General features: G+C 68.2%; 49 protein-coding genes (2 of these 49 cut by a window edge). 22 read left to right on the top strand and 27 right to left on the bottom strand.

The window, feature by feature from the left end; all coding sequences use genetic code 11:
• From FFS56_RS07860 to FFS56_RS07820, 9 genes are all read right to left on the bottom strand, one after another.
• Positions 1-53: the start of an ABC transporter permease gene (locus tag FFS56_RS07860; RefSeq protein ID WP_046748077.1), read on the bottom strand. It extends 673 nt beyond the left edge of the window; the window shows 53 of its 726 coding nt (coding positions 1-53); it begins with the start codon at positions 51-53; its stop codon lies off the left edge, out of view.
• Positions 50-733, bottom strand: a complete 684-nt coding sequence (locus FFS56_RS07855; protein ID WP_046748076.1) for an ABC transporter permease subunit — start codon at positions 731-733, stop codon at positions 50-52. The genes FFS56_RS07860 and FFS56_RS07855 overlap by 4 nt, the downstream gene beginning before the upstream one ends.
• Positions 730-1602, bottom strand: a complete 873-nt coding sequence (locus tag FFS56_RS07850) for an ATP-binding cassette domain-containing protein (RefSeq protein WP_127011483.1) — start codon at positions 1600-1602, stop codon at positions 730-732. Before FFS56_RS07850 ends, FFS56_RS07855 begins: the two co-directional genes overlap by 4 nt.
• A gap of 100 nt (positions 1603-1702) precedes the next feature.
• Positions 1703-2005 (bottom strand): DUF427 domain-containing protein, encoded by a 303-nt coding sequence (locus FFS56_RS07845; protein WP_061015819.1) that lies wholly within the window; start codon positions 2003-2005, stop codon positions 1703-1705.
• Positions 2006-2166: 161 nt separating this feature from the next.
• A complete protein-coding gene (locus FFS56_RS07840; protein WP_127011482.1) occupies positions 2167-3603 on the bottom strand; it encodes an NAD(P)/FAD-dependent oxidoreductase in 1437 nt (478 codons plus the stop codon).
• Between the two features lie 115 nt (positions 3604-3718).
• On the bottom strand, positions 3719-3919 hold the full coding sequence (locus FFS56_RS07835; RefSeq protein ID WP_046748072.1) for a hypothetical protein: 201 nt from the start codon (positions 3917-3919) through the stop codon (positions 3719-3721).
• A gap of 452 nt (positions 3920-4371) precedes the next feature.
• Complete coding sequence (locus tag FFS56_RS07830; protein ID WP_052748720.1) at positions 4372-5157, bottom strand: hypothetical protein; 786 nt, start codon at positions 5155-5157, stop codon at positions 4372-4374.
• Positions 5158-5167: 10 nt separating this feature from the next.
• Positions 5168-7240 carry an RHS repeat protein gene (locus FFS56_RS07825; protein WP_127011481.1) on the bottom strand — a complete coding sequence of 691 codons (2073 nt, stop codon included), beginning with the start codon at positions 7238-7240 and terminating at the stop codon, positions 5168-5170.
• Between the two features lie 221 nt (positions 7241-7461).
• Positions 7462-8052, bottom strand: a complete 591-nt coding sequence (locus FFS56_RS07820) for a biotin transporter BioY (RefSeq protein WP_127011480.1) — start codon at positions 8050-8052, stop codon at positions 7462-7464.
• Between the two features lie 102 nt (positions 8053-8154).
• Here FFS56_RS07820 and FFS56_RS07815 point away from each other — a divergent pair, with 102 nt between their 5' ends.
• On the top strand, positions 8155-9636 hold the full coding sequence (locus FFS56_RS07815; RefSeq protein WP_127011479.1) for a class I adenylate-forming enzyme family protein: 1482 nt from the start codon (positions 8155-8157) through the stop codon (positions 9634-9636).
• Complete coding sequence (locus FFS56_RS07810) at positions 9633-10919, top strand: beta-ketoacyl-[acyl-carrier-protein] synthase family protein (RefSeq protein ID WP_127011478.1); 1287 nt, start codon at positions 9633-9635, stop codon at positions 10917-10919. Before FFS56_RS07815 ends, FFS56_RS07810 begins: the two co-directional genes overlap by 4 nt.
• A 2-nt stretch (positions 10920-10921) precedes the next feature.
• Here FFS56_RS07810 and FFS56_RS07805 read toward each other — a convergent pair whose 3' ends face one another.
• From FFS56_RS07805 to FFS56_RS07765, 9 genes are all read right to left on the bottom strand, one after another.
• Positions 10922-11968, bottom strand: a complete 1047-nt coding sequence (locus FFS56_RS07805; protein ID WP_208644287.1) for a zinc-binding dehydrogenase — start codon at positions 11966-11968, stop codon at positions 10922-10924.
• Positions 11965-13311 carry an MFS transporter gene (locus FFS56_RS07800; protein ID WP_127012907.1) on the bottom strand — a complete coding sequence of 449 codons (1347 nt, stop codon included), beginning with the start codon at positions 13309-13311 and terminating at the stop codon, positions 11965-11967. The genes FFS56_RS07805 and FFS56_RS07800 overlap by 4 nt, the downstream gene beginning before the upstream one ends.
• Positions 13312-13422: 111 nt before the next feature.
• A complete protein-coding gene (locus tag FFS56_RS07795) occupies positions 13423-14532 on the bottom strand; it encodes a beta-propeller fold lactonase family protein (protein WP_046748063.1) in 1110 nt (369 codons plus the stop codon).
• Between the two features lie 10 nt (positions 14533-14542).
• Positions 14543-15829 (bottom strand): adenylosuccinate synthase, encoded by a 1287-nt coding sequence (locus FFS56_RS07790; RefSeq protein WP_046748062.1) that lies wholly within the window; start codon positions 15827-15829, stop codon positions 14543-14545.
• 209 nt (positions 15830-16038) lie between these two features.
• Positions 16039-19047 carry an AbfB domain-containing protein gene (locus tag FFS56_RS07785; protein WP_164734057.1) on the bottom strand — a complete coding sequence of 1003 codons (3009 nt, stop codon included), beginning with the start codon at positions 19045-19047 and terminating at the stop codon, positions 16039-16041.
• 61 nt (positions 19048-19108) lie between these two features.
• Positions 19109-21511 carry an FG-GAP-like repeat-containing protein gene (locus FFS56_RS07780; protein WP_171010999.1) on the bottom strand — a complete coding sequence of 801 codons (2403 nt, stop codon included), beginning with the start codon at positions 21509-21511 and terminating at the stop codon, positions 19109-19111.
• Positions 21512-21670: 159 nt separating this feature from the next.
• Positions 21671-24124, bottom strand: coding sequence for an FG-GAP-like repeat-containing protein (locus FFS56_RS07775; protein WP_127011475.1), 2454 nt, complete (start codon positions 24122-24124; stop codon positions 21671-21673).
• A gap of 78 nt (positions 24125-24202) precedes the next feature.
• Entirely contained in the window at positions 24203-25366 is a 1164-nt protein-coding gene (locus FFS56_RS07770; protein WP_127011474.1) for a hypothetical protein, read from the bottom strand.
• Between the two features lie 11 nt (positions 25367-25377).
• A complete protein-coding gene (locus FFS56_RS07765) occupies positions 25378-29175 on the bottom strand; it encodes a putative toxin (protein ID WP_137772068.1) in 3798 nt (1265 codons plus the stop codon).
• 471 nt (positions 29176-29646) lie between these two features.
• Here FFS56_RS07765 and FFS56_RS07760 point away from each other — a divergent pair, with 471 nt between their 5' ends.
• The gene (locus FFS56_RS07760) at positions 29647-30594 is read left to right on the top strand and encodes a DMT family transporter (RefSeq protein ID WP_052748716.1); all 948 of its coding nucleotides are present in this window, start codon (positions 29647-29649) and stop codon (positions 30592-30594) included.
• Positions 30595-30654: 60 nt separating this feature from the next.
• Positions 30655-31350, top strand: coding sequence for a Pr6Pr family membrane protein (locus tag FFS56_RS07755; protein ID WP_127011472.1), 696 nt, complete (start codon positions 30655-30657; stop codon positions 31348-31350).
• Between the two features lie 50 nt (positions 31351-31400).
• Here FFS56_RS07755 and FFS56_RS07750 read toward each other — a convergent pair whose 3' ends face one another.
• Entirely contained in the window at positions 31401-32825 is a 1425-nt protein-coding gene (locus FFS56_RS07750) for an NAD(P)/FAD-dependent oxidoreductase (RefSeq protein WP_267901535.1), read from the bottom strand.
• 366 nt (positions 32826-33191) lie between these two features.
• Between FFS56_RS07750 and FFS56_RS07745 the strand changes: the two genes are divergently transcribed.
• The 8 genes from FFS56_RS07745 to FFS56_RS07710 all read left to right on the top strand — a co-directional run bounded on the left by FFS56_RS07745 (position 33192) and on the right by FFS56_RS07710 (position 40047).
• Positions 33192-33485: a hypothetical protein gene (locus FFS56_RS07745; protein ID WP_046748057.1), complete on the top strand. Its 294-nt coding sequence runs from the start codon at positions 33192-33194 to the stop codon at positions 33483-33485.
• A 335-nt stretch (positions 33486-33820) separates the two neighbouring features.
• On the top strand, positions 33821-34786 hold the full coding sequence (locus tag FFS56_RS07740) for a MoxR family ATPase (protein WP_046748192.1): 966 nt from the start codon (positions 33821-33823) through the stop codon (positions 34784-34786).
• A 26-nt stretch (positions 34787-34812) separates the two neighbouring features.
• Positions 34813-35700 carry a DUF58 domain-containing protein gene (locus tag FFS56_RS07735; RefSeq protein WP_127011471.1) on the top strand — a complete coding sequence of 296 codons (888 nt, stop codon included), beginning with the start codon at positions 34813-34815 and terminating at the stop codon, positions 35698-35700.
• Positions 35687-36178 carry a hypothetical protein gene (locus tag FFS56_RS07730; protein WP_046748055.1) on the top strand — a complete coding sequence of 164 codons (492 nt, stop codon included), beginning with the start codon at positions 35687-35689 and terminating at the stop codon, positions 36176-36178. Before FFS56_RS07735 ends, FFS56_RS07730 begins: the two co-directional genes overlap by 14 nt.
• Positions 36169-37155, top strand: coding sequence for a VWA domain-containing protein (locus tag FFS56_RS07725; protein WP_233437357.1), 987 nt, complete (start codon positions 36169-36171; stop codon positions 37153-37155). The genes FFS56_RS07730 and FFS56_RS07725 overlap by 10 nt, the downstream gene beginning before the upstream one ends.
• The gene (locus tag FFS56_RS07720) at positions 37152-38213 is read left to right on the top strand and encodes a VWA domain-containing protein (RefSeq protein WP_046748054.1); all 1062 of its coding nucleotides are present in this window, start codon (positions 37152-37154) and stop codon (positions 38211-38213) included. The genes FFS56_RS07725 and FFS56_RS07720 overlap by 4 nt, the downstream gene beginning before the upstream one ends.
• A gap of 2 nt (positions 38214-38215) precedes the next feature.
• A complete protein-coding gene (locus tag FFS56_RS07715; protein WP_233437356.1) occupies positions 38216-38947 on the top strand; it encodes a hypothetical protein in 732 nt (243 codons plus the stop codon).
• Positions 38948-39081: 134 nt separating this feature from the next.
• Complete coding sequence (locus FFS56_RS07710) at positions 39082-40047, top strand: hypothetical protein (protein ID WP_231589693.1); 966 nt, start codon at positions 39082-39084, stop codon at positions 40045-40047.
• Between the two features lie 16 nt (positions 40048-40063).
• Here the strand turns inward: FFS56_RS07710 and FFS56_RS07705 are convergent, their stop codons facing one another.
• Together FFS56_RS07705 and FFS56_RS07700 are read right to left on the bottom strand one after the other, a co-directional pair.
• Complete coding sequence (locus FFS56_RS07705; protein ID WP_231589692.1) at positions 40064-41059, bottom strand: hypothetical protein; 996 nt, start codon at positions 41057-41059, stop codon at positions 40064-40066.
• A 67-nt stretch (positions 41060-41126) separates the two neighbouring features.
• A complete protein-coding gene (locus FFS56_RS07700) occupies positions 41127-42098 on the bottom strand; it encodes an alpha/beta hydrolase (protein WP_127011469.1) in 972 nt (323 codons plus the stop codon).
• Positions 42099-42301: 203 nt separating this feature from the next.
• Between FFS56_RS07700 and FFS56_RS07695 the strand changes: the two genes are divergently transcribed.
• Complete coding sequence (locus FFS56_RS07695) at positions 42302-42712, top strand: pyridoxamine 5'-phosphate oxidase family protein (protein WP_046748050.1); 411 nt, start codon at positions 42302-42304, stop codon at positions 42710-42712.
• 36 nt (positions 42713-42748) lie between these two features.
• Here FFS56_RS07695 and FFS56_RS07690 read toward each other — a convergent pair whose 3' ends face one another.
• Positions 42749-43456 carry a membrane protein gene (locus FFS56_RS07690; RefSeq protein WP_046748049.1) on the bottom strand — a complete coding sequence of 236 codons (708 nt, stop codon included), beginning with the start codon at positions 43454-43456 and terminating at the stop codon, positions 42749-42751.
• A gap of 194 nt (positions 43457-43650) precedes the next feature.
• Here FFS56_RS07690 and FFS56_RS07685 point away from each other — a divergent pair, with 194 nt between their 5' ends.
• The 4 genes from FFS56_RS07685 to argG all read left to right on the top strand — a co-directional run bounded on the left by FFS56_RS07685 (position 43651) and on the right by argG (position 47182).
• The gene (locus FFS56_RS07685) at positions 43651-44916 is read left to right on the top strand and encodes an MFS transporter (protein ID WP_046748048.1); all 1266 of its coding nucleotides are present in this window, start codon (positions 43651-43653) and stop codon (positions 44914-44916) included.
• Between the two features lie 147 nt (positions 44917-45063).
• Positions 45064-45294 (top strand): AbrB/MazE/SpoVT family DNA-binding domain-containing protein, encoded by a 231-nt coding sequence (locus tag FFS56_RS07680; RefSeq protein WP_231589691.1) that lies wholly within the window; start codon positions 45064-45066, stop codon positions 45292-45294.
• Positions 45278-45694 carry a type II toxin-antitoxin system VapC family toxin gene (locus FFS56_RS07675; protein ID WP_046748046.1) on the top strand — a complete coding sequence of 139 codons (417 nt, stop codon included), beginning with the start codon at positions 45278-45280 and terminating at the stop codon, positions 45692-45694. The genes FFS56_RS07680 and FFS56_RS07675 overlap by 17 nt, the downstream gene beginning before the upstream one ends.
• 42 nt (positions 45695-45736) lie before the next feature.
• A complete protein-coding gene (gene argG / locus FFS56_RS07670; protein ID WP_021200085.1) occupies positions 45737-47182 on the top strand; it encodes an argininosuccinate synthase in 1446 nt (481 codons plus the stop codon).
• 76 nt (positions 47183-47258) lie between these two features.
• Here the strand turns inward: argG and FFS56_RS07665 are convergent, their stop codons facing one another.
• The gene (locus FFS56_RS07665) at positions 47259-47927 is read right to left on the bottom strand and encodes a GntR family transcriptional regulator (protein WP_058630896.1); all 669 of its coding nucleotides are present in this window, start codon (positions 47925-47927) and stop codon (positions 47259-47261) included.
• A 232-nt stretch (positions 47928-48159) separates the two neighbouring features.
• Between FFS56_RS07665 and FFS56_RS07660 the strand changes: the two genes are divergently transcribed.
• The 5 genes from FFS56_RS07660 (at position 48160) to FFS56_RS07640 (ending at position 54968) form a co-directional block, all read left to right on the top strand.
• Positions 48160-48810 (top strand): TetR/AcrR family transcriptional regulator, encoded by a 651-nt coding sequence (locus tag FFS56_RS07660; RefSeq protein ID WP_046748044.1) that lies wholly within the window; start codon positions 48160-48162, stop codon positions 48808-48810.
• On the top strand, positions 48807-49517 hold the full coding sequence (locus FFS56_RS07655; protein ID WP_127011467.1) for a hypothetical protein: 711 nt from the start codon (positions 48807-48809) through the stop codon (positions 49515-49517). The genes FFS56_RS07660 and FFS56_RS07655 overlap by 4 nt, the downstream gene beginning before the upstream one ends.
• On the top strand, positions 49514-51349 hold the full coding sequence (locus FFS56_RS07650) for a YhgE/Pip domain-containing protein (protein ID WP_127011466.1): 1836 nt from the start codon (positions 49514-49516) through the stop codon (positions 51347-51349). The genes FFS56_RS07655 and FFS56_RS07650 overlap by 4 nt, the downstream gene beginning before the upstream one ends.
• 134 nt (positions 51350-51483) lie before the next feature.
• Positions 51484-54150: a penicillin acylase family protein gene (locus tag FFS56_RS07645; RefSeq protein ID WP_171011000.1), complete on the top strand. Its 2667-nt coding sequence runs from the start codon at positions 51484-51486 to the stop codon at positions 54148-54150.
• Positions 54151-54206: 56 nt separating this feature from the next.
• A complete protein-coding gene (locus FFS56_RS07640) occupies positions 54207-54968 on the top strand; it encodes an alpha/beta hydrolase (protein ID WP_127011465.1) in 762 nt (253 codons plus the stop codon).
• 47 nt (positions 54969-55015) lie between these two features.
• Here the strand turns inward: FFS56_RS07640 and mnhG are convergent, their stop codons facing one another.
• The 4 genes in view from mnhG to FFS56_RS07620 are tightly spaced (each overlapping or abutting the next) and all read right to left on the bottom strand, a layout consistent with a single transcriptional unit that may run on beyond the window.
• Complete coding sequence (mnhG, locus tag FFS56_RS07635; protein ID WP_046748040.1) at positions 55016-55405, bottom strand: monovalent cation/H(+) antiporter subunit G; 390 nt, start codon at positions 55403-55405, stop codon at positions 55016-55018.
• Positions 55402-55671 carry a monovalent cation/H+ antiporter complex subunit F gene (locus FFS56_RS07630; protein WP_021200077.1) on the bottom strand — a complete coding sequence of 90 codons (270 nt, stop codon included), beginning with the start codon at positions 55669-55671 and terminating at the stop codon, positions 55402-55404. The genes mnhG and FFS56_RS07630 overlap by 4 nt, the downstream gene beginning before the upstream one ends.
• Positions 55668-56258 (bottom strand): Na+/H+ antiporter subunit E, encoded by a 591-nt coding sequence (locus FFS56_RS07625; RefSeq protein ID WP_046748039.1) that lies wholly within the window; start codon positions 56256-56258, stop codon positions 55668-55670. The genes FFS56_RS07630 and FFS56_RS07625 overlap by 4 nt, the downstream gene beginning before the upstream one ends.
• A protein-coding gene (locus FFS56_RS07620) for a Na+/H+ antiporter subunit D (protein WP_045262651.1) crosses the window boundary here: on the bottom strand, positions 56258-57671 show its 3' portion. The gene runs 137 nt beyond the window's last position; the window shows 1414 of its 1551 coding nt (coding positions 138-1551); the start codon falls outside the window, past its right edge — the gene reads right to left on this strand; the stop codon is at positions 56258-56260. Before FFS56_RS07620 ends, FFS56_RS07625 begins: the two co-directional genes overlap by 1 nt.

Here is a 57671-nt window from a genome sequence, read left to right as displayed (position 1 = left end):
ACCCAGCGGTCGGGGGAGAAGAGCCAGGCGAAGGCTTCCGTGAAGACGTTCATGCGGCGGCCCCCAGTGCGGCGGTCTGCTTCGCCGCGGACGGCGTCTTGGCGGCGCGGGTCCAGGGCATGAGGGCGCGGCCCAGGAGCATGAGCAGCAGATCGATGAGGAGGGCGATCACGACGACGGCGATCACTCCGGCGAAGACCTCGGCGAGGATGCGTCGCTGCAGACCGTTGGTGAAGAGGTAGCCGAGGTTGGTCACTCCGACGAGGATGCCGACCGTGGCGAGGGAGATGGTGCTCACGGCTGCCACGCGGAGACCGGCGAGCACGACGGGACCGGCGAGCGGGAAGTCGACGGTCCAGAATCGGCGGAAGCCGCCGTATCCCATCGCGGTGGCCGACTGGCGGATGGCGGGGTCGACCGAGTCGAGGCCGTCGGACACCGCCCGCACGAGGATCGCGACGGCGTAGATCGTGAGGCCGATGATGAGGTTCACGGGGCTGCGGGCGGGATAGCCGGCGACCGAGGGGAGCAGGATCAGCAGCGCGAGGGAGGGGATCGTGTAGAGCAGTCCGGTGAGGACGATCACCGGCCCCTTGACCAGCTGATAGCGCCACGCGACCCACCCGAGAGGCAGCGACAGCACGAAGCCGAGCACGATCGCGATCGCACTCTGCTGCAGGTGGATCGCGGTCAGCTCGAGGATGAGGCCGAGATTGTCGACGATCCAGTTCACGGAGCGCCCTTCGTCGCGCTCTCCTCGCTCAGGAGCGCGTTGGTCACAGCATCAGGCACATCGATGATCGACCCCTGCGTGCGGCCTTCGCCGTCGACCACCACGGTGCCGTGCGGCGTCTGCTTGAGATGCAGAGCACGGCGTCCGCGTTCGGCGCCGATGAACGCCGAGACGAAATCGTCTGCCGGGTTCTCGATGATCTCGCTGGGGCTGCCGACCTGCACGATGCGGGCGCCCTTGTCGAGGATGACGACCTGGTCGCCGAGCAGGAACGCCTCGTCGATGTCGTGCGTGACGAACACCACCGTCTTGTCGAGCTCGCGCTGCAGCCGCAGGGTCTCCTGCTGCAGGTCGGCTCGCACGATGGGGTCGACCGCGCCGAAGGGCTCGTCCATGAGCAGGATGTTCGGGTCGGCCGCGAGGCCGCGGGCCACGCCGACGCGCTGCTGCTGGCCGCCCGACAGCTGGCTCGGGTACCGCTCGGCGAGCGCCTGGTCGAGGCCGACCGTGTCGAGCAGTTCCCGTGCGCGCTTGTGCGCCGGCCCCTTCTTCACCCCGGTCAACCGCAGCACGGTGGCCACGTTGTCGATCACGGTGAAGTGCGGCATGAGGCCGGAGTTCTGCATCACGTAGCCGATGCGTCGGCGCAGTGCCACCGGATCGCCCTGGAGCACGCTCTCGCCGTCGATCTCGACCTCACCGGAAGTCGGCTCGACCATGCGGTTGATCATGCGGAGCAGAGTGGTCTTGCCACAGCCGGACGAGCCGACGAACACCGTGGTCTTGCGCGAGGGCAGCACGAGGCTGAAGTCGTCGACGGCGAGGGCGCCGCCGGGGAACCGCTTGGTGACGTTGCGGAACTCGATCATGGGCTGGTCTCCAGTCGGTCGATCGATGTGCGAGCGGACGAGTCTGTGCTCTTCTGATACTTACGGGGCTCTTCAGATGCCTACGGGGCTCTTCAGATGCCTACGGGCCGACCTCGACGCGCGGATCGAAGGCGACGAACCCGGAGAAGTCCTTGCCCACCCGATCGAAGGCGGAGGGGTAGGGGTTCGGATACGACCACGCGTAGTCGGTGTGGAGCTCGCCGTCGGTCTGCACCGAGTAGTACTGAGCAGCCCCCTTCCAGGGACAGGTGTAGGGCGTGGGGCTCTCGACGAGCACGCCGGGCGTGATGGACGCCGGTGGGAAGTACCAGTTCCCCTCGATGCGGGCGAGATCGCTCTCGTCAGCTTCGGCGATGACGGTTCCTGCGAGTACAGCCTTCATGGTCCTGCCTCCTCGGATGTGGGTATGAGCGTATAAGACGGGTGCGACATCGTGGGTGAGGGTTGCGCCGCGCTCGTCAATATGAGAAACAATCCGGATCCTGTTCGACGCGATCACGCGAACGGATTGCCCCTGATCGCGAGATCAAGCCCTGACGTCCATCAGGCGGAGTCGCGACCGTACCCCTCCAGCAGTCGTAGCCAGATCTCGCTGATCGTGGGGTACGACGGCACCGCGTGCCAGAGGCGGGCGATCGGCACCTCGCCGACGATCGCCACGGTCGCCGCGTGCACCAGTTCCGCCACCTCGGGTCCGACGAACGTCGCACCGATCACGACGTCGCGGTCGGTGTCGACCACGAGTCGCGCCTGGCCTTCGAATCCGTCTTCGTAGAGGCTCGCGCCGGCGACCCAGCCCAGGTCGTAGTCGACGGCCTTCGTCGCGATGCCGGCCTTCGTCGCCTGAGCCTCGGTGAGCCCCACCGATCCGACCTCGGGTATCGAGAATGTGACCTGCGGGACAGCGGCCTGGTCGGCGGTCGCGACGTGACGACCCCACGGGGCGTCGTCGACATCTTCGCCCTTGGCGCGGGCGACGATCACATCGCCGGCAGCGCGCGCCTGGTACTTGCCCTGGTGGGTGAGCAGCACGCGGCCGTTGACGTCGCCGACCGCGTAGAGCCAATCGGATCCGGCGACGCGGAGCGTGTCGTCGACGTCGATCCAGCGACCGGGTTCCAGGCCCACGACGTCGAGGCCGATGTCACCGCTTCGGGGCGAGCGACCCGTCGCGGCCAGCACCTCGGTCGCGGTGATCTCCTCGCCGCCGTCGAGGGTGATGGTCACGCCGTCCGCGCCGCGGCGCACGGATGTGGTGCCCGTGCCGGTGCGCACGTCGACACCGAGCTCCTTGAGGCCCGCGGCGACACGTTCGCCCGCGAAGGGCTCCATCCCGCCGAGCAGACCGCTGCGGGCGATCACCGTGACCTGCGAGCCGAGTGCGGCATAGGCGGTCGCCATCTCGACGGCCACGACCCCTCCGCCGATCACCGCCAGGCTGTCGGGCAGCTCTTCGGCGCTGGTGGCCTCCCGACTCGTCCACGGGCTGGCATCGCGGAGACCGTCGATGGGCGGGATGACCGCATCCGATCCGGTGCTGATGGCGACAGCGTGCCGCGCCGTGAGCACGCGCTCCGCGCCGTCGGCATCCGTCACCGTCACTTCGCGCTCACCCGTGATGCGGCCGTGGCCCCGAGCGAGGTCGATGCCGGCGGAGTCGAGCCACTTCACCTGGCCGTCGTCCGACCAGTTGCTGGTGAACGAGTCGCGGCGGTCGAACACGGCGCGCACGTCGAGCTTTCCGGTCACCGCCTGCGAAGACCCGCCCACGTGCTGCGCGGCCCGGAGCGCCTGCGCCGAACGCAACAATGCCTTCGACGGCATACACGCCCAGTAAGAGCATTCACCCCCGACGAGCTCGCTCTCCACGATGATCGCGGTGAGCCCGCCCTGCACGGCTCGGTCGGCGACGTTCTCGCCCACCGGACCACCGCCCAACACGATCAGGTCGTACTCGTCGGTCTTCTCCGCAGCGTTCATGCGTCGCACCTCTCCGTGAGCCGGTTACGTGGCCCAGTCTCGCTCATGAGCAACGCCGAGTCACGGGTGAGTTGTTCCCTTCGGCGTGGCGTCGGCGGACGAGATGGCGCTGATCTCAGCGCAGAGGGAGGTCGAGCGCCTCACGCATCCGCCACGCCAGACGCAACACATGGTTTCGACGACCGATGGTCGACGGCAACGGAACTCGCCTGCCATCGACGCGCTCGAGCTCGATCATCCGAACCGAACCCACGAGCGGGAGCCAGCCCACACCCGCTCCTCCGGCTCCGTAGTAGAGCTGCTCGTCGACGGCCACGATCTCTCCTGATCTGAAGTGGCGTCTGCGAAACCAGGTGCACACGACAACCACGCCTGGCTCCACCCACACCCCGAGGAATAGCGATCGTACGAACGCGGCCGCCGCAAAGAAGCACACGCATGCGCCGATCCACCACGACGAAGTGCCCCAACTCACGGCGACCGTCAACACACTCGCAGCGGTACCCCAGAGCAAACTACCCACTCGAGCACCTGCCGCCGAGCCCGCTACCTTTTCCAACTTCACCCATTGCTTCTCTGTGGCGACTTCCAACGGACCTGTTGGGAGGACCGCCCTTCGCATCCCGATCAACGTCAGGTGAACTCGGCTTGAGCGCGCACGCCTCCAGACGAGCCCGCACCGGCAACTGGCAGAAGGACCATCGCGCCATGCGGGATGCGGTACTCGACGATTGCTCGCCGACGCTCCACTGGCAGGCTGAGTGGCGTCTAATCGCGTGCGGTCTCCAGGGGGGAAGAATCCCCCATCAGCTTCGCGAGCTCGTGAAGCTCCCGCGCCCGAGCAGGTTCACCGTTCTCGAGCATCATCACCGCAAGATTGTGAGCGCTGTGGCCATCACCGCTGGCTATACCCGCCCTGTAAGCGGCCTCAGCTGCCTCGAAGTTCCCCGGCTCCTCGGCGAGGAGATTGCCAAGCAGAAGCGCTGCTCCGTACACGTCCGCGCGAACCAACCGCTCCAAGAGCTCGCGCGCTTCTGCCACCTTTTGCTGAGCAAGGAGAAGCTTCGCCAGCGGTACCCCAAACTCTTCGGACTCCGCAAGGCCACGCTTGAGCAGATGCTCAGCCTCACTGAACCCAACCGAGTCCCCCGCGCTTAATAGACTCTCACCCAGGAGCCCTGCCAGACGTGCGGCATCTCCGGCGTTCGCAGAGATCGCCTTTCGTAACCAGAGCGTGGCTTCTTCGTGGTCACCGATCCAATTGAGACCTTCGCCGAGCGCTGCGAGCGCTGCACTCGAGCCGCCGCTCGCGGCTTCGCGGAACATCGAGATCGCGAGAAGTTCGTCTACGTCCCAAACAGCGGCCGCCAGTTCGAACAGAGTGTTCGGGGTAGTCCCCGCGCTGAAATCGACTTCCTCAAGATCGACTGAGGGAATCAATGCTCGCATGACCGTCTGATCGAAGTCGCCTTTATCGCTTCTGACGGCTCGCAAGAAATCCAAGTACTGTCCCGCGGCGAAAGCATCTTCTGCCGCACGTCGATCCGGCTCCATCGTCGCCTCCTTAAGCGATTTCAATTCTCCGACCGCCAAAGACGATCATGTTGTTTCTCTTGTTCTGATTCGGCTTGAAGTTGGGTTTCGGCTTGCCTCCGTGACTTTGAGCGTTCTCATGCTTGTTGGTCGCCTTGCCCTGCTTGCGCGAGCCATGACCGACACGGTCGTTGTTGCGCGTGTTGTCGCGCTTACGGTGTGCCATCTGCATGATCCCACCGATCGCCAGGGGGACCGCCATCGTCAGCACGACGTTGACTGTGGCCATCTGCCGTGAAAAGTACCCGAACTGCTCCTGCACCCAGGGGTTCGTGGCGACAATGGTGCCAGCAACGAGCAGCGCTGCGCCTATCAGGAACGCGGGGCTCGTTACGACAGCGGCATGCCCAAGCAAAATAGGGATTGCCTCACCGCTGAGATCGTTCATGGAGATGGGATCAACGGGCCAGACGTAGTCATTATGACTTCCACCCTCGATCGGGTCGACCTGCAGGAACCGCCCGAGGGCGGGGACATACAACCGCACCCCCATCTCCACCACCAGAGCCGAACCCGCCGATTCCGCGGGCTTCAACGCCCCCTGATGCCAGAGGGTGTTCCCCGCCACCTGGCCGGTGTCATCCGACGCCACCGTCCCGATCGCGAACGTCACCGGGTCCACCGGCTGAGCGAACGGATCCCACAACAACAACCCGCTCGTCGCCGCCCCGGTGCGCGTCACCAAGCCGTGCCCACCCAACCCGGGGAACGACCACGTCACCTCCCCCGCCTGGTTCGTCCACGACACCCCACCCGGCAGGCCCACACTCCTCGTCAAACCCGCACCAGACCTCTGCCCCCACGCCGCATCACCACCCGCCGCATACAGGTAGCTCGTCGCCACCGCCGGCTCCGCACCCGCCGGATCGATCGTCCGCGATGCCATACGCCCGGTCGCATCCCGCACGATCCGCACCGTCGTGCCGTCGTCATACGTCGTCCCGATGTGTCGGTTCGCGGCATCGTACGAGAACTGCATGTCACCCAGACGAACCGTGTTCCCCCGCCCGTCGTACACGACCTCCGACGCCGACAGACCATCCGCGACAGTCGTCGCACCCGGGACCGCCCCCGTGACTGTCGAGGACAGTAGCCTGTCCGCCCAGTCGAAGCAGAACTTCGTCGTGGTGGTCACGGCCGCCTGACCCGGCGCCGTCCACACATCCGTCGAACCCGTCCGGTTGCCGGACATGCCCGCCGCCGCATTCGGACCGCACCCACCCGACGACCCGAACCCATACGTGAGCTTGTGCCCGGGAATGGCCGCCGACACCAGCCGTCCCGCCGTGTCATACCCGTACGTCGACGAATACGACGTCGACCCCGTCGACGACTGCTGCTTCACCACACGGCCCGACTGCGAACGCACAACGGCGTCCGACACGACCTGACCGCCGACCAGCCACTCCTGGCCGATCACCCGCTCCGCCGCATCACGGCTCACGCTGTTCAACGCCGAACCATCCGGATACGCGATCTGCTTCAACCGCTGCAAAGCGTCATACGTCACCGACGCGAGCTGCTGCCCATCGACCGTGACCGTCTTCACCTTGCCGTCGGCGTCATACGTGTACGCCGTCACCGACGCCGCACCACTGGCCGGAGTCGTCGAGATCTGCGTCACACGCCCCGAAGCGGGGTCGTACGTGGGCGTGGTCACCGTGCCCCACACATCCGTGTAGCTCACGACCCGACCGAGCAGGTCGGAGACGGTCGTGATGGTCGAGCCGTTCGGCGACCCTGCGACCGCTACCCCGCTCGTGACGGTGGTGTATCCACCGTTCGTCACTCGTGTCGACTCCGTTGTCGTGCTCGAGATCGTCGCCACGCCCGAAGGACCGGCGACCGTCGTGGAGATCACCTTGCCACGGCCGTCGTACCCGGTGCACGACCACGCTGTGTCGCCGCTGGTCTTCGTCCCCACCGTGCGACCCCACGCGTCATACGCGTACTCCGTGGTGATCGGCGTGCCCGTGGCCGGAGTCGGTCCCGTCGTGGACTTCAGGAGACCGAACTGTTTGGTCCCCGCCGGAAGGCCGCACACAGCCGGGGCGCTGTTGACATCGCCGTAATAGGTACTGGTGGTCTTGGCCGTCGCCGGTACGCCTGCTGCCCCACCGGCGGGGAGCGTGCGGGTCAGACGCCTGAGCGACCCCGCTGCACCGGGCTGCGCCGGTCTGCACCGGGCTGCTCGAAGGGCGTCGAGGTCGTCAGCGCGAGGCCATCAAGATCGGCGGCAGTCAGTGCTCGACGCGACGGTGACGCCTACGCCGCCACCCTCGCAGGCTCCCGCACCCGCACACCGTCGGCGAAGGCCCGCGGGTAGGCGCGCCGGAGTGCGACGACGACGAGCGTGGCCGCGGTCACCTTGATCAGATCGCCGGGCAGGAACGCGAGGCTCGACAGCGCCGTGGGTCCGAGGGGCACGCCGGTCACGAGAGCCTGCACGGGGATGCCGAACGCGTAGACGACGAACACACCGCCGACCAGTGCCGCGATCGCGGAGCGCCACCAGGTGAAGCGCCCCGTGCGCATGAGCAGGCCGATCACGACGACGCCGGCGATCCAACCGATGAGGTACCCGGCGCTCGGGCCGACGAACACTCCGAGTCCTCCACGACCGCCCGCCAACACGGGCAGCCCGACGGCGGCGAGCACGAGCACGAGGAGGATGGCGAGAGGCGCGAGGCGCGGACCCAGCACGAGCCCTGCGAGCATGACACCGAGGGTCTGCGCGGTGATGGGCACCCCGGCGGGCAGAGGCACGATCACCGCGCCGAGCACGATGATCAGGGCGGCGAACACCGCGATGCGTCCGAGCGATGCGCTGGCGTCTGTGGCGCGCGACGTTGTCATTAATCCTCCTGAACACCGTTCACCTGAACGGTGTTCATTACAATAGGGACGCCATCCTCTCCACGCAAACCCGCCCCAGGAGCCATCACGTCCTTCTCCCCGATGCTGCGCCGTGTCGCCGTCGAAGACCCCGCTCGGCCGGCCATCGTCGACCACGATGCCGGCGTGACCTATGGCGAGCTCCACACGGAGTCGCGGCGGATTTCGGCGACTCTCGAGCGCATGCTCCCAGCCCACTCGGCGCGGGCGGATGCACTCGGCCTTTCGACACCACCGCCCGTCGTCGCCATCTGTCTGAGGCGTGCTTTCGACACCGCACGCACCGTCGTCGCGATGGAGGCGGGGGATCGCATCCTCAGCGTCGTGGATGCGCACTGGCCGGTGTCACTGCAGACGCAGCTGATCACATCCACCGGCGCGGTGGCGGTGATCACTGATGTCGCTGCGCTGCGAACCGCGCTGGATGCGAGCGGCTGGCCGGGTCTGATCCTCGGGCTCGCTGACCTCGAGAACTCGGGATCACTCGCCTATGCCGACCCCGATGATCCAGCAGGCGATGCCCCGTTCCTGCTGCTCACCTCATCCGGTACGACAGGACGACCGAAGCCCTTCCTCAAGACCCGCGCGCAGTACACCGCGAACATCGACGTCTCGCGCACGTATCTGGGTGCGAGCAACCGCGTCGCGACCTTCGCACCGGGCCCGATGTCGTACAGCCTGACTCTCTACACACTGTTCGAGGTTCTCGCCTCCGGCGGCGAGCTGCACGTCACCGACCGTCTCGACGACCTGTGGCTCACCCCCCGCGCGCGGGACGAACGCATCACGCGAGTGGTCACTGTTCCGGCGGCAGCTGCCGCCCTCGCCGACGCCGCGAGGCGCAACCCGGGAAGGTACGACGGCATCGAGCTGATCGTCACGGGAGGCGCCGCGCTCTCGGCGTCGGCTCGAGCCAGAGTGTCCGACGCACTCCCCCGCACCCGGACGCTCAGTTACTTCGGCACCGGCGAACTCGGCTTCATCGGCGACGACCGCGCCGGCGACGGACGCATCCGGCTCTACCCGCAGGTGGAAGCCCGGGTGCGCGACGACGACGGCGATGATCTGGCACCCGGCGAGCTCGGCACGCTCTGGGTGCGCTCCCCCTCGTGCTCGACCGGCTACCTGCCGGGAACGACTTCCGCGTCGTTGACGGATGCCGACGGCTGGGCGAGCGTGCACGATCAGGGGCGACTGCGGGGCCGGGACTTCTCGTTCGCCGGCAGAAGCGGAGATGTCGTCACCACCGGCGGGCACACCGTCTCCCTCGACGAAGTGGAACGTGCATTCGACGGGATGCCGGGCCTCGGCGACATCTGCGTGATCGCCGAGAGTGACGACCGCCTCGGCACGCGGATCATCCTGGTCGTCGAAGGCGATGCGCCACCGGCAGCGACATTGCGCACGTGGGCGAGGGACCGGCTCCCTCCGGCATCCGTGCCACGTCGCTGGCACCGCCTACCGGAGTTCCCACGAACCTCCGGCGGCAAGATTCGTCGCACCGCGGTCGCCGATCTCGTGGCGCTCGGGCGGAGGCCATCGTGAGCGTCGAGAGGTCTGTCGTCGTCACCGGGATCGGCGCCATCACCCCGAGTGGTCTCACCGCGCCGAGCATGTGGGCGTCAGTCCGCGCCGGACGAAGCGGCATCACGCTGCTTCCGCCTGAGCTCGAAGGTTCCGGGCCGGTGCAGGTCGGCGGAGTGGTCGGCGGGTTCGCCGCGCCTGCCGACCTGCCGACGTCACTCGCCCGCCACCTCACTCCGATGCAGCAGTGGGCGATCACCGCCGCTGATGAGGCGATGGATGATGCGGGCGCAGGTGACCTGCCGTGGAACGCGGATGCCGCGCAGGTGCTCGTCGCCACGGGATCAGGACCGGTGGACGCGGTGACGGAGGCAGCCGGCACGTTGCGAGAGACCGGTCGGCGCCGGGTGCCGCCGAGCCTCGCCGTCTATGGAACCGCGGATGCCGTCGCCGGGATCCTCAGCCGTCGATACGGATTCCTCGGACAGACCCACGCCATCACAGCGGCATGCGCGAGCGGCGCCATCGCGATCGGCGAAGGCCTGCGTCGCATCCGTCACGGATACGCCGATGCGGTGCTGGTCGTCGGGATGGACGACTGCCTCGGTCCGCTGCATCTCGCGGCGCATGCGAACCTGCGCTCGGTCGTCACCGGATTCGGCGATGACCTCTCATCGGCCTCCCGCCCCTTTGACCGTGCGCGGAGCGGTTTCGTCATGGCGCAGGGCGCCGCCGCGGTTCTGCTCGAGGCTGCCGACCTCGCCAGCGAACGCGGCGCACGCCCTCTCGCGACGGTCGCCGGGTTCGGTGCGACCAGCGACGCCCACCACGCCACGGCACCGGATCCGGTCGCCGCGGGAGCGACCAGGGCGATCAACGCCTGTCTCGCCGATGCCCGCGCGACCGCATCCGCAGTCGATCATGTCAACACCCACGGCACGGGCACGGTGCTCGGCGACGCGGCCGAGCTCATCGCACTCGAGCAGGCGCTGGGAGCGAGGGCACCGTCGGTTCCGCTCACGGCGACGAAGTCCACCACCGGGCATCTGCTCGGCGCAGCCGGCGTCGTCGAGACAGTGATCGCTGCGATGACCCTGCGCGACCAGGTGCTGCCTCCGACGATCAACCTGACCGACCCCGACGCGGAGGGCTGGGACTTCGTGCGCGACCAGGAGCGACGACATCCGGTCCGCACAGTGCTGTCGACATCGTTCGGCTTCGGGGGTCACAACGCGGCGCTGCTGCTCACGCTTCCCGAGGTGAACTGCGCCCGTGCGGCTCCGTTCGCCTCTCCTCCGCGGTGAGGTCACCGCGGAGACGGCACCAGCACGACCTTCCCTCGCTGCCGGCGCCGTTCGATGGCTTCGTGGGCGGCGGCGGCATCCTCGAGGCGATACTCGTCCACAGGCGGAGCCGTGCGGCCTTCCGCCAGCGCGGCGAGCGCTCTGGACTCGAGAGCACGCAGGTCGGCGATGGACCGCCCGAGCGGGACGGCGACCGTGAGGGAGCGCTGCAGGATGTCGTCGGTGTCGAGCCGGAGCGCCTCTCCACTCGACCATCCGATGATCACGACGCGGGCACCGCTGGCGAGAGTCTCGAGTGCCGTCCGGCCCGTCGCACCTCCGACCCCATCGATCAGAACCGACGGCTGCGCGCCGTCGAGACGTTCGGCCATCTGCTCCGGCCACGTCTCGACCGTCACGTCGAGCGGCAGCAGCAGGCCGTCGGCGAACCTCTCACCGTGCGCGAGCCGCTCCACCACAGGGCGCTTCACCTCGCCGCCGTAGAGGGCGACGACAGTCGCCCCGACCGAAAGCGCCAGCTGGACGAGCTGACTTCCCAGGCCGCCCGATGCACCGGGGATGAGGACGACGTCGTCTGGGCGGATGTTCGCGGATTCCCAGACGAGCTGGGCCGTTCGACCGGTACCGATGGTCGCGACCGCTTGGGAGAAGGATGCTCCGGCGTCGACAGAGTGCAGAGACTGCGCGGACGCGAGCGCGAACTCGGCGTATCCGCCGCTGCGGAAGCCGAGGTGGGCGACCACGCGCGTTCCGAGGAGGGCCGCGTCGACCCCGGACCCTACGGCGTCGACGAACCCGGCGACCTCGCGCCCCGGCGTCATCGGAAGTGTCGGCTTCGGCATCGACGCCGGTGCGGTGCCTCGACGGATGTCGGTGTCGACGGCATGCACACCCGCCGCGGCGACCCGGATCCGCACCTCGCCCTCGGCGGGAATGGGCACGGCCACCTCCTCGGCTCTCAGCACCCCGGCCTCTCCGAAGTCGCGCTGCACGATCGCGAGCATGGTGCCCCGCTCCGTCGCCTCCGCGCTGCCCGCTTCCCCGCTCACGCTTCTCCCCCCGGCCGTGTCCCGCGCCGTTCAACGGCCGCGCTCACCCGTGGAGCGAGCACCGCCGCCGCGATCGCGATCACCGCAGCCAGGGTGAACACTCCCAGGAACGGGTCCGCGGTGGCCAACGCCGTGAACAGCGTCCCCGTGATGGCGAGCGCCATGGCACTGCCGAACGAATCGGCGACCGTCATAGCGCCGCTGTTGAAGCCTTGATTCTCCGGTGTCGACATCGCGAGCGTCAGCGCGCTGGTACGTGGGCTCATGAGCCCCATCCCCAGACCCGCCACGATCCAGGCGACGGCGAGCGGTGCAGCGTCCGCCCTGATGGCTGTGATCGCGACGGTCAGCACGATGCCGACGAAGACCAGGATCGTGCCGATGCGCACCGCCGTCACGCTCGAGAGGCGAACGCCCATCCGCCCCTGGACCGTCGCCGCGACCGACCACGAGAGCGCACCTCCGGTCAGGGCGAGCCCCGCGAGGGTCGGCGACAGGTCATAGCGATCGGTGAGCAGGTACGGCAGGTAGATCTGCGCGCCGAAGAACGCGGCAGCTGCGAGCCCGCGGACGAGGATGACCGAGGGCAGCCCCCGGTGCGCGCGGAAGGTTCCGCGGGGAACCAGCGGGCGAACCGCGATCAGGGCGACGATCACAGCGACGACCGCCAGCACCGGGCCGACACCGGGGATGTCGCCGACCAGGTTCAGCGTCAGCACCGCGGCCGCCGCCAGAATCGACCAACCGAGGCGGCCGTACGCCCACGGTGTCGTCGCATCGCCGTCGCTCGAGAGAGCGCGAAGGGCTGGAATCACCATCAGCAGCGCCACGAGCACCAGGATCACCACACCGAGGAAGACCCAGTGCCAGCTCCAGAGCTCGGTCACGGCTCCCGCGACCGTTGGTCCGATCAGCGAGGGGATGACCCACGCAGCCGCGAATCCGGCGAAGATCGCGGGGTGCAGCTCCTGCGGGTAGACCCGGGCGACGACGACGTACAGTGCCACCATCAGGCCGCCGCTGCCGAGACCCTGCGCGAACCGACCGGCGACGAGGACCTCCATGCTCGGGGCGAGACCGGCGATGAGGAGCCCCACGATGAACATCGCGACCGCGGTGTACAGCGGGGCGACCGGCCCCCGACGATCGGCCCAGTTTCCCGCGATCACCATGCCGATGACTCCGGTGGCGAGAGGACCGGCGAACGCCAGCGCGTATAGCCGTTCGCCGCCGAGGTCGGCGCTCACGGTCGGCATCACCGTCGTGACCGCCAGGGACTCGAACGCCCCCAGGAACACGAGCGCGCACGCGCCGATCGTGATCCACACGTATTGGCTGCTCATGATGCGGGCTGCGGCCGCATCCGGCGTCGACACCTGCTCGGTCTCCGAGGTCATGATGACGACGGTAGAACCTCAAGTGAGGTTGAGGTCAAGAAGGAATCTCGTGATGCCTCAGCGCACCGGAAGGAAGTGCGTCGGCGTCGGGACCTGCGCTTCGTGGCGGACGCCGAGGGGCGCGCCCGTGCGCTCGTCGAGGTCGATCAGAGTGATGGTGTCGGAGCGCTGCCCCGCGACGAGCATCTTGCCCTCGTGGACGAGGTGGTGACGCGGCCAGTCGACGCCCGAATCGGCGAGTGCCACCGACTCCAAGGCCTCGCCTCCGCCGCGCACCCGCAACGCCGCGATCGTGTTGCTTCCACGCAGGGCCGTGTAGAGGAACTGCCCGTCGCGAGTGCGGGCGAGCTCGGCGGGGAAGTCTGTGCCCACTTCGGCGATCGGGCTCGTCAGCGCCACCGACACGACGCTCCAGGTGCCGTCGGCAGCGCGCGCGAGCGTGAACACCTCGCACGAGTACTCGGTGACCACGTGGAGGTGCCCGCTGGGGTGCAGCACCATGTGCCGCGGTCCGGTGCCGACAGGCAGAACCACCTCGTGGTCGAGCACCAGCCCGCTGCCGCTCTGCCGCCAGAACCGCACGAGGTCGAACCCGAGGTCGGTCGTGGCGACGCGTCCGTCGGGGAGGAACACCGCGGCGTGCGCATGCGAGACACGGTCGCCGCCCATGCCGTACGGGTCCACCGCCGCGACGCCGTCTCCGGGAGGGGTGGGAGCAGGAGCATCGGGATCCGCGTCGTCCCCGAACAGGGCCGCGCGGAGTGCCGCCGCCGCATCCGCCTTCGCGGGGACGATGCGCCCCTCCGCGTCCAGCCCGAGTCTCACGACACGACCGTCGCCGTAGCAGCTGGCGATCAGCGCCGAGCCGTTCGGGGCGACCGCCACATGACACACGTACTGGCCGACCGGCGCGGGCGCACCCAGCGGGGCCAGCACACCCTCACCCGCACGGACGAACGCCTGCACCGCGGAGTCACCCTCCAGTGCCGCGTAGACGATGTCGAGGGTCGGATGCTGCGCCAGCCAGGACGGCGAAGGAACCTCCACCGCAGCGCCACGGTAGGCGAGGGTGGATGCCTCGCGGCCCTCGTCCCCCGCGAGCAGGCCGATGCCCTCGGCCGAACCGTCCATCGCGGGGCCGTAGCCGCCGAGCCAGAAGCGCGTCATCGGGTGCGGATCAGTCGAGCAGGTCGTGACGGACGATGACCTGGTCGCGCTCCGGGCCGACACCGATCACCGAGATGCGCGTGTTGCTCATCTTCTCGAGCGCCAGCACGTAGTCCTGCGCCGTCTGCGGCAGGTCCTCGAAGGTCCGAGCGACCGAGATGTCCTCATTCCAGCCGGGGAAGTACTCCAGGATCGGCTTCGCGTGGTGGAAGTCGGTCTGGTTGACCGGCACCTCGTCGAATCGCTCGCCATCGACGTCGTAGGCGACGCACACGGGGATCTGCTCCAGGCCCGTGAGGATGTCGAGCTTCGTGAGCACGAGGTCGGTGATGCCGTTGATGCGCGTGGCGTAGCGCGTGATGGGGGCGTCGTACCAGCCCACCCGGCGCGGGCGGCCGGTCGTGGTGCCGAACTCGAAGCCCTGCTTGCGCAGCCACTCGCCCTGCTCGTCGAACAGCTCGGTCGGGAACGGACCCGAGCCCACGCGGGTCGTGTAGGCCTTGACGATGCCGACGATGCGGTCGAGCGCACCGGGACCGACGCCGGAGCCCGTCGCCGCTCCTCCTGCTGTCGCCGAAGACGAGGTCACGAACGGGTAGGTGCCGTGGTCGATGTCGAGCATCGTGGCCTGGCCACCCTCGAACACCACGACCTCATCGCGGTCGAGCGCCTCGGCGATCAGGTAGCCCGTGTCGGCGACCATCGGCCGCAGCCGCTCGGCGTAGGAGAGCAGGTCTTCCACGATCTCGTCGCACGTGACCGCACGGCGGTTGAAGACCTTCACCAGCAGGTGGTTCTTCTGGTCGAGAGCGCCCTCGACCTTCTGGCGCAGGATGTTCTCGTCGAACAGATCCTGGACCCGGATGCCGACACGGTTGATCTTGTCGGCGTACGCCGGGCCGATGCCGCGGCCGGTCGTGCCGATGTTGCGCTTGCCGAGGAACCGCTCCGTCACCTTGTCGAGCGTGCGGTGGTACTGCGTGATGATGTGCGCGTTGGCGCTGACCTTCAGCCGCGAGACGTCGATGCCACGGGCGGCGAGCGCCTCCAGCTCGGAGAACAGCACCTCGAGGTCGATGACCACGCCGTTGCCGATCACCGGAGTGACGCCGGGCGACAGGATGCCGGAGGGCAGCAGGTGCAGCGCGTACTTCTCGTCGCCGACGACGACGGTGTGTCCGGCGTTGTTGCCGCCGTTGAACTTCACCACCCAGTCGGTGCGCTCACCGAGCAGATCGGTGGCCTTGCCCTTTCCTTCGTCGCCCCACTGCACGCCGACGATAACGATTCCTGGCATGGGTAACCCCCTGGCTTTCGCCGGGTTTGCACCGGCCGATGAGCTGGCCCTCTTCGGGCCGTCCCATCCTATCGAAGGGTTCCTCGACGACCCTCCGGCCGCTCGACCGCTCCGGTCGAAGTTCCTCGACCGCTCCGGTCGCGATATGACAGCCTCGGCGGCCGTTGAAGATGGAATATCGCGACCGGAGCGGTCGTCCTGGTAGTCGACTACGGCGCGGTCACCCAGGGGGCGCCGACCGTCCATGCGACATCGGGGATGTAGTTCTGCGTGTCGTCGGCGTTCGGGATACCCGCCCACCACGAGGCTCCGCCGTAGACGAGGCCGTTCTTGTAGCTGCGCATCACGCGCCACGAGTCACCCGAGACGGAGAAGCTGAACCCCTTCCCGAATGCGGCATCCTCGGCGCACCACGTCGCCCGGTACGGAACGGTGGGAGCGCTCAGGATGACGTTGCCCCCGATGTTCATGTAGAGGTACTGCCCCGGCGCCGAGAGCGACTCGAAGCTGTAGCACTGCGGGTTCGCGAGGCCCTGGACCACCCGGAACGTCGCGTCCTTCCGTGCGCTCGACGTTGATGCCTCGGTGATCATCGGGATCGTGGCCTGCGCACCGCCCGCGGTCGCGGATAGCGACTTCCCGGTCTCCGCGGTGCGGAGCGAGACGAGACTCCCCACAGGGGCGATGTCGTACCGCATCTTGGTCGCATTGCGGTAACGCCACTGCTGCTGCGGCGACGCGGCCACGGGCGCAGCGAGCGCCACGGTGCCTGCCGTCGGAGCCGCCAGAGCCTTGCCCGACCCGGCGTTCAGGACGGTGACCACACCGGAGGGAAGAGTGGTGAACGACCACCGCTGCTTGGCATCGGTCAGGTCGCACGGCGCCTGCACGACCGCACTGCCCGCCGTGTCCGCGCTCCCGAGGCACAACGTCCGGGTGACGGTGTTGCGCAGTGCGAATGCCCCTGCGCCCGACTCGACCAGCTCCCACTGACGCACCTGCCACACCTCGGAGCAGCCCACCGCGACGATCACCGCACCCGCGACAGCACTGCGGTCCTTCGCCGTCAGGCACTTGCCGCCCTGCGCGACGCTCTCGAGTTCGAGCACCTGCGCGGGAGCCAGTGTCGGCGGCGCCCAGGCCTCACCGATCGTCCACGCGGTGTCCGGGACGAAGTTCTGCGAGTCGTCGGCGATCGGGATCCCGGCGTACCAGGACGCACCGCCGTACACGAGGCCGTTCGCGTGGCTGCGCATCACCCGCCACGAGTCCGTCGCCGTCGAGAAGGTGATGCCCTGCCCGAACGCGGCATCCTCCGCGCACCACGTCGCACGGTACGGAACCGTAGGAGGTGTCAACGTGACGAGGCCACCCATGTTCATGTAAAGGTATTGGCCGGGAACCGTGATCGACTCGAAGCTATAGCACTGGGCATCGGCCAGCCCTGCGACCACCCGGAAGGTCGATGCCGTGCGGGTGGCCAGCGGCGAGGTCGCGACGACGTCGTTCACCGTCACCTGCGCCGAAGCGGCTCCCGCGACCACGGACTTGCCACCCACGGCGGTGCGCAGCGAGACGTAGCTGCCGATCGTCGCGGCGTCGTACCGCATCTTCGTGACGTTCCGGTACTTCCATCGGTCGGCATTCGCCCCGGTGTCTGCCCGCAACGAGACAGTGGTCGCGGTCGGCGCGGAGAGCACCTTGCCGGAGGCGGCATTGACGATGCTCACGGCACCGGCGCGCTGCTCGCGGAAGGTCCACTGCTGCTTCGGGTCGGTCGTGGCGCACACGGCCTGCACGACACCGGTCCCCGCCGCATCGGCGGCGATGCACTTGTCGCGGTTCACGTAGTTGCGCAGCGCGAACACTGTCGGGGTGACCGCGACGAGCTCCCACCGACGCTGCTGCCAGACTTCGGTGCAGCCCACCCCGACGATCACGCTGCCCACGCCGGTGTTCCGGTCCTTCGTGGTCACGCAGGACCCAGCCTGAGCGATGTTCTCGATCTCCAGCACCTGTGCTGCGCTGATTCCCGCGAGCTTGCGTCCGTTCTCGATGGTCGTGGCCACCCAGGGTGCGATGACGTCGCCGCGCGTCGCCGTGATCGACCCAGTGCCGGCGGGGATGCCGGAGCCGTAGCAGCCGGCCTGCGAAGCCTGCGATGCCAAGGCGAGGAGCGTCTTGGTGCCGTTGATGTCACGGACGCCGGGGGCGCCGCCGTCGCCGAGGCAGAGGGACGCACCGGATGCCGCACCAGTCACGGTCGCCGCGTTGACGGCCGTCACCGGGTAGGTGTTCGTGCGGGAGGCAAGCGGAACCCAGACGTTGTTCGTGCGGCCGAAGCCGGTGAAAGCGACGTCCTGTCCCGCGACCGGAGCCGATGTCGCGATCGGCATGGGTGCGATGTCGTCGACCGGGGTCTCCAGCTTCGCCAGGACCGCGTCCTGACCGTTGCCGGCCGGCTCCAGGCGGGCGATCTTCACACCGAGCTCGCCCGTGCCGCTCGCGACCTTGTCATTCGCGACGTCCGGACCGAACAGCACCCGCGCCGGATCGGCCGGAGCACCCGCGACCAACGTCGCCGGGTCGGCAGCGAAGCAGCTCGCCGCGGTCAGCACCCACGACCGGTCGACGAGCGTTCCCGTACAGGAACCGAGACCGGTGCGGACCTTCGTGATCGCGGTCCGCGGGTGCGTGGTGGTGGTCGCCGGGACATCCGTCGACACCGCGTTCACCTCGATCACCACGACCGTCGACTGACCCGTCTGATTCTGGTCGACCGTGCGACGCCCGTTCGCCGGAACCGGGATCTCCGTCTCCGGGCCGCCCGCGACCGAGTACGTGACATCCATCGACTGCGCGCCGGCCTTCACGCCGAACGACGCCGCGATCTCCAGATTCAACACCGCAGGACGGAACGCCGTCTCGAAACACACCTTCGCGCGCTTTCCCGACTTCTCGAACTCCACCTCGACCTGCCCGGTCCCCGCCGCGCACGTCACCACCCGCAGCCCGCCATTGCCGTCCTTCAACACGATCCCGGCCGCCGCGCCCACCGCGGCCCCATCCGGATACGCACCCGACTCCACGAGATACCCCGGAGCATCATCCGCCACCGCCACCGACACCGGAACCGACACCAGCAACGCCGACACCAACGCCGCCGCCACCCCCACGGCCACACCACGACCCCGACGGGGAACTTTCAAAGAGAACATGCAATGCCTTTCAAGAGACCTGAGAGTGACGTAGGAGCGATGTATCCGGAAGATGAGGCGCTCAGCTCAGCAGGCGGAGTGCGTTCCACCCGCTGTTGAGGTTGGTCGGGCCCGTGAATCCTGTCGCTGTGCCGGGGTAGATCCAGAACGCTCCCGTGGTCTGACGGGCCAGGATGTCTGCGATACCGTCGCCGGTGTAGTCGAGTCCGCCGGTGATCACGGTCATGATGTTCCAGCCGTTGCCGACCTGCGTCGGCGTCGTGAGATTTACGCCGTCACCGAGGAATCGCCACAGCAGGCCGTTGGAGTCTCGAGCGACGAGATCGCCCTTGCCGTCGCCGTTGAAGTCGCCGGCAAGCAGAGAGGTCATGTGCCCCCAGCCGGCGTTGAAGTGCACCCCGGCTGCGAAGCTTCCCGCTCCGTTCCCGGCGTACAGGTAGATGTTCCCGTTGGTGCCACGACCGATGAGGTCAGCGCGTCCGTCGCCGTTGAAGTCGACGCCTCCGGTGAGCAGCGCCGTTCCGGGCCAGCCCGAGCCGATGAGCGATCTGCCGACGAGACCGTTCGCACCGTCGCCCTCGTAGAACCAGATGCTGCCGTCATTCCACGTCGCGACGATATCGCCCTTGCCATCGGCGTTGTAGTCGCCGTGGACGATGGCGGTGACCGCTTCCCAGCCTGAGCTCCCCGTCGACTGCTGGGTCCAGCCACCTGTCCCACTGCCGAGATAGAGGTACAACTGGTGGTTCGACGCCGAGACGGACAGGACGTCGGGCTTGCCGTCGCTGTTCATATCGAACGAGGGCTTGATCACCGGTGCAACGGCTGCAACAGACCCGCGGTACTCGAAGTGGTTGTGCGTGCACGCAGCGTCGAACTGCGACCACCCCGCAGGCGTCGTGGCCTTCGGGCGGCAGTTGAGCTGGCCGATACCGCTGGGGGCGGGCAGCGCCGCGAGCATCGCGGTTCGCAGCGCCTGGTCCTGCGCTGTGTTCCCCGTCGACGCGACGCCGTTCACCACGCTGATGTCGACCGCGTATCCGCCACCGTTCCGCGAGTGGTAGTCGGCTTGTGCAGCCCCGGGAGTGACGCAGTACTCGTTCAGGGAGGAGATCGTGATCGAGAAGCCCTGATCGACGACGACCTTCTTCAATGCTTCGAGGAGAACCGGGTCGATCGCGCAGTCGCGCACCTGGTTGTCGATGATGTTCCCTCGCGCTCTGCCCGCTGCGTACGCCTGCAGCTGCGTCATGACCTTCGGTTCCGCGGTGACGCGGCCGCTGTCTACGAGCTGTTGGGCCAGGGCCTGCGTCGCCGCCGGCACGACAACCGTGTCGAGTCCGTCGCGGATCGCCGTGGCGACCCAGCCGGAGAGGGCATCGCCTCGAGTCGCTGTGACCGAGCCGGTGCCGGTGGGGATACCGGAGCCGTAGCATCCGGCCTGTGAAGCCTGCGATGCGACGGCGATGAGCGTCGTGGTGCCGTTGATGTCGCGGACGCCGGGGGCGCCGCCGTCGCCGAGGCAGAGGGACGCACCGGATGCCGCAGCGGTCACAGTAGCTGTGCCGACGGCCGTGACCGGATAGGTGTTCGTGCGGGAGGCGAGCGGAACCCAGACGTTGTTCGTGCGGCCGAAGCCGGTGAAAGCGACGTCCTGTCCCGCGACAGGAGCGGTCGTCGCGATCGGCATCGGGGTGATGTCATCCACCGCGGTTTCCAGCTTCGCGAGCACCACGTCCTGACCGTGGCCCGCCGGCTGGAGGTGTGTGACCTTCACGCCTAGATCTGCGGTCCCGCTCGCGGTCTTGTCGTTCGCGACGTCCGGGCCGAACAGCACCCGTGCCGGAGCAGCCGGAGCACCCGCGACCAGCGTCGCCGGATCGGCAGCGAAGCAGCTCGCCGCGGTCAACACCCACGACCGGTCGACGAGCGTTCCCGTGCAGGAACCCAGGCCCGTGCGGACCTTCGTGATCGCCGTCCGCGGGTGCGTGGTCGTCGTCGCCGGAACGTCGGTCGAGACCGCGTTCACCTCGATCACCACGACCGTCGACTGACCTGTCTGCAGCTCATCCACCGTGCGACGCCCGTTCGCCGGAACCGGGATCTCCGTCTCCGGGCCCCCCGCGACCGAGTACGTCACATCCATCGGCTGCGCGCCGGCCTTCACGCCGAACGACGCCGCGATCTCCAGATTCAACACCGCAGGACGGAACGCCGTCTCGAAGCACACCTTCGCGCGCTTTCCCGACTTCTCGAACTCCACTTCGACCTGCCCGGTCCCCGCCGCGCACGTCACGACCCGCAGGCCGCCATTGCCGTCCTTCAACACGATCCCGGCGGCTGCGCCCACCGCGGCCCCGTCCGGATACGACCCCGACTCGACGAGATAACCCGGAGCATCATCCGCCACCGCAGAGGTCACCGGAACCGAGACGAGCAACGCCGACACCAACGCCGCCGCCACCCCCACAGCCGTAACACGACCCCGACGGCGGAGATTCAACGAGAACATGCAGTGCCTTTCAACAAGGAGAGTGGAGAAGCCGGGTAACCCGGGTGGTGGTGGCCCCTGTCATCCGCACTTGACAGGCCCGCGGCCGGATCAATTGAGAGCAATGCGGGCTCAGCTGAACAGGCGGAGCGAGGTCCACCCATTGCCCACGCGTGAGGAGGCTCCGAACCCGGAGATGCCGAGCCCGGGGTACAGGTACAGTCCGCCGTCGCCCGTTCGCCCGAAGAGATCGGCCTTTCCGTCTACGCCGTAGTCGACGCCTCCGGTGATGGCCGTGATGTTGTTCCACCCGTTGCCCACCTGCGGACCACCCGTGAGCGTCACGTTGTTGCCCGGGTAGATACGAAGCAGTCCGGTCGTCGTCGTTGCGAGGATGTCGCCCTTGCCGTCACCGGTCCAGTCGCCGGCGAGGACCCTGGAGATCCCTCCCCAGTCGTGACCGATCTTCATCTTGGCGCCGAATGTCCCGTTCCCGTTCCCGGGGTAGGCGTAGAGGTGGCCGTCGGACTCGCGAGCGACGAGGTCGGCCTTCTTGTCGCCGTTGAAGTCGATCCCACCCGTGATCAGGCCCTTCGTGTCCCACCCGCGGGCGGCGAGCGCCTTCGTCGGGAAGCCCAGCGCACCATCACCCTGGTAGTACCAGAGCGTGCCGTCGGTGTTGACGACCATCATGTCGCCCTTGCCGTCCCCGTTGTAGTCGCCGTGGATGATGGTCTTGGCCGACGCCCACCCGGAGCTGACGGACGTCTGGGTGGTCCAGCCACCATTGCCGTTGCCGTGGTAGATGTACAGCGCGTTGGACGAGGTGATGCCGATCACATCGGCCTTGCCGTCGCTGTTCAGATCGAACGACGGCTTCACCGGCGTGAGCGGCACACCGTGGTACTCGAAGTGGTTGTGGGTGCAGTCCTCTTCGGTCTGCGCCCAGCCGTTCGGAACCGTGAGCGCCGGGCGGCACGCCACCTGACCGATTCCCGCCGGCGCTGGCAGCGCGGTGAACATGGCGGCCGCCAGAGCCTGGTCCTGAGCGGTGTTGCCGGTCGCCGCGACGCCGTTCACCACGCTGATGTCGACGGCGTGACCACCGCTGTTCTTCGCGTGGTAGCTCGTGGCCGACGGTGTCGCCGTGGTGCAGTACTCGTTGAGAGCGGAGATCGTGATCGTGAAGTTCTGATCGACGACGACCTTCTTCAAGGCTGCGAGGATGACGGGGTCGATCGTGCAGTCGCGAATCTGTCCGCCGATCAGGTGGCCGCGCTTGAAGCCGTCGGCATACGCCTGGATCTGAGCGAGCGCCTCCGTTCCGCTCACGCGTCCGGTGGCCACGATCTGCTGCGCAAGCGCCTGATCCGCAGCGGCGACGGGGGTCGTGTCGAGGCCCTTCTGGACCGTGGCAGCCACCCATCCGGCGATCACGTCGCCACGGGTCGCGATGCTCGAAGCGGTGCCCGCAGGGATGCCGGAGCCGTAGCAACCGGTCTGCGTCGACTGGGAGGCGACAGCGACGAGCATGTCGGTTCCATCGACGTTGCGGACGCCGGGGGCGCCGCCATCGCCGAGGCAGAGCGAAGCGCCGGATGCCGCAGCCGTTACGGTTGCCGCCCCGACGGCCGTCACCGGGTAGGTGTTCGTGCGGGACGCCAGCGGCACCCAAACGGAGTCCGTGCGACCGAACCCGGTGAAGGCCAGGTCCTGACCGGCGGCCGGAGCGGTCGTGGCGATCGGCATCGGGGCGATGTCATCGACCGCGGTCTCCAGCTTGGCCAGAACGGCGTCCTGACCATTGCCAGCGGGCTCCACATGCGTAACCTTCACGCCCAGATCCCCGGTCCCGCTCGCGGTCTTGTCGTTCGCGACGTCCGGACCGAACAGCACACGTGCTGGAGCTGCCGGTGCCCCCGCGGCAAGCGTCGCCGGGTCGGCCGCGAAACAGCTCGCTGCCGTGAGCACCCACGAGCGATCCACGAGCGTTCCGGTGCAGGACCCGAGCCCCGTGCGGATCTTCGTGATCGCGGTCCGCGGATGCGTGGTCGTGGTCGCCGGGACATCCACGGCCGGGTCGGCCTGCACCTCGACCGCCACGATCGTCGACTGACCCGTCAGGCCCGTATCAACGCTGCGACGCCCACCCGCCGGAACCGGGATCTCCGTCTCCGGACCACCCGCCACGGAATAGGTCACGTCCATCGGCTGCTTACCAGCCTTCACGCCGAACGACGCCGCGATCTCGAGGTTCAACACCGCCGGACGGAACACCGTCTCGAAGCACACCTTCGCGCGCTTTCCCGACTTCTCGAACTCCACCTCGATCAGCCCGGCCGCGACGGGAACCGGGACCGGACACGTCACCACCCGCAACCCACCGTTGCCGTCCTTCAGAACGATCCCGGCCGCCGCGCCCACCGCGGCCCCATCCGGATACGCACCCGACTCCACGAGATACCCCGGAGCATCATCCGCCACCGCCGCCGACACCGGAACCGACACCAGCAACGCCGACACCAATGCCGCCGCCACCCCCACGGCCACACCACGACCCCGACGGGGAACTTTCAAAGAGAACATGCAATGCCTTTCAAGGGTCGGTGGCGCCTCGGGTCTGCGGTGATGCTCGATGCCCGCGAGAATTAGTCAGCGTGACGCCTATTGAGGAGGGCGCAGGGAAGCTGGCATCACCTTCGCCGGTACACGACCGCGGACACCGTTCGGGGTGTTTTCAAGTACGCCTCTGAGTTCCGATGGAACCCATTCGTCCCGCTTCAGGCTCCGCCGAATATCTTCCGCCTGCGCTGGTTCCTCGGACCACCTGTGGAGCACACCGCCTGCGAATTCCTCGACTCTTCCCTCCGTCAAGAACCGACGAACGAGTGGCGCGTACTCTGCGTCGTACCAGGTAATCCACTGCGGATCGGTGGGCAGACCGCCCCATTCGCCGTCGAAACCACGGGGCCTTGCCGTCGCGTATTTGCTGCTGTTCACCTCAGCGAATGCGAAGAAGCTCTCCGAGGAACGCGCCATCTTCTCGATGAACGTGTGAACGTTGTCTACAGCTCCGGCCTTTTCGAGACCGTCGAGTTCGAAAACGGCAGATGCGCTCTGATAACCGGTGCGCGTGATGCTGGACCACGCTGAGATGCTCCCGGATAGTCCTTTGCCCGTCATCATCATTGCGCTCAGACGGCATTCCGCCCGATAGAGATCTCCGAACGCATCATCGCCATCCCGGGGTAGGCGGCCCTTCAAGGGCTCGCGGGGACCGAAGCGTACCGGTACGGCGGGCGGGAAGATCTCTCGTGCGGACCGAAGGTAGTTGTCGGCCAGCGCCTTGGACCCCGGCGAATCCTCCATCCTCCGAAACCACTCGAGATGGACGTACAGCTTCGGTCCCGAAGAGCCACCTTTTGCCCGAGACTGCTGCGCGGGGACGTCATCCATCTGCGGATTCACGACGACACCATCGCTCTCGCGCGCAAGATTGGAGGCGTAGATACGCGCGGCCGCCAGGTGGCGCGGATCGGGCTCCGCTCGGAAACTCTCTGCAGACTCGCTGACGTCGTACGGCACGTGGATGTTGTAGACCACAGCCACGCTCACTGTTTCGGCGACGCTGGCGGGAACGTCCTCTGAGTCGACCCCTGTCGGCCCCTCGAGCGTGAAAACAGGGCGGTCGAGTTCGTCGTGAGCGCTGATGCCCTTGGCTCCCCACCCCCGGTCACGCTGCACACGCACACCAGGGGACGATGCGATCTTTGCGAGCTCCCGCGGCGCGAGGCTCACTCTCGCGAACACATCCAGGTCGTATGACAAGTGAATGCTCCTTACTTGCACAAGGTCGGCAGTTTGTTATCGGACAGACTGCCTCCGACGGTATCCGGGAGGAATTTGACGGCGAAGGACATCTTGTCGTGTCCGTCGCACAGCATCTTGAGCAGTGGCGCTGTCAGATGCGTCTGAGAGTTCACAGTCAGCACGAACTCCGACCTGTTCGTCGCCTCGACCAATTTGATGTCATCGAGGATCTGGCTGCTCAAGTACTGGGTCTTCACGTTCTTGACCTCCATGATCGAAGTTGCCGTCACGTGGTCGGGAATCCGATTCTTCTTGAGGTCGAGATCCGGGAAGTCCGACCTGGTGAAGGTCGTCTTCTGGCTTTGGCTCGAGAACGGGATCCCCGCCGCTGTCTCGCCCTTCTGCCCCTTGATATGAGCGGGGTCCTTCGGGTCGTAGGTGGAATCGGTGGGTTTGAAGGGCCCGCAGTCTCTCGGCGCCGGCCCGGTGCATCCGCTCAGGACATCGTCGGCCTTGGTCTTGTTCTTCTTGAGAAGGCTGAAAGCGTCGCCGACCTTGTTGACGAAGCCGACGACCTTGTCGGCGAGCTTCATGATCAGCGGGATCGACTCGACGAGCTTGGCGAGCTTGCCCCAGGGCGCGAATCCGATGATCGCCATGAAGCACGCACCGACGTCTCCCTTGGTGACGCAGTCCATGATGTCTGTCACGCCGATGAGGTCGAGGAGGACCTTGCCCCCCTCCTGGATGATGAAGTTCAGCAGGGCATCAGGCTGTGTCAACGCGTGTGCGTCCTTCAGCCGCTGCACCTCCGCATCACCACCGAGCGCGTACGCGGCGTCGATCTGCGCCTGCGTGAGCTCCCCCTCCTTGCCCGCGGGAGGCGGGAAGTTGTTCGCGCCGTCTTCCGCGCGCTGCTTCGACGCCGCGATCTCGCGCGCCTCGGTCGCAGCCTTCACCGCAGCCTGCGCGTCCAGTCCGGCGTTCGTCGCCGAGGTGGCCGCACGGCTCGCCGCATCGTTGGCCCGTGATGCCGCCGCGCTGGCGGACTGCGCCGACGATGTCGCCTGCGCGGCGAACCCGTTGGCCTTCTTGGCGTCCGCTGTCGCAGCCGTCAGCGCCTGATGCGCTCGCTGCGACGACTGACGCGCCTCGTTCTCGGAAGCTGTCGCCTGGTTGGCTGAAGTAGCCGCCTGCGCAGCCCAGCCCTGCGCCTCCTGCGCATACTTCCGAGCCAGGTCGGCGCTGGCTTGTGCCTCGGCCGCCGCCTGCCGTGCCGTCGCTGCGGCCTTCTCGGCGAGCGCAGCTGCTTCCCGCGCTGCGGCCGCTTGCTGGTCGGCCAGATGCAGCATGCTCTGCATCTGCGCCACGTGAGCCGCAGTGTCGTTGTCGCGCTTGGCAGCTTCGTACTGGCCCTGCTCGAGGAACCTCTTCAGCGCCGCCTTGGAACCTTCGAGCGCGATGTTCGCGGCCGCCTGCACCTCGGGGCCACCCGACGTGCTGAGGGCGAAGGCCGCTGCACGCTGGTCGACCTCCAGTGCGTCGTACTGTCCTTCGGCGATGAACTTCGCGAGAACCGCGGGGTCGTCGGCGTCGAGCGCGCGGTTCGCCTCGCGCTGCATGGCCGGTCCACCTTCGGTGGCCAGCACGAATGCGATCTGCCGGTTCTCGAGGTCACGGATCTCGGGGAGCCGTTCGGTGAGGAATGCGGAGACATACTCCTCACCGTTCTCGAGGACGTCGTACGCCTCGCTCTGCAGCATGGTGTTGTCGCCGTCGTACAGCAGGGCCTTCGCTTCGTCCCACTGGTCCTGCTCGAGCGCGATGCGGTATCCGTTCTTGAAGAACTCGACGACGGCCTCATCGTTCCCGATGACAGCCTGCTCTGCTGCGGCGGCGATCCACGGGGTTCCCGACGTGATCAGAGCCAGCATCGCCGAACGCGCCTCCGGCAGCAGCTCCTGCAGGTTGGCATTCGGAGCCGTGATTTTCTTCAGGAACGCGCTGCTCTCCGCAACCGCTGCTGCGCCCTCCTTCTTCGCCTCGTCCTTGAGCTCCTTCTCCTCCGCTTCCTCTGCTGCGGCGATCTCCGCCTGTGCCAGTCCGAATTCCTCTTCAGCGGCAAGACGCTCCGCATCGGCCTTCCGCGCCAGGGTGAAGATGGTCTTCGCGAGTTCGACATCCTTCGTCGCGGCTTCCGCGGCAGCGGCCGCCTTCGCCGAAGATGCGGTCGCTCGTGCGGCTGCCCCCTGTGCGACGCCGGCCTGAGCTGCTGCCGTGTCCGCCTCGATCGCAGCAGCGTTCGCGTTGTCCGCTGCACGACCGGCCGCATCCCGCGCCTGCTGTGCGACAGCCGAAGTCTCGGCGGCAAGTCGATCAGTCCGCGCCGTCGCGGATGCGGCGCGGTTCTTCGCCGCGTTCGCCTTCGCCGCAGCTGCCCGTGCCTGCGCGGCAGCAGCCGACGACACTCCCGACGCCTGAGAGGCTTCCATCGCATACCCGGCCGCCTCGCCCGAGTAGCCTGCCGCGGCCCCTGCTGCCTGAGATGCACGGTTCGCCGCGTTCGTCGCGGTCTCCGCCTCGGCCGCGGCCCGCTTGGCCTTCGCTGCCTTGTCGGCGGCGTCGCGCGCCTTCTCCGCCTCGGCGCGCGCCGCGGCCGCCATGCCTGCCTGGCCCGCCGCATTCGCGGCCGCACCATCGGCGTTCGCAGCAGCACGGTTCGCCCGAGCCGCAGCCGAAGCGGCCGTTCCGGCCGCGCTCATCGACGCATTCATCGCCTGGTGCGCTGCGGCAGCTGCCTGCACAGCGAGATCGGCGGCATCGGCCGCCTGACGAGCGAGTCCCGCCGCTCTGCTCGCAGCAGCGCTCGCCTGCTCAGCGTTGCCCTGCGCGGCGGCGGCCTGCTGAGCAGCGCGCTGCGTCGCCTCCTTCGCGAGCTTGGCGGCGAGGACCGCCTGGGCGGAAGCGTTGTCGGCATTGCGACGCTCCTCCTGAGCGACCAGGTTCGCCGCGATCACCTGATTGGTCAGTTGGGCGATCGTCGCCGTCTCGGCGTCGCGCGCGCTGGCGACGAACTGCCCGTACCGCAGGAAGTCGGCGACGGCCTGCGTGTCCTCAGATCCATCCGGAAGAGTGGCGTCGAGCGCCGCCTCCGCCGCGGCGATCACACTGGGCGACCCGGTCGAGGCGAGCACGTAAGCCGCCGCCCGGTCATCGATGATCTTGGCGTCGTACTGACCGATCAGCAGGAACTGCGAGACGGCGCTCGGGTCGTCCGAATCCAGCGCCTTGTTGGCCTCTCGCTGGACTGTAGGCGTCCCGGTGTCGGCAAACACGAACGTCGCCGAGCGGTCGTCGACCTCCCAGGCGTCCTTCCACCCCTCGGTGACGAACGCGCGAAGCTGATCGGGATTGTTGGCCGTGAGCGCGGACTCCGCCTGTTGGCGCACGGCCCGGCCACCCGCGAGGCTCAGTCGCAGAGCGATGAGGCGGTAGTCCTGCGCGATCGCCTCATGTTGCCCGGTGGTGATGAAGCTCTCGATGCTCTGCCCGCCCTTGAGCAGCGCCTGCCGCGCGGCCGCCTGCACGGCAGGCCCGCCGTCGGTGAACTGCGTGACCACTCCGGCGGCATCCGTCGAAGGCGTGAAGAGCCCTTCCGATGCGGCTACCTGCGTGCGCGCGGTCGCCGCGGCAGTCGCCGCGGACGCCTCGAGCGGCTGGAAGAGGCCCACAGCGACGACGGTCGTCATCAGCATCGCGGCGAACGCCAACGGGAGTCGCCGGACAGGCGCGAAACGCAGGCGCCGACGGTGAGATCTGGTCTTCATCGCGGGACTCTTCTCCAGGGGACACGACAGGGATCGAACCGCGTGGAGATCGCGAGCGCAGCGGTGACGGTGCCCCTCGGCGAGTCAGGGCGCACGCGCGCAAGCACGGCGGAACGCACGCAGACCACGACCTCGAACGGGACCGTCACGCTTCGACCGTGGGCTTGCGGCGGTACTCGCTCGGGACTCTATCCGTCGGCTGTGAGTGTTGTCTGTCCCCCGAACGGCCTACTTGACGCTGAGGTTTCCCTGTGAATCCCCGATTTCCGTCCCCATATGAGAACTTATGGATTTCAGATGACAGACGAAGTCGGGTGAAACTTTTTCTCCACTCGGATGAGGAACGTGAACGGCGCGCAACGATCTCCTGAATCAGCTCCCTCGCACGTGCGCGGTCGTCGTCCGAAATACGACGACGGCTGGCACTCGCGCGGCTCGCTCGATGTCGGACACCCCTGTCAGGATCGGAGGATGCCAGCAGCCGCATCCGGCGACCCCGAGATCACCTCCGACGGGATCCGCGCCGATACCGGAGCACCGAAGAAGCAGGGTGCGCTCGTCCTCATCGCCGCGCTCGTCACGGTCGTGCTGTGGGCGTCGGCGTTCATCGGCATCCGCGGAGCGGGTCCGCATTACGACCCGGGCGCTCTGGCGCTGCTCCGCATGGCCGTCGGCACGGCCGTGCTGACGATCATCGCGATCCGGCACGGCATCCGCATCCCCGCCCGACGCCACTGGCTGCTCATCGCGGTCTGGGGCATCGGCTGGTTCTGCGTCTACAACCTCGCGCTCAACAGCGCGGAACTGACCCTCGATGCGGGCACCGCTGCGATGGTCGTGAACCTCGCGCCCCTCATGGTCGTCGTCTTCAGCGGACTGTTCCTGCGTGAGGGATTCCCGAAGCCGCTCGTGATCGGCGCACCCATCGCCTTCCTCGGGGTCGTGCTCATCGGCATGAACTCCACCTCCAGCGCCGGCCCCGACATCACGGGACTCCTGCTCGCCCTCCTCGCCGCTGTCATGTACGCCGGCTGCACGCTCGTGCAGAAGCGTCTGCTCACCTCGGGCGTCGACGCCACCACCCTCACGTGGCTCGGCGCGGGGGTCGGCACCGTCGCACTGCTGCCCTGGACCGGCAACCTCATCGGCTCGCTCCAGACGGCACCGCTCGATGCGACGCTCTGGGTCGTCTACCTCGGCATCTTCCCCACGGCGATCGCCTTCACGACGTGGGCGTACGTTCTGCAGCGCAGCACTGCGGGGCAGACGTCGGCCACCACCTATGTCGTGCCGGCAATCGCGATCCTGATGTCGTGGGCGATCCTGGGTGAGGTGCCGACGCCGCTGATGTTCCTCGGCGGCGCGCTCTGTCTGCTGGGCGTGCTGATCACGCGTCTGCGGTGGCGGCGACGCGCCTGAGTCATCGCCCCCCCACCGCCGCGGCCCGCGAGTGACGCTACAGTTTCGCTCGGAGGCGAAATGACGACCTGGTGGCCCTACGTACGACTGGCAGCATCGGTTCTGGCCGTGGCGGCGATCGTCGCCCAGCTGGTGCGCACTCTCGAGATCGCCCTCAGCTCGGAGACCGCGTGGGGCGCACACCTGCCCACGGTGTTCGTGAACTTCTTCAGCTTCTTCACGATCCTCTCCAACGTGCTGGCGGCCGTGGTCCTCGCCATCGGCGGCATCTGGGCTCTCGCGAACCGGAAGACCACGTCGGCCGAACCGCGGTGGCTGGCGGTGCTCCTGGTGTGCGCCAGCACCTACATGATCGTCACCGGCGTCGTCTACAACACGCTGCTGCGCGGGATCGAGCTGCCGCAGGGCTCGACCGTCCTCTGGTCGAACGAGGTGCTGCACGTGGTCATCCCGCTCATCATGCTCGTCGACCTGCTCTTCGCGCCTCGCCGTCGGGCGCTCGGCTGGAGTGCGGTCGGGATCGCCGCGATCTTCCCGATCGTGTGGGTCGCCTACACGCTGATCCGGGCGAACCTCGTGATCGCGCCCGCGACAGGAAAGCACTGGTGGTATCCGTATCCGTTCCTCGATCCGCACCTCAACGGCGGCTACGGGGGCGTGGCGCTCTGGGTGCTGCTGATCGCGGCGATCATCATCGCCACCGCCGCCTTCGTGGTCTGGGTCGGCCGGTTTCGGGGCACGCGCGACACCGCGTGACGATGCCCCTCCCCTCCACAGACGGAGGGAAGGGGCATAGACCGAGAGGCTCAGACTGCGGCGAGCGCCTCGCGGTCATCATCACGCGGCTGACCGGCGATGATCCGTGTCGTCTCGGTGGCGTCCGGATCGACGTCGAGATAGCGCTCGAGCGAATCGTCGAGCTCTTCGAGCCACGGCGTGTGGTGCACGACGGCGATCGTGCCCGTCATGACCGACTCGTAAGTGCGGTCGCGATAGCCCATGATGTCTTCCTTCTTGTCGTGCTTCCACGCGAGGAAGATCTCCACGACCCGGTCGATGTCGAACTCCGGGTAGTCGGTGAGCTGGAGGAGATCACGGATGTAGTCGGCCTGGAAGCGGATCTCCGCCGCAGCCGAGTCGATGCGGTCGAAACGGGCGCGCCACTCGGCGATGGAGGCCGCGCGCTCCTGCTCGTCGGGCAGTTCGAGACGGCCGAGGATGAGGTCGCGCACGTACCAGGCCTGCACGTCGAACATGTTGAACGTGAACCACTGGTCCTGCGCGCCCAGGTAGGTCAGGCGCGGATTGCCCTGCCACACGACGCCCCGGTACAGGCCTTCCGGGTAGACGTTGTTGGGTGATGACAGGGCCAGGTCATCGGGCAGGAACGGGTACTTGTGCAGATATCCGGTGCACAGGATGACCGCATCGACGTGCTTCGAGGAGCCGTCCGCGAAGAACGCGGTACTGCCCTCGAGGCGTTCGAGGACCGGACGCTCCTCGATGCCTTCGGGCCAGTCGTATCCCATCGGTGCCGAACGGAAGCTCGCCGTGACCGAACGGGCACCCATCTTGAACGCCTGGCTGCCGATGTCCTCCGCCGAGTAGCTCGACCCGATCACGAGCACGTCGCGATCTGCGAAGGCCTCTGCGCCTCGGAAGTCGTGGGCGTGGCTGATGTAGCCGGGGAAGGTCTCGATCCCGGGGAAGTCCGGCACGTTCGGGAAGGAGAAGTGCCCGGTGGCCACGATGACGCGATCGAACTCCTCGACGTGCGACCGGCCGCTCGGCAGATCCTCACTGGTGAGCGTGAAGACCTCGCGCTCCTCGTCGAACTCGATCCAGCGCACCACGGTCTGGAAGCGGATCAGCTCCCGCACATCGCTCTTCTCCAGGCGTCCGGCGATGTAGTCCCACAGCACGGGGCGCGGCGGGTACGAGGAGATGGGACGGCCGAAGTGCTCGTCGAAGCTGTAGTCGGCGAATTCCAAAGCCTCCTTCGGGCCGTTCGACCACAGGTTGCGGTACATGCTCGAATGCACGGGTTCCCCGAACTCATCGAGCCCTGTGCGCCAGGTGTAGTTCCACTGTCCGCCCCAGTCGGCCTGCTTCTCGAAGCAGACCAGCTCGGGGATCTCCGCCCCCGCGCGGGCTGCGGATTCGAAGGCCCGCAGCTGTGCCATGCCCGAGGGGCCGGCGCCGATGATCGCTACTCGTTCTCTGTTCGTCACGTATCGTCCTCACACTTGCGTCATGTATCGATGAGCGGCCGCATCCGAGCGAGGAACAGGTCTGTCCCGGTGGGAGCGGAAAGCTCGACCGACCCGGAAAGCGGCTGCTCTTCGACGTTAGCAGGGCCGGTGATCGGGCCCCGGCGGGGGATCCCGCGCGATGACGCAGGGCGGGGAGCCCGGATCCGCCCCCGGGGTCCGAGCTCCCCGCGCCGCTCGAACTGCTGTTCCTCGACCGCCGCTCGCAGTAGCCGTATCTGCGAGGAACGGCCGCCTCTCCTCCGCCGGGAGATCATCCGCTGGATGTACGACGTCGGCACTCAGGGCCGATGCCCTGTGTTGCGGCCCCGTCCTAGCGTGGAAGACATGTCAACCACCGTCTCCCCTTCAGCCCTGTCCGCCCCTGCGACCTCGACCGCGAAGGGGACAGTCAGTCTCGTTCTCGGGATCTGCTCTCTCTTCGCCGGCTGGACCTTCTTCGCGCCGGTCATCGGACTCATCTTCGGCATCCTCTCGCTGCGTCACGAGCCGCAGGCACGCACCAGGGCCGGCTGGGGAGTCGCCCTCAACGCGATCGCCATGAGCCTCTGGGTCATCACGCTCGTCGTCGTCCTCGCATTCGGAGGGGTCGCGGCCGTCGCGACGATGTTCGGCCAGTGATGTCCGCCGCATGCATGACGCTTCGACGGATGCAGGAGGTCTGCACGACGAAACCTCCTGCCTCCGCGATCGGTTCATGCAGGTGAGCGGAGCGTGATCGTCAGACCACACACAGCCGGCCGCTCCGTCGTTGCGATTACGCTGGTCCGCGGGGGACGGCCGCGACGCGGGTCCCCGAACGAGGGAGCCTACCGATGACCGAGTCCTCCACACCGGACCTGCGGACGATCGCCGCACCGCCGCCTCCGCCCGGCCCCGCGCAGACGCACCCGCCGACAGCTCCCGCCGCGCCCACCAACACCGCACCCACCAACACCGCGCCCACGGACGCCGAGATGGCCAGGGCCTCCGAGGTGCTGCGAGTCATCTCGACCTCGTACTCCGCGAAGATGGTCGGCCAGGACCGTCTGCGCACCAGCCTGCTCGTCGCCCTCATCGCCGGCGGCCACATTCTGCTCGAGAGCGTGCCGGGACTCGCCAAGACCACCGCGGCGAGCACCCTCGCCGACACCGTGAAGGCGCAGTTCAAGCGCATCCAGTGCACCCCCGACCTGCTGCCGAGCGACATCACGGGCAACCAGATCTACGATGCGGCGACCGGCTCGTTCCGCACGGTGCTCGGCCCCGTGCATGCGAACTTCGTGCTGCTCGACGAGATCAACCGCTCCAGCGCCAAGACGCAGAGCGCCATGCTCGAGGCGATGCAGGAGCATCAGACCACGATCGGCGGAGAGATCCACCACCTGCCCAAGCCGTTCCTGGTGATCGCGACGCAGAACCCGATCGAGCAGGAGGGCACGTATGAGCTGCCCGAGGCGCAGATGGACCGCTTCCTGCTCAAGGAGATCGTCGAGTACCCGAGCCCCACCGAGGAGCTCGAGGTGCTCAGCCGCATCGACTCCGGCGTGCTCGACCCCGACCGGCACGTGACCAGCGCCGTCAGCCTCGACGACGTGCACCTGCTGCAGGATGTCGCGAGCCGCATCTACGTCGACCCCGCGATCCGCAACTACATCGTGTCGATCGCCTACGTCACCCGCAATCCCGCGCCGTACATCGGCGAGGAGCGCGCCCGCTTCATCAAGTACGGCGCGAGTCCGCGCGCGAGCATCGCCTTCCTGCAGGCCTCCCGTGCGCTGGCCCTCCTCAAGGGACGCGCGCACGTGCTGCCCGAAGACATCCGCGAACTGCGGCACCTGATCCTCCGGCACCGCGTGCTGCTGACGTTCGAGGCCGACGCCGAGGGCATCCGCAGCGAGGAGATCATCGACCAGATCTTCGCCTCGGTCCCGACCCCCTGACCCGGCGCCTCGGGACTCATCGCCACATGCCCAGCCTGATCACGCAGGTGAAGAGCAAGCTCTTCATCCATTCGATGCGCAAGTCGCTGCACGCGCTCGACGGCGCCTACGCGTCGTTGCTGCGTGGACGGAGCCTCGACTTCGAGGACCTGCGCAAGTACGAGTACGGCGATCAGGTGCGCGACATCTACTGGCGTGCGACCGCCCGACTGGGGACGCCCCTCGTGAAGCGCTCGCGCGCCACCCGCATGCACACCGTGCTGTTCGTGGTCGACACCGGGCGCTCGATGTCGGCCCTCGCGGCGGACGAGCAGTCGAAGAAGCAGCTCGCGATCCTCGCGACGGGTGTGCTCGGCGTGCTGACGCTGCGTCACGGCGACGACTTCACCACTGTCTACGGCGACTCCGCGAAGGTGCGCCGCCTCGCACCGGGACGCAGCGAGGGCGCTCTCGAACACGCGCTGCGCACGATCGACAGGGCCGTGGACGAGAGCAGCGCCCCGAGCGACCGCGACGCCCTGCTCTCCTTCGTCACACGCACGATCGCCCGCCGCATGATCGTGGTGGTGATCACCGACGAGGCTCCCCTCACGAGCGAGACCGAGCGGATGCTGCGCCGACTTCGAGTGCAGCACGACGTGCTGTGGCTCACGCTGCGCGATGCCGAGCCCGTGCTCGATCACGCCACGGCGCGCATCCGCAGGGACGTCGACAGCCGATGGCAGGTGCCGGGTTTCGTGCAGGGCGACCGCGAGATCGTGCAGGAGCTGACCGCCCAGCGCGAGGCCGAAGCCGCGCACCTCGACGATCTGCTCACCCGCATGGAGATCAGCCACTCCACGCTGGACGGGCAGGACCATGCCGTCGCCCAGCTGCTGACGTTGCTGAACCGGAGGTCGAATGCCCGGCTCTGACGACCTCTACCCGCCGGCCCAGTACGGCTGGGGGTGGCTCCTGCTCGCGATCGGCATCCTCGCGCTGCTGGTGCTCGGCGCGTGGCTGTTGATCGCGCTCACCCGACCGCGTCGCGCCCTCGCCACCGCGGACCCGAATGCCGGGCAGGCTCCGCTCATCATCGACGTGCTGTCGCAGCTGCGCACAGAGTACCTGGCCCGGATCCAGCAGATCGAGACGGACTACCGGGAACGGCGCCTGTCGGCACGGCAGGCGAACGTCGAGTTGAGCAGGGTCGTGCGCGCCTTCGTGAACGAGTACAGCGGCCTGGAGGCGCCGGTGCTCGCACTCGACGACCTGGTGGCGCGCGGCGTCCACCCGGCTCTCATCGACGCGCTGGGCAGGCACTACTATCCGAGCATCTTCCGACCCGGCCCGGTGATCGACCCCGTGGCCGGCGCCGAAGCGGCGAGGACGGTGGTGCGCACATGGCACTAGCGAACATCTGGATGCTGGTGGGCGCGGTCGCCGTCGTGCTGGTGGCGCTCGCGATCGGGCTCGTCCTCGGACTCCGACGGGAGGGGCGTGCCGGGGCCGGAGACGCCGCCCGCGTCGCCCGCGCCGAACGCCTGCGCACACTGCCCTCGTTCCGCCGTGCCCTGACGCGACGGGCACTCGCGCTGTCCGGCGTCCTCGCGCTCGGCGCGGCAGCCGCGATCGTGTCGGGGGTGGTTGCCGCGCGGCCGATGTCGGCGCAGACCGTGCAGCCCGTCAACACGAGCCGCGACATCATGCTGTGTCTCGACGTCTCCGGCTCCATGACCGAGGTCGACGTCGAGGTGCTGAACGTCTTCGACGAGCTGTTGGACAGCTTCGAGGGGGAGCGCATCGGCCTGACGATCTTCAACAGCTCGCCCGTGCAGATCTTCCCCCTCACCGACGACTACGACTTCGTCCGCGAGCACCTGGCCAGCATGACCGAGAGCTTCGACTTCGTCGACCAGGTTCCGGAGCACTGGATCGGCACGCTCAACGGCAACGGCGCCTCCCTGATCGGCGACGGCCTCGCGGCGTGCGCGATGGGCTTCGACCACCCGGACGATGAGCGTTCGCGCTCGGTGATCTTCGCCACCGACAACGAGGTCAACGGCGCCTCGATCGTGACGCTGGAGGAAGCCGCCGCCTACGCCGCCTCGAAGGACGTGCGCGTCTTCGCACTGAACCCCGTCCAGGGCAAGGACGCCGATGTGAGCGCCGAGCTCAGCGCGGCAGCAGAGGCGACGGGGGGCGCCGCGTTCGGGCTGCGCGACACGACCACCGTCTCCGACATCGTGGACCAGGTGCAGGAGCAGGAGGCGACCGAGCTGCGCGGAGAGGCACAGGTGGTCTGGACCGACACCCCGAACCTGTGGATCGTGGTGCTCTGCCTCAGCGTGCTCGGGTTCGTCGTGGTGCTGTGGAGGGTGCGACTGTGATCTTCCAACCCGTGCTCAACCCACTGCTGATCGCGCTGCTGTGCGCACCGGTCCTCGCCGTCGCCGTCTGGGTGCTTGTCCGTGCGCCGAAATCGGGCGGCGTGCCGATCACGGACGGGCGCGCACTCGCCGGGCATCGTGCACTGTGGGCCATGCGGCTGCTGCTGGTGCTCGCCTGCGTCGCGCTCCTGCTTCGTCCCGGCATTCCCGGCGGAGCCACGCAGACCCTCGCGACCGACACCGACATCGTGCTGGTGGTCGACACCACGGCGAGCATCGTGGCCGAGGACTGGGGCGACGGGGAACCGCGGCTCGACGGCATCCGCGAGGACGTGCGCGCGCTCGTGGAGGAGTACCCGGGGGCACGCTTCGCGCTCATCACCTCGGATGCCGCCGCCCAGCTGCGGGTTCCCCTGACCACGGACACCACCGCGCTCTTGGGTTCGCTGCAGGTGCTGCGCCCCGAGGTCACCAGCCAGTCACGCGGAAGCTCGATCGGCATCGCCGCTCCGCTGCTTTCCGAGACGCTCGCGTCGGCGGCCGAGTCGTCTCCCGACCGCTCGCGTATGGTGTTCTACTTCGGCGACGGAGAGCAGACGGTCGACACGCCGCCGGAGTCGTTCAGCGCAAGCGAGAAGTACACCGATTCGGGAGCCGTGTTCGGCTACGGCACAGCCGAGGGCGGGCCGATGCGCATCACCACGGGCGGCGTCTCGGATCAGGGAGGCGACTACATCCAGTACCAGGGCGCCGATGCGCTCTCGGTGATCGACGAGTCGACCCTCGAGACGATCGCCGATGACCTCGGTGTGGAGTACTCGCATCGGACGGCGGACACCGCGCCCGTGCTTCCCGCTGCCCCGTCCACCACCACCGATTACGCCGATTCGGGCGAGGTCGGCAACGTCATCGAGCTGTACTGGATCGCCGCGCTCGTCGTCCTCGCCATCCTCGGCGTCGAGCTCGCCCGTGCCACGATGCTGATCGCGCGGCTCCGACGACTCCGCGCCCCGAGGCACGTTTCGAGCTCTCGAAGCGAAGAGGGGGGAACCTTGTGACCGTGTCCTCAGACGCCGCCGCCCTTCTCCGGTCCAACCGCCACCGTCGCCGCGTCCGCCGCTGGGTGGCGATCGGGACGATTCCGCTCACACTCGCCGCGCTTCTCTTCGTGGGCAAGCTGCTGAGCATGTACGGCTTCGCGCACCAGGCCATCACCGCCTACGTCGTCGACGACTTCGCCGGCGCTGAGGCCTCCGCGCGTGGACAGGACTTCCTCAACTGGTTCGAGCCGTACAAGGCGCCCTTCAACATCGGCACGGCACTCGGTGCGGCCGAGCAACTCCCCGAAGCCCGTGTCCAGCTCGAAGAGGCGCTCGACCTCGCGACCGGCCTCGAAGTGTGCGCGGTGCGGATCAACCTCGCGCTGATCATCGAGCGCATGGGCGATGCGGCCCGGGCGGACGGCGACGGCACGGGCGCAACGGCGCTCTACGGCGAGGCGCTCGGAATCACCGCCGACACCCCGGAGGAATGCCGCAGCGACGAGGCACAGCAGCAGTCCCCCGACCCGCAGCGCGACATGTCCGACTCCCTCGACGGCACGGCGGACCGGCTGAAGCAGAAGCAGCAGGAGGAGCAGCAGCCCCAACCGCAGCCACAGCCCGGCGAGAAGGAGCAGCCCTCCGAGGACAAGCTGAAGGGCCTCCAGGACAAGCTCGAGCAGGGCACGCAGGAGCGTGACCAGCAGCAGGGCGACGACCCCGGTGGCTCGGGGACGGAGAAGCCGTGGTGAGCGACCACGAGAGGCAGCGCGCTCGCTACCTCTCGGGCACCGAGGGCGCTCCCCCCGTTCCTCCGCCCGGGGGGTATCGCGGGGCGCGTCGTGAGGCCTGGGGATCGACGCCCGCCCCGCCCGTGGCGGTTTCCATGCCTGCGGAGGAGCCGAAACAGCCCGCGAACGCCCTCGGCTGGATCGCCCTCACCGCATCCATCCTCTTCGCGCTCATCCTGCTCGGCACCTTCGTCGCCGGCGGCACCGACCTCCTCTACGGGGTCACGATGCTCGCACTGCAGCTCGTGGTCGCCGGCGTGATCATCGCGGCGCTTTTCTCCGTGCGCGGACGGAAGCTCGGGGCGATCGGCCTGGTCATCGCGATCCTGTTCAACGTCGCGACGGTCGGCGGCATGAGCGCACTGCAGACCTCGGCCTCGGGCAACTACGAGGGCACGAAGACGGCCGCCCAGAGACACGCGGAAGCCTATCCCGGGATCAAGGGCACCGATCCGCAGAAGGCGTTGTCTCAGCAGTCGCTCGACGAGGTACGAGCGCAGACCGAGACGCTGTTCGCCGACATCCGGGCGCGACTCACCGACGAGTTCGGCTTCACCTGGACGCGGGTGGGCGATGAAGACCTGCGCCCGGAGCGCAACGGCTACGGCGGGGAGTCGATGCTGGTCGAGTTCACCTCCGCCGCCTGGGCGACCAACGAGCCCGTCCAGGGCTACGACCGAAAGCGCGCCGTGATGGCCGTGATCAGCGAGGTGGTCGTCGACCACGGGCTGTGGGACCTGTACTCGTTCAATGATCCCGCGGTGTCGGGCATCGACCCCGCGATGATCGCGAAGCTGTACGGCAGCGACGACCCGCGCACGCAGACCACGTGGGAGTACTACACCGAGAACTTCCCCGACCCTCTCCGCTTCTACGCCACGATCAATGACCTCTCGAACGATTCGGACGGCGGCTTCCGCACCGCACGGGAGGCGCAGAACGCGCGCACCGGCGAGCCGCTGGAAGGGCTGCAGCTGACGGCGATCGCGAGCGGGGTGCTCAGCGAGGCGGATCGTGCCGAGTTCCAGGAGAAGCTGAAGGACTACCCCGGCTTCGAGTGAAGCGCTCGACGGCCGTTCAGAAGCCGAGGGTCAAAAGCATCCGCGCCACCACGTACCTGGCGTGGCCGCGGGACGTGCGCGGGTCATACCCGAGCGCATCGACGAGCACGCTCAGGCGTTCCTGCACGCTGGAGTGGTGCCGCCCGAGCCGCGCGGCTGCGGCGCGCACGCTCCGTTCCTCGCTGACGGCGTCGAGAAGCTCCCGACTGCGCTCATCGAGTGCCGCGAGTGCCGCCGCATCAGGGTGGAGGGGCCCCCGCCCCGCAGCCTCGGCGACGAGCAGCAGACCACCGAGGTCGGCGGCATCGACCACCGGCTCCTCCGGGCTGGTCAGTCGCACGGCCACGAGCGCCGACGCCCACGACGCGGGAAGACCCTCCGCCGGGCCGACGATGCCGAGCCCCAACCGCAGGTCGACACGGTGCGGCCAGGCATCGACGGGCTGCATCTCGGCGTCGAGGATCGTCGCTCGCGTCAGGCCGTGCCGGGTGGCGACGACAGCCGAGGGATGCACCGGCAGCGGAGCGGGGTCGGGAGGAGAGGCGACGAGCCGCAGGGAGTCCGCAGCGATGCGGAGTCGAGGCAGTGCCGCTGCCCTCTCCTCCGCACCGGCATAGGAGCTGATGGCGAGTTCGACCGCGCTCTCGGGGCCGACCGATCGGCGCGCCCTGATGATCCCGAGGGCGAGACTGAGCCGTTCCAGGATCATCGCGTCGTTCGTGTGCGCATCGCCTTCGCGCTCGATCCAGGCGACCGCATCCGGTCCGCTCTCCCGTACCGGCCAGGAGTGAGACGGCTCGACGGGATCGATGCGCACCCCGTCGGCCCGCACACGCATGATCTGTCTGCCGTCACGCTGTCCGACGGTCGCGCCGCTCAGCACCGCCGCACCTCGCAGCATGCTCTCGACTCCCACGGAGCGGGCGACGAGGGCGTCGAAGTAGGTGACGACCTTGAGCGTCTCGCTCGCATCCGGGTCGAGGGCGGTGAGACGCCCCAGCAGATCTTGCATGTCGGGCTCCATCGCACGGGGATTCCACCCTATGGGGTGGGAGTTCCCTCTTCCGGTCGACGCGGGCTCAGGAGAGCAGCCGGTTCACCCAGTCGTCGCGAGCGGCGAGCATGGCCTGCGCGACCGCCGTGTGCGGAGCGAACATGTCGAAGCCGTGGAACCCCCCTGCCCAGACGTGCAGTTCCGCCTGCACCCCGGCCTCCCAGAGCTTCGTGGCGTAGGCGACGTCCTCGTCGCGGAACACCTCCGCGCTGCCGCAGTCGATGAAGGCGGGCGGCAACCCGCTCAGGTCGGTCGCTCGTGCGGGGGCGGCGTACACGGAGACGTCGTCCGTCCCGACGCGGTCGCCCAGGAGCGCGGTCCACCCCGTCACGTTCGAGCCGCGGTCCCAGACGCCGATCCCGTCGATCTGGTGCGTCGACACGGACTCGTCTCGGTCGTCGAGCATCGGGTAGATGAGCAGCTGGCCGATCAGTTCGGGGCCCTTCCGATCGCGGGCGAGCAGGGCGGTGCCCGCGGCCAGCCCACCCCCGGCACTGCCTCCGCCGATCAACAGCCGGGAGAGGTCGATGCCGAGCTCCTCGGCGTGCTCCGCGGTCCACAGCAGGCCCGCGTAGCAGTCCTCCACCGGGTACGGATCCGGGAACTCGGGGGCGAGCCGATACTCGACGGTGACGATCACGCCGTTGAAGCGCTCCGCCCAGTCGAGGAAGCCGGCCACGCCGAGCCAGCGGTTGCCGATGATCATGCCGCCGCCGTGCGTGTGGAAGAAGCCGGGGCCGGTGCCGGTCCTGCCCTCCTTCTCGATCACGGAGACGACGATCTCGTCGCCACCATGACCCGCGATCGAGACGTCCCGTCGGGTGAAGCCGCGGTCGGCGAGCACGGCGAAGATCTCGTCCTCCCCGCTCACCGGCGACTGGCGCAGCAGCGGGATCATCTCTGCCGTCAGGGTCGGCGGCAGCTGGTCGCCGACGAGGGCGAGAGCGGCCTCGAGCTCCGGGTCGAACGGCGGTCGCGCCAGGGTGGTGTCGGTCATCAGAACTCCTTTGTCCTCGGCCGCCATCGCAGCGGCTTCCCGCCAGCCTCGTGCACACCGTACCCGAGGGTAACCCGCCAGCCGAGGCCGATCCTGCGCCGTGCGTCCGCCGAGTGGCGGGTTCTCCTGCGCCGAGGGTGAGGACTCCCTTGAAGGGCATCGACGCCCTGGCTAGCCTGGCGCCACAGGGAAGGAGTGCACGCATGATTCGAGTACTCGACGAACAGCAGGCCTATGAGCTGCTGACCACGACCACGATCGGGAGGATCGGCTTCGTCCACGAGGAGCGGGTGCAGATCTATCCGGTGAACTTCGCGCTGTCAGGGCGCGATCTGGTGCTGCGCACATCGCCCGAGGGCGTCCTCGCCGATCTCACGCGAGAAGCCGCCACGCCGGCCGCGTTCGAGGTGGACTACCACGACCCGCTCGGCAGCACGGCATGGAGCGTGCTGGTGCACGGCACGCTGTCTCGGGTGGCGGACGACGACGTCGCCGGCGTCGCCGCGCGCGTCAATCCGTGGGCGGGAGAGGATCGCGATCTTCCCCTCGCCCTCCAGATCGAGAGCATCGCCGGACGCAGCGTGCGCCGCGAATCCACGCGGGGGAAGATCTGAGCCGACCGCTGTGACGCCCTCCTGCCGAACGCGTGATCAGGAAGCGAGCGCCAGCCCCGCGGCGAGCGCGAAGCCCAGCACGGTCGCGAGTCCCGTGGATTCCTTGGCCTTGGACTGCGCCTCGGGGACCATCGAGTCGACCAGCATCACCAGCAGCGCCCCGGCTGCGAAACCGCTCGCCGCCGAGCGGAAGTCGTCGCCCGTGATGCTCGCGAGGCCGAACCCCGCGACGGTCGCGAGCGCGCAGACCACGGCCACGCCCGCCCACAGCAGCAGCACCCGCGACTTCGCCATGCCGCCTTCGAGCAGGTCGGCAGCCGAGCCGATCGACTCCGGCAGGTTCGAGACCAGGATGGCGACCACGAGCGCGATGCTGACCGGCTCACCGGATGCGAGTCCGATGCCGAGCACGAGCTGCTCCGGGATGCCGTCGAGCAGGGCGCCCACCGCGAGCTGTCCTCCGCCAGCCTGCTCCTTGGTCTTCGCCGCTCGGGCATCGAGGATGCGGTCGGCGATGTAGTAGCTGATCGCTCCCGCCGCGACACCCACCACGAGGGGGATGGGACCGGCGAGGTCGAGCCCTTCCTCCCACAGCTCGAAGGCGATCGATGCCATGAGAGCGCCGGCGCCGAAGCCCAACACGATGCCGAGCCACTTCGGCGGCCACGTACGCAGCAGTGCGAGCACTGCACCGACGAACAGCGGTGCTGCTGCCACCGCGCCCCACAGGATTGCTGCGCCCATGTCCGACCTCCGTGCGCCTACTCTCCCACTTCATCGCGCCTCCGCCGGCCCAGCCTCGGCGAAAACGGAGACGTGTCGCGCGTGCCGCGGCGAGCCGCACCATGACACACCGTGTCGCGGGCGATGCTCCTCCGTTTTCGCATGGCGCGCGCACCGCCGATGCATAGGATGACGGGAACGGGAGCGAGGCGGAGATGCACGACAGACCGACCGAGGTGCTGCGCGTTCCGGCGTTCGCCCTCTTCTGGTCGTCGTCGACGCTCGGCGCGTTCACCGGCTCCGTGACCGCCGTCGCCTTCCAGGTCCTGATCGTCACGACACTGGGGGCCTCTGCGTTCGAGATCGGTCTGCTCAACGCCGCGAACGTCGTGCCGTACCTGCTGTTCGGGCTCATCGTCGGCGCCCTGATGGACCGCTGGCGGCGCAAGCCCGCCATGGTCATCGCGAGCATCGGCCGCGCGCTCACGCTGGGTCTCGTGCCGGTGCTGTGGTTCACGGGGACTCTGTCCGTGTGGTCGTTCGGCGCCCTGCTCCTGCTCTACGGCGCGCTCACGCTCATCGCCGATTCCGCTGCGCAGCCGATGCTGCCCCGCCTCGTCCGCCGCGATCAGCTGTTGGCGGCGAACGCGAGACTCGGTCAAGCAGGCACCGTCGCCCAGACGACGGGGCAGGCCTTCGGCGGCGCACTCGTCGGCTGGCTGGGGGCACCGTTCGCCATCCTGATCGATGCCGTCGCGTACGTCGTCAACGCCGTTCTCCTGAGCCGCATCCGTGTCGAGGAGGTGAAAGCGTCACGCCGCACCGACGGCCGGCACCTAGGGCACGACATCATGGAAGGCCTGCGCTGGACCTACTCCCACCGAACGCTTGCGCCCATGGCCGTGTCGGTGAACGTCTGGTTCCTGGGCAACAGCATCGCGCTGACGGCATTCGCGCCGTACGCGCTGCGAGAGCTCGGCGTCGGCGCACTGCTATTCGGCGTCGTGCTCGCGATGGGTGGGCTCGGCGGCCTGATCGGGGCACTCCTCGCCCCCACGGCGGGTCGCCGGTTCGGAGTCGGCGGCGCGGTCCTCGCGGGGCGCCTGCTCTCGGCACTCGCGTGGACGACGGTTCTCGTCATCCCGCACGCCGAGAACACGACGCTCCTCGTCCTCGCCTTCCCCCTGGGCGTGGGGCAATTCCTGTTCGGCCTCGGGATGGGGGTGGAGGATCCGAACGAGATGGGATACCGCCAGGCGGTCGCCCCCGACCAGATGCAGGGACGGCTGAACGCATCGATTCGCACCGTGAACCGCGTCACCTTCCTCGTCGGGGCCCTGATCGCCGGCGGTCTGGCGACGGCGTACGGCTATCGCGTGACGATCGCGGTCAGCGTGGTCGTCTTCCTCGTGGCGGCGATGATCGTCCTGTTCTCGCCGCTGCGCACCGCACGCCACGAGGATTCCGCTCAGTCGGGGTAGACGTCCGGTGTGACGAATGTCGCTGTGTAGCGATGAACCACCAGGGGCGCGACAGTGCTTTCCGTATGGCAGCACGTTAGCGGAGTCCCTGGACTCGTCGTCGACATCGACAAGCCGCATCGACCATTCAAATGGTAATCTCATGGCATGAAGGCGACCATGGATAAGGCAGGACGCATCGTCATCCCCGCCGCGCTCCGCGAGCGGGTCGGATTGATCCCCGGTCCGGTCGACCTCGTCCTCGACGGCAACGCCATCCGAATCGAGATCGAGACCCCCGACAATCTCGTGGAGAAGGACGGACGACTCGTCATCACGGGCGGACCGACGCTCACCGTCGACGACATTCGGGAGCTCCGCCTTGCCGACCAGCGCTGACCTCCTTTTCGACACCAGCGCCGCGATAGCGCTGGTCCACGAAGGGAATCCGGCACATGAACGAGTACTCGAACTCGTACGCGGCCGCGTGATCGGTCTCGCCGGGCACGCAGCCTTCGAGACCTATTCGGTGCTCACGCGTCTACCCGGCGAAGCACGGGTCAGCCCCGGTCGTGCGCGCGAGATCATCGAGCGATCGTTCCCCGTTCTCGCGTCCCTCTCTGCGGCCTCTGCGCAGGCCGCTGTCACGACGTTCGCCACGGCAGGCATCGCCGGAGGATCCGTCTACGACGGGCTCGTCGGCCTCGCCGCACGCGATGCGGGTCTCCCTCTCGTCACCTGCGACCGTCGCGCAATGGGCACATACGCGGCGCTCGGCGTCGTGGTCAACCTCGTATGAGGCGAGACGGGGCGACACGCCGCCGCGGATAGACTGGGAGCCATGTCCAAGGTCCTCCAGTCCCTGCCCGTCGGCGAGCGCGTCGGCATCGCCTTCTCCGGAGGACTCGACACCTCCGTCGCCGTCGCGTGGATGCGCGAGAAGGGCGCCGTGCCCTTCACCTACACCGGCGACCTCGGTCAGTACGACGAGGACGACATCGCCTCGATCCCGGGCCGCGCGCTGGAGTACGGCGCCGAGGCGTCGCGCCTGATCGACTGCAAGACCGCCCTGGTCGAAGAGGGCTTCGTCGCCCTCTCCTGCGGCGCGTTCCACATCCGCTCCGGCGGTAAGACCTACTTCAACACGACGCCTCTCGGACGCGCCGTCACCGGCACCATGCTGGTGCGCGCCATGAAGGAGGACGGCGTCGACATCTGGGGCGACGGCTCCACCTACAAGGGCAACGACATAGAGCGGTTCTACCGCTACGGCCTGCTCGCCAACCCGCGCCTGCGCATCTACAAGCCGTGGCTCGACGCCGACTTCGTCACCGAGCTCGGCGGCCGCAAGGAGATGAGCGACTGGCTCGTCGCCCGTGACTTCCCGTACCGCGACTCCGCCGAGAAGGCTTACTCGACCGACGCGAACATCTGGGGCGCGACGCACGAGGCGAAGACGCTCGAGCACCTCGATGTCTCGCTCGAGACCGTCGACCCGATCATGGGTGTGAAGTTCTGGGACCCCTCGGTCGCGATCGAGACCGAAGACGTCACCGTCACGTTCGAGGCGGGACGCCCGGTCGCGATCAACGGCGTGGAATACTCCGACCCGGTCGCCCTGGTCATGGAGGCGAACACGATCGGCGGACGCCACGGCCTCGGCATGAGCGACCAGATCGAGAACCGCATCATCGAGGCGAAGTCGCGCGGCATCTACGAGGCACCCGCCATGTCGCTGCTGTTCATCGCCTACGAGCGCCTGGTCAACGGCATCCTCAACGAAGACACCCTCGCCACGTACCACGAGCAGGGTCGCCGCCTCGGTCGCCTCATGTACGAGGGCCGCTGGCTCGAGCCGCAGTCGCTCATGCTGCGCGAGTCGATCCAGCGCTGGGTCGGCCTCACGATCTCGGGCACCGTCACGATCCGCCTCCGCCGCGGCGACGACTGGACCATCCTCGACACCGTCTCGCCGAACCTCTCGTACGGCCCCGAGAAGCTGTCGATGGAGCGTGTCGGCGATGCAGCCTTCGGGCCGGTCGACCGTATCGGCCAGCTGACCATGCGCAACCTCGACATCGCTGACTCGCGCGCACGCCTCGAGCAGTACGCGGGCCTCGGCCTCGTGGGTGGTGCGACCGGCGAGCTCGTCGGCCGTGTGACCGCCGGCGAGTCCAGCGAGATCACCGAGTCGGTGCACGGCTCGATCTCCGAAGCCGACGAGACGTTGGCCGACGCCGTCGACTCGGCCTCCGAGGGCGCAGCCTTCGACTCCGGCACCGACTGACACGACGACGGATCCACCGATGCGCCGGCGCCCTCGGGGTGCCGGCGCATCGTGCTTTCAGAGGTGCGGCTCGGGATCAGCGCGCTCGCGCCGCGGTGCGGTCGACGACACCCGGCAGCACATCGTCGAAGAGGATCACCAGGGCCGCCCGAGTCTGCACCGCATCACGACGGACGATCGCCTCGCGGATCTCGCGCGTGGACCTCTCGTTCGCCGCCCAGTCGAACGACCCCGCAGAGCGCTGCGTGAAGCGCCGGATCTGCGGCCCGAGCAGTTCGATCACGGACTCCCGCAGGGCATTCCCCTCGAGACGGGCGAAGCCGATGGCGATGGTGCGCAACGCGACTCCGTAGGCCAGGACATCGCGCGCTCGTCCCGCGGCGGACATATCGTCGGTCAGCTCCACGAGATAGGCGACGTCATCCTCCTGGACGTGCGGCATCGCATGGCGCACCGAGCCGATCCAGCTGTCGCCGAAGAGGGCGATGGCATCGCGGATGTGGTCGAGATCGAGCGGCGCCACGCGGGTGGCGCCGTTGCGGTGCATCTCGACGAGCCCTTGTTCCGCCAGGCGCGCCAGGGCATGTCTGACGGGCGTGGCGGAGGCCCCCAGGCTCTCCGCCAGCTCCGCGTCGCGAAGGCGCTCCCCCGGCCGCAGCTCACCGTCGACGATCGCATCCCGCAACCGGCGATAGACATCATCGCTCTTCGTTCGGCGTTCCCGCACGACATCGATGCCTGCCAAAGCACACTCCCCTCGACCACAGCGGTCCCCCACCACTTGAAAACGGTCGACACTCGCGTACCGGACGCTCACGCGTCCGAGACCGGCGCCATCCCCCGTGCGCGCTCACGCGCAACGCGTAACATAACACGCTCGGCTCCGCGACGGCTGCGCGGAAGCGGCACCTGAGGACGCTCTCCGAATGTGAAGAATAATCTTGCACAGCTATGTGCATGATCTGTAGCATGAGGTCATGACCACTCGTGCACCTCGTCGCGACGCCGTCGAGAACCGCGCCGGCATCCTCTCCGCCGCGCGCTCGACCCTGGCCGTCCATCCGCACGCCTCCATCGACGTCATCGCTCGTCGTGCCGGGCTCTCGCGTCGCACCCTCTACGGACACTTCGAGGACCGTGACGCCCTCATCCGGGAGCTCATCTCCAGCGGCACTCAGCGGTTCAACGCCATCGCCACCTCGATCGACGACATCGACGCCCGTCTCGCCCTCGCCCGCCTCGCCGCTCTGCTCTGGCACGAGGCCGCGCACGTGCAGGTGGCCGCGGCTCTCGCTCTCGATGAAGCGCACGTCGAGCACACGGCGGCCGCGCTGGCCCCGTTGCGCCGCACGGTGTCGGCACTCGTGCGACGCGGTCAGGACGACGGCAGCTTCCGCACGGACCTCGCCGCCCCCACCCTCGCGCGCCTCATCGAGGAGATGGCCCGCACCGTGATCTCGCGCACGGACGCGACCAGCACGGGTGCGGCTGACGTCGCCGTGCGGACCGTGTTGAGCATCGCCGGCCTCTCCTGGCGCGAAGCTGACGAGCTGCTCGCCTCGCACCCCGACATCGCCGCGGCCGCCGCTCCCACAGACTCCCCCATCGATCCGGAGGACCGTGCATGAAGATCTCGCTGCGCGATGTGAGCAAGGGCCGCAACGGCCAGGCGCTGCCCCCCATGTCGCTCGAGTTCCACACCGGAGCAGTGCGTTTCGCGATCGCCGAGACCGAACAGCGACCGACCGTGCTCGGCTTGATCGCGAGCGGCCGCATGCGTCCGGAATCCGGGCGCGTGAGCATCGACGACGCGGTCGACGCGAAGTCCCTGCGTCGACGCGTGGCCCTGGTCGACGCTCCGGATGTCAGCGACCCTCATCCCGACGTCGCCCTGGTCGGCGTCGTCGAGGAGGAGCTCATGTTCGCGGGCCTCGGCGCCACCCCGCTCCACGCCCGGCGCTGGCTCGCTCGTCTGGGGTACAGCGAGCTCGCCGCCGCCCCCATCGGCACCGTCGATCCGGCGGCACGCGTGCGCATCCTATGCGAGCTGGCCGTGCTCCGCTCCGGCGTCGAGGGCATCGTGCTCGTGTCGCCCGACCGTCACGGCGGCAGCCCCGATGGATGGTGGCGCATCGCCACGGAGTTCGCCGACCGCGGTTACGCGATGCTCGTGATCGTCGGCGGATCCGCTGCCGTGGCCCTGGAGCGGATGCACGAGTTCGACGCGATCAATGCCTCCGGACCGGTCGAGCCGCTCGTGTGGGACGAACCGGCGGACGATGCCGTCCCCGACATCGCGGACACCCCCGCAGACGAGAACGCAGGCACGCGATGAAGGTTCCCGCCATGATCGCCGCCGAGTTCCGACGACTGACAGCGAGCAGGATGGGCATCATCGCCCTGGTCGCGCTGATCTGCGTGCCGATCCTCTACGGCGGTCTGTACCTCTGGGCGAACGAGGACCCGTACGCCAAGTTCCCCGAGGTTCCCGTCGCCCTCGTGGTGGACGACGAGGGCGCGCCCGCACCCACGACCGGCACGGAACCCGCGACGGGCGAGACCGTCAACTACGGCGAAGACGTGGCGGAGAACCTGATCAAGGGCAACGCGTTCGACTGGCAGCTGATGTCGGCGGACGAAGCCTCGGAAGCACTGCGCCACGGCACGGTCGACTTCACGGTGACCATTCCGAGCGACTTCTCGTCGGCCCTCACCTCGGCGGCGGGGACCGACCCGCACCAGGCGCGCATCGATCTCGAGACCAATGACGCGAACAACTACCTCGCGTCGTCGATGGGTACGCAGGCGGTCGAGAAGATCCGCAGCTCGGTCGCCGAGATGGTGGGCAGCCAGGCCGCAGAGCGCCTGCTCACGGGCCTGAGCGACGTGCGTGACAAGCTCATCACGGCGACGGACGGCGCCACCAGGCTCGCCGACGGCGCCGGCACGGCGGCGACCGGGAGCATAACTCTGGCGGAGGGCACCGCGAAGCTGGCCGACGGCACGGCGCAACTCGCGACCGGGGCGCAGAGCCTCGCGAGCGGAGCCCAGCAGGTGAGCGCGGGCAACCGACAGCTCGCCGACGTCGCCGACCGCGCGGGGTCAGCGGTGCAACAGGCCGCGAACGCCTTGCCGCAGGTGCGCTCCGACATCGCGAACGCGCTGGCGCAGCAGGGCCTCACCCCCGAAGAGATCGACCAGGTGCTCGCCCGGCTCGATCCGCTGGGCGCGCGTCTGCAGGAGGGGAACACGCAGGTGCAGGCCGCGGTCGGCAAGGTCGATCAGCTCGCTGCCGGCGCCGCATCCCTCGCCGCGGGTGCGAACGAGCTCGCCTCCGGCGCCGGCACGGTCGCCACCGGCGCCTCCGCGGCGAACGACGGCGCGACGCAGCTGCGCGACGGACTGGCCGCGCTCGCCTCCGGTACGGCCGAACTGCGCGACGGGCTCGCCCAGGGGGTGGACGCGATCCCCGCCTCGACACCCGACCTGCGCTCCCGCCAGGCCGAGACGATCGCCGATCCCGTGAAGGTGTCGAGCGACAAGGTCGCCTCCGCGGAGGACTACGGCGCCGGGCTCGCCCCGTTCTTCGCCGCACTGTCGGCGTGGATCGGCATCTACGCGCTCTTCCTGATCGTCAAGCCGATCTCACGGCGGGCCATCACGGCCCTCCATTCGCCCGTCCGCATCACGCTCGCCGGCTGGCTCACCCCTGCGATGCTCGGCGCGGTGCAGATGCTCGGGCTCATGGGAATCCTCGCCGTCACGCTCGGCTTCACGTTCGACCACCCGCTCGGAACCCTCGGTGTGATGATCTTCGCGTCGGCCACCTTCACGGCGATCATCCTCGCGTTGAACGTGTGGCTCGGCTCGGTCGGACAGTTCCTCGGGCTGGTGCTCATGGTGCTGCAGCTCGTCACGGCCGGTGGGACCTTCCCCTGGCAGACGCTGCCGGCACCACTCGCCGCCCTTCATCATGTGCTGCCGCTGGGATACGTGGTCGATGCGATGCGCCAGCTGATGTACGGCGGCGACTACGCGCGGGCCGGGTGGGATCTGGCAGTGCTCGGAGTCTGGCTCGTCGGTGCGCTGCTGCTCGCGATGATCGGGGTGACCCGGATGACGCACCGCCGCACGCTGCGGGATCTGCAGCCGAGCCTGATCGGGTGATCGGTCGGGCGCTCGCGGCGGAACACCTCGCGGCGAGCGCGGAGGTGGATATGATGCGAAGGCGCGACCCTGACACGCGCACCGGGGCTCGGTGGGACTGAGTTCCACCTGTCTACCCGAAAGAGTTCTCGACGATGATGACCGATTCGCAGGAGTCCGCCGCACCCTCACGCCCTTCGCTGGGTGTCCGCATCGGACGCGTCGCGTTCCTCGTTGTGGCCGCGATCGTCGTGGTGGCCGTGGCTGCGGCGTTCTTCGTGACCTGGACGATCCAGCGCTCCTTCCCGCAGACCGACGGATCCATCGAGCTCGACGGCCTCCAGGCCGAGGTCACCGTGCAGCGCGACGACCGCGGCATCCCGACGATCACCGCCGACTCCACGGACGATCTGTTCTACGCCCAGGGCTTCGTGCACGCGCAGGACCGCTTCTTCGAGATGGACTTCCGCCGCCACGTGACGTCCGGACGGGTCGCCGAGATGTTCGGGGAGTCGCAGGCCGGAACCGACGCCTTCCTCCGCACCCTCGGCTGGCGCAAGGTCGCCGAGGCCGAGGTCGAGGCCATGGACGACACCACCCGCGGCTACTACGAGGCGTATGCGGATGGGGTGAACGCCTACCTGGCCTCGCGTTCGGGTGCCGAGCTCTCGCTCGAGTACGCCGTGATCGGACTGCAGAACCCCGACTACGCCCCAGAGCCCTGGGAACCTGCCGATTCCGTGGCCTGGCTCAAGGCCATGGCCTGGGATCTCCGCGGCAACATCGAGGACGAGACCGAGCGATCGCTCCTCGCCGCCGAGCTGAGCACCGCTACCGACGGCAATGCCCCGGATGCCGCGACCACCGCGGACATGCTGGCGAAGCTCTACCCCGAGTACCCGTTCGCTGAGAACCCCGTGATCGTCCCGAAGATCTCAACCGTTCCGGCGCTCGGCACGGGAGCGGAACCCGCAGCCTTCGCCCCCGGCGAGACCGAGGGTGAGGCGCAGCAGGCGTCGACCACCATCGACTGGGAGGAGACCTCGAACGTCATCGAGGCCGCCAGCGTGCTGGTCGGCGACGTGGGCGAGGGCATCGGCTCGAACTCGTGGGTCGTCTCCGGAGACCTCACCGAGACGGGGATGCCGCTGCTCGCGAACGACCCGCACCTCGGAGCCGCCCTCCCCTCGGTCTGGTACCAGGTGCAATTGAAGTGCTCGACCGTGGACGAGGAGTGCCCGTTCGATGTGGGCGGCTTCTCGTTCTCCGGGCTGCCCGGCATCGTGATCGGCCACAACCAGAAGGTCGCGTGGGGGTTCACGAACCTCACCACCGACGTCACCGACCTCTACGTCGAGCGGGTCGAGGGCGACCAGTACTGGCGCGACGGAGCCCTGGTGCCGCTGGAGGAGAGCACGGAGACGATCAAGGTCGCCGGCGGCGATGACATCGATCTGACCATCCGCTCCACCGTGCACGGCCCGATCATCTCCGGACTCACGGACGACTTCACGGAGATCGCCGATGACCCAGAGCCCGCGCTGGGCGTCGAGGCCTCCGCACCGACCACTCCCGTCCCCGGGTCGGAGGACGCCGAGTACGCCGTGAGCCTGCGGTGGACGGCGCTCGATCCCGGGACGGCCGCGACGGCGATCTTCGCCCTCTCCACCGCGCAGGATTTCGATGACTTCCGCTACGCCGCGTCGCTCTTCGACGTGCCGGCGCAGAACCTCATCTACGCCGACACCGAGGGCAACATCGGATACCAGGCCCCCGGCCGCCTCCCCATCCGCGGTGCTGGCGACGGATGGATGCCCCAGCCCGGATGGGACAGCAGCTACGACTGGACGGGCTTCATCCCGTTCGAGGAGCTGCCGGTGTCGTACAACCCGAACTCGGGGTACATCGTCACCGCGAACAACGCGATCGTGACGGACGACTACGGCTACTTCCTCTCCCGCGACTGGGACTACGGCTACCGGGCGGCGCGGATCGCCCACCTCATCGAACGGCGGACGGCGGTCGCCCCACTGACCGCCGACGACATGCGCGACATCCAGATGGACAACGAGATGTGGATCGGAACGCAGCTGGCGACCGCCATGGCCGAGGTCGACGTCTCCGGGGCAGGCGCGTCCGATGCCGTCGACCTCTTGGAGGCCTGGGACGGTCAGAACAGCGCATCGTCGGCGGCCGCCGCCTATGCGAACGTGCTGTGGTCGAACCTGGTGCAGAACATCTTCGCCGAGCGCGAGCAGCCCCTCCCGATCGATGGTCAGGGGCGCCTGTTCACGGTCGTCTCCGCCATGCTGACCGATCCGTCCGACCCGCTCTGGACCAACGAGCAGCTCGACGTCGACGGGATGGAGCAGATGCTCGCGCTGTCGGCGGAGGAGGCCTACGACGAGCTCGCAGCCCTGCAGGGGACCACGATCTCGCGATGGAACTGGGGTGACCTGCACGCGATCACCCTCACCAGCGACACGCTCGGCTCGTCGGGGATCGCCCCGATCGAAGCACTGTTCAATCGCGGGCCGTTCCCCGTGAGCGGAGGAGCGTCCGTCGTGAACGCGACCGGATGGGAGCTCGGCGTCTCGTATGCGACGACGACGGTGCCGTCGATGCGGATGGTGGTCGATCTCTCCGACTTCGACGCCTCGACCTGGAACCACCTGACCGGCGCCTCCGGACACGCGTTCCACGAGCACTACACCGATCAGACCGCCGACTGGGCGGTAGGCGCCCAGAAGCCGTGGGCGTACTCGACGCAGGCGGTGAAGTCCGCAGCCGTCGACACGCTGGTGCTCAGCCCGGCCGACTGAACCCGAGGGTCGGAGTATCCGAGCACTGCCCCAGGATGCTCGGCTAGCGTGGATGGGTGCCAACCAGCTACCTCGCCCCCAAGGGCACCCCCGTCACGCTCCTGGAGTTCGAGCACGGAGGTGCGACCCTCATCGCCGAGATGTTCGGAGAAGGACCGCACACCTACCTGCTCCTGCACGGTATCGGCATGGGGCGCAGCGTCTACCTCGACGTCGTGCAGCGGCTCGATGGACGAGTCATCGCGGTCGATCTGCCGGGCTTCGGGGAGGCGCCAGAACCCACGCGCACCCTCACGATGGAGCGGCACGCCGACCTGGTCGCGGCCTACCTCCAGCACGTGGACTCCGGTCCCGTTCTCGTGATCGGCCACTCCATGGGGAGCCAGATCGCTGCCGAGCTCGCCGCACGCCATCCGTCCCTCGTCGAAGGAGTGGTGCTCGCCGGTCCCACCGTGAACAAGGCGGCACGCAACATCGGAGCACAGGCCCGCTACCTGCTGACCGACCTCATCGGCGAGCGGCCGCTGGTCATCTGGCGTGGAGCCCGCGAGTACCTCCGCGGCGGACCACACCTCTTCCGCAAGATGCGCGCAACGATCGTACATGAGCCGGAAGACGCCTTCGTGCGCATCGAGTGCCCGGTGCTGGTGCTGCGCGGAGAGAGCGACCCGCTGGCACCGATGAGCTGGTGCCGCGAGATCATCGACGCGATCCCCGGAGCCGACCTCGAGGTGATCCCCGATCACGGTCACGGCACCCTGATCAGCGACTCCGAGCCCGCGGCACGCCTGATCCACGAGTTCGCCGCCCGCATCTGACGCCCGCGGGCTTTCCGTCGAGCGGCTCCCGGGATCAGACCTCGAGGTCAGCCGGCGGCGGGCGGGGTCTGCTTCGACTCGGCGAGCTCGTCGACCACGAGACCGCGCTGCTCGATGGTGCCGTTGCGATACGCCTGCCGTCCGACCATGTGCGCCGAGAGCGGAGCGGTCGCGAACTGCATGAGCACCACCGGGGCGACCAGTACGAACCCGAGCAGGATGCCGCCGATCGAGCGCTGCGACAGCGCGATGGCGATGCAGATGAGGAGCAGACCGAGTACCTGCGGCTTGGTCGCCGCGTGCAGTCGCGAAGGCACATCGCGGAAGTGCAGCAGCCCGACCGCAGCCGACAGGCACAGCACGGCGCCGAGCAGGATGAGCACGAGCACCGCCACGTCGATGACGGCGTCGGGGATCATGAGACCGAACACGTTCATGGTGTCGTGTTGTCCCTTCTCGCGACGAAGCGGGCGACGGCGATCGAGCCGAACACCCCGATGGCCGCGATGATCAGGAGCACCGGGATGTTGCGGGTGTGACCGTTGATGGCCATCTCCGCACCGATCACGCACATCACCTCGGTGAGGAGCACGTCGGAGGCCACGGCCCTGTCGAGGATCGACGGCCCGCGCACGATCCGGATCAGGGCGAGCACGGCGGCGATGCCGAACACCACCATGATCAGCAGCAGGAGAATGTTCATCGGGCACCGCCCTTCGTCAGTCCGAGGCCCGCACGCTCGTCGGCCTTGAGGGCACGATACTGAGCGGGGTCTCCGAGCGCACGCACGACCCGCTGCTCCCAGCGCAGCACGCCCGCACGCTGCCTCTCCACGTCGTCGAGGTTCCGGACGCCGATCACGTGCAGGTACAGGATCCGGCGGTCGCGGTCGGTCTCCACGACCAGCGACCCGGGGATCAGAGACGACACGACAGCGACGTGCGTCATGACGAGGTCGTCCGCGTAGCGCAGCGGCACCGCGATGATGGCCGTCCCCGGCTGTCGGCGGAAGTCGAAGACCTGCACGGTGACCGAGAGGGCGCCGCTCAGCACGGCGAACAGGAACTGCACCACGAAGAGCGCCGCGTACCAGAGGTTGATCCGGCCGGAGAGCGCGACGGTCGGCAGGCGGAACACGCGGGTGACGAAGATCGCGACGACGAGTCCCGTGAGGAACGACAGCACCGTGAACTGCGCCCACAACAGCATCCAGAGCACGACGAGCCACGCGAGGAACGGCAGCTGCACGCGGATGTCGCGCCACAGGTGACGCCGGGTGTCACGCGCCATCAGCCCACCTCGTCTTCCAGTTGCACGAGGCTCACGGGCTGCAGCAGTCCGGCGCCGATGCGGTCGCAGAGGGCGTACAGGGGACCGGCGAACACGGTCAGAGCGAGGGTCACAGCGACCATGCCTCCGGTCGCGAGAGTCATGATCTTCGGGATGCGGCGACGCTCCTGCTGCTCGTCGGCGGCGGGGGCGTTACCCAGGTAGGAGATGCGGCCCTCGGTCTCGGTGGAGTCCTCCTCCTCGCGCCAGAAGGCGAGGTTCCAGGCGCGCATCAGCGCGTACAGCGTCAGCAGCGAGGTGATGATACCGCCGAAGATCAGCACGATCATGATCGGAGTTCCGACGGAGGCCGCAGCTTCGAACAGCGCGAACTTGCCGATGAACCCCGAGAAGGGTGGCAGGCCGCCGAGGTTGATCGCGGGAACGAAGTACAGCACCGCGATGACCGGGGCGACCTTCAGCAGCCCCTTGACCCGCAGGATCGACGTGCTTCCCGCTCGGCGTTCCACGAGCCCGACGGCGAGGAACAGCGTCGTCTGCACGACGATGTGGTGAACGATGTAGTACACCGTCGCGCCGATAGCGGCGGGCGTCGCTATCGCGAGCCCGAAGATCATGTAGCCCACGTGGCTGACCAGCGTGAACGACAGGATTCGTTTGAGCTCTGCCTGCGCCACGGCGCCGAGCACTCCGACGATCATGGTCGCGAGCGCGATGATCAGCAGCAGGGTGTCGATGCTGTTCGAGGCGAAGAGCTGCGTCTCGGTGCGGATCAGCGCATACACGCCGACCTTCGTCAGCAAGCCGGCGAACACGGCGGTGACCGGGGCCGGAGCGGTCGGGTACGAGTCGGGCAACCAGAACGACACCGGGAAGATGGCAGCCTTGATGCCGAAGGCCACCACGAGCATCAGGTGCAGCACCAGCTGCGTCTCCTGGGGGAGCTCCGACATCCGCTCGGCGATCTGGGCCATGTTGACCGTGCCGAGCGCGCCGTAGATCATGGCGATCGAGGCGAGGAACAGGATCGACGAGACCAGCGAGACGACGATGTAGACCGCACCGGTGCGGATACGGGACTCGGTGCTGCCCAGCGTGATCAGCACGTAGGAGGCGACGAGCAGGATCTCGAATCCGACGTACAGGTTGAACAGGTCCCCGGCGATGAAGGCGTTGAAGATACCGGCCGCGAGGATCAGGTACGACGGGTTGAAGATGGAGATCGGCGTCTCGTCGGTGCCGTCCGCCGCACCTTGGCCGATGGAGAAGAGCAGCACCGCGAGCAGCACGATGCTGGAGATCAGCACCAGGAGCGCGGCGAGCCGGTCGACATAGAGCACGATGCCGAACGGAACGGGCCATCCGCCGACCGACACCGCGAGCGGAGCACCCGAATCGACGACGACCAGGAGC

Origin of the sequence: Microbacterium sp. Beta, assembly GCF_005502545.1 — a bacterium.
GTDB classification, from domain to species: Bacteria; Actinomycetota; Actinomycetes; order Actinomycetales; family Microbacteriaceae; genus Microbacterium; species Microbacterium oxydans.
Note: the sequence above shows the minus strand (reverse complement) of the source record. Positions and strands in the feature narration are given on the sequence as shown.

Coding starts and splice junctions, on each gene's coding strand:
- FFS56_RS07850 (WP_127011483.1), bottom strand. CDS start 1,602: ATGATCGAGTTCCGCAACGTCACCAAGCGGTTCCCCGGCGGCGCCCTC.
- FFS56_RS07700 (WP_127011469.1), bottom strand. CDS start 42,098: ATGACCGACACCACCCTGGCGCGACCGCCGTTCGACCCGGAGCTCGAG.
- FFS56_RS07800 (WP_127012907.1), bottom strand. CDS start 13,311: ATGAGCAGCCAATACGTGTGGATCACGATCGGCGCGTGCGCGCTCGTG.
- FFS56_RS07695 (WP_046748050.1), top strand. CDS start 42,302: ATGATTCGAGTACTCGACGAACAGCAGGCCTATGAGCTGCTGACCACG.
- FFS56_RS07625 (WP_046748039.1), bottom strand. CDS start 56,258: ATGGCGCGTGACACCCGGCGTCACCTGTGGCGCGACATCCGCGTGCAG.
- mnhG (WP_046748040.1), bottom strand. CDS start 55,405: ATGAACGTGTTCGGTCTCATGATCCCCGACGCCGTCATCGACGTGGCG.
- FFS56_RS07815 (WP_127011479.1), top strand. CDS start 8,155: ATGCTGCGCCGTGTCGCCGTCGAAGACCCCGCTCGGCCGGCCATCGTC.
- FFS56_RS07645 (WP_171011000.1), top strand. CDS start 51,484: ATGATGACCGATTCGCAGGAGTCCGCCGCACCCTCACGCCCTTCGCTG.
- FFS56_RS07685 (WP_046748048.1), top strand. CDS start 43,651: ATGCACGACAGACCGACCGAGGTGCTGCGCGTTCCGGCGTTCGCCCTC.
- FFS56_RS07790 (WP_046748062.1), bottom strand. CDS start 15,829: ATGCCAGGAATCGTTATCGTCGGCGTGCAGTGGGGCGACGAAGGAAAG.
- FFS56_RS07710 (WP_231589693.1), top strand. CDS start 39,082: ATGCCTGCGGAGGAGCCGAAACAGCCCGCGAACGCCCTCGGCTGGATC.
- FFS56_RS07740 (WP_046748192.1), top strand. CDS start 33,821: ATGGCCAGGGCCTCCGAGGTGCTGCGAGTCATCTCGACCTCGTACTCC.
- FFS56_RS07760 (WP_052748716.1), top strand. CDS start 29,647: ATGCCAGCAGCCGCATCCGGCGACCCCGAGATCACCTCCGACGGGATC.
- FFS56_RS07660 (WP_046748044.1), top strand. CDS start 48,160: ATGACCACTCGTGCACCTCGTCGCGACGCCGTCGAGAACCGCGCCGGC.
- FFS56_RS07820 (WP_127011480.1), bottom strand. CDS start 8,052: ATGACAACGTCGCGCGCCACAGACGCCAGCGCATCGCTCGGACGCATC.
- FFS56_RS07730 (WP_046748055.1), top strand. CDS start 35,687: ATGCCCGGCTCTGACGACCTCTACCCGCCGGCCCAGTACGGCTGGGGG.
- FFS56_RS07745 (WP_046748057.1), top strand. CDS start 33,192: ATGTCAACCACCGTCTCCCCTTCAGCCCTGTCCGCCCCTGCGACCTCG.
- FFS56_RS07680 (WP_231589691.1), top strand. CDS start 45,064: ATGAAGGCGACCATGGATAAGGCAGGACGCATCGTCATCCCCGCCGCG.
- FFS56_RS07725 (WP_233437357.1), top strand. CDS start 36,169: ATGGCACTAGCGAACATCTGGATGCTGGTGGGCGCGGTCGCCGTCGTG.
- FFS56_RS07795 (WP_046748063.1), bottom strand. CDS start 14,532: ATGACGCGCTTCTGGCTCGGCGGCTACGGCCCCGCGATGGACGGTTCG.
- FFS56_RS07755 (WP_127011472.1), top strand. CDS start 30,655: ATGACGACCTGGTGGCCCTACGTACGACTGGCAGCATCGGTTCTGGCC.
- FFS56_RS07690 (WP_046748049.1), bottom strand. CDS start 43,456: ATGGGCGCAGCAATCCTGTGGGGCGCGGTGGCAGCAGCACCGCTGTTC.
- FFS56_RS07650 (WP_127011466.1), top strand. CDS start 49,514: ATGAAGGTTCCCGCCATGATCGCCGCCGAGTTCCGACGACTGACAGCG.
- FFS56_RS07785 (WP_164734057.1), bottom strand. CDS start 19,047: ATGTTCTCTTTGAAAGTTCCCCGTCGGGGTCGTGGTGTGGCCGTGGGG.
- FFS56_RS07840 (WP_127011482.1), bottom strand. CDS start 3,603: ATGAACGCTGCGGAGAAGACCGACGAGTACGACCTGATCGTGTTGGGC.
- FFS56_RS07765 (WP_137772068.1), bottom strand. CDS start 29,175: ATGAAGACCAGATCTCACCGTCGGCGCCTGCGTTTCGCGCCTGTCCGG.
- FFS56_RS07775 (WP_127011475.1), bottom strand. CDS start 24,124: ATGTTCTCTTTGAAAGTTCCCCGTCGGGGTCGTGGTGTGGCCGTGGGG.
- FFS56_RS07735 (WP_127011471.1), top strand. CDS start 34,813: ATGCCCAGCCTGATCACGCAGGTGAAGAGCAAGCTCTTCATCCATTCG.
- FFS56_RS07705 (WP_231589692.1), bottom strand. CDS start 41,059: ATGCAAGATCTGCTGGGGCGTCTCACCGCCCTCGACCCGGATGCGAGC.
- FFS56_RS07845 (WP_061015819.1), bottom strand. CDS start 2,005: ATGAAGGCTGTACTCGCAGGAACCGTCATCGCCGAAGCTGACGAGAGC.
- FFS56_RS07630 (WP_021200077.1), bottom strand. CDS start 55,671: ATGAACATTCTCCTGCTGCTGATCATGGTGGTGTTCGGCATCGCCGCC.
- argG (WP_021200085.1), top strand. CDS start 45,737: ATGTCCAAGGTCCTCCAGTCCCTGCCCGTCGGCGAGCGCGTCGGCATC.
- FFS56_RS07830 (WP_052748720.1), bottom strand. CDS start 5,157: ATGGAGCCGGATCGACGTGCGGCAGAAGATGCTTTCGCCGCGGGACAG.
- FFS56_RS07655 (WP_127011467.1), top strand. CDS start 48,807: ATGAAGATCTCGCTGCGCGATGTGAGCAAGGGCCGCAACGGCCAGGCG.